At 44.8% G+C, this 57671-nt stretch carries 49 protein-coding genes, 1 tRNA gene, 2 riboswitches and 3 other annotated features (2 of these 55 only partly in view); of the genes, 8 read left to right on the top strand and 42 right to left on the bottom strand.

The features are described 5' to 3' along the window. From BUA78_RS02305 to gcvH, 7 genes are all read right to left on the bottom strand, one after another. Positions 1 to 1087, bottom strand: the 5' portion of a protein-coding gene (locus tag BUA78_RS02305) for a DUF4367 domain-containing protein (RefSeq protein WP_072910670.1). Its footprint begins 35 nt before the window's first position; 1087 of the gene's 1122 nt are visible here — the first part of the coding sequence; the start codon lies at positions 1085 to 1087; its stop codon lies off the left edge, out of view. Between the two features lie 19 nt (positions 1088 to 1106). Beyond that, positions 1107 to 1673 carry a sigma-70 family RNA polymerase sigma factor gene (locus BUA78_RS02300; RefSeq protein WP_238456683.1) on the bottom strand — a complete coding sequence of 189 codons (567 nt, stop codon included), beginning with the start codon at positions 1671 to 1673 and terminating at the stop codon, positions 1107 to 1109. 383 nt (positions 1674 to 2056) lie between these two features. Further along, positions 2057 to 3448, bottom strand: coding sequence for a dihydrolipoyl dehydrogenase (gene lpdA / locus BUA78_RS02295; RefSeq protein ID WP_072910669.1), 1392 nt, complete (start codon positions 3446 to 3448; stop codon positions 2057 to 2059). A 26-nt stretch (positions 3449 to 3474) separates the two neighbouring features. Beyond that, entirely contained in the window at positions 3475 to 3927 is a 453-nt protein-coding gene (locus BUA78_RS02290; RefSeq protein ID WP_072910668.1) for an OsmC family protein, read from the bottom strand. Positions 3928 to 3976: 49 nt separating this feature from the next. Beyond that, entirely contained in the window at positions 3977 to 5590 is a 1614-nt protein-coding gene (locus BUA78_RS02285; RefSeq protein ID WP_072910667.1) for a sodium:solute symporter family protein, read from the bottom strand. Positions 5591 to 5993: 403 nt separating this feature from the next. Then, complete coding sequence (locus tag BUA78_RS02280; RefSeq protein WP_072910666.1) at positions 5994 to 7742, bottom strand: sigma 54-interacting transcriptional regulator; 1749 nt, start codon at positions 7740 to 7742, stop codon at positions 5994 to 5996. A gap of 134 nt (positions 7743 to 7876) precedes the next feature. Beyond that, a complete protein-coding gene (gcvH, locus tag BUA78_RS02275) occupies positions 7877 to 8248 on the bottom strand; it encodes a glycine cleavage system protein GcvH (RefSeq protein WP_072910665.1) in 372 nt (123 codons plus the stop codon). Between the two features lie 179 nt (positions 8249 to 8427). Here gcvH and BUA78_RS02270 point away from each other — a divergent pair, with 179 nt between their 5' ends. After that, positions 8428 to 8910: a superoxide dismutase family protein gene (locus BUA78_RS02270; RefSeq protein ID WP_084082271.1), complete on the top strand. Its 483-nt coding sequence runs from the start codon at positions 8428 to 8430 to the stop codon at positions 8908 to 8910. A 104-nt stretch (positions 8911 to 9014) separates the two neighbouring features. Here the strand turns inward: BUA78_RS02270 and BUA78_RS02265 are convergent, their stop codons facing one another. The 5 genes from BUA78_RS02265 to BUA78_RS02245 all read right to left on the bottom strand — a co-directional run bounded on the left by BUA78_RS02265 (position 9015) and on the right by BUA78_RS02245 (position 15312). Continuing rightward, on the bottom strand, positions 9015 to 9779 hold the full coding sequence (locus BUA78_RS02265) for a glucose 1-dehydrogenase (RefSeq protein ID WP_072910663.1): 765 nt from the start codon (positions 9777 to 9779) through the stop codon (positions 9015 to 9017). 373 nt (positions 9780 to 10152) lie between these two features. Beyond that, positions 10153 to 11214 carry a copper amine oxidase N-terminal domain-containing protein gene (locus tag BUA78_RS02260; RefSeq protein ID WP_072910662.1) on the bottom strand — a complete coding sequence of 354 codons (1062 nt, stop codon included), beginning with the start codon at positions 11212 to 11214 and terminating at the stop codon, positions 10153 to 10155. A gap of 310 nt (positions 11215 to 11524) precedes the next feature. Continuing rightward, positions 11525 to 12388 carry a helix-turn-helix domain-containing protein gene (locus BUA78_RS02255; protein WP_072910661.1) on the bottom strand — a complete coding sequence of 288 codons (864 nt, stop codon included), beginning with the start codon at positions 12386 to 12388 and terminating at the stop codon, positions 11525 to 11527. 47 nt (positions 12389 to 12435) lie between these two features. After that, on the bottom strand, positions 12436 to 13806 hold the full coding sequence (locus BUA78_RS02250; RefSeq protein WP_072910660.1) for a stalk domain-containing protein: 1371 nt from the start codon (positions 13804 to 13806) through the stop codon (positions 12436 to 12438). Between the two features lie 105 nt (positions 13807 to 13911). Then, entirely contained in the window at positions 13912 to 15312 is a 1401-nt protein-coding gene (locus BUA78_RS02245; protein ID WP_072910659.1) for a carotenoid oxygenase family protein, read from the bottom strand. Between the two features lie 108 nt (positions 15313 to 15420). On the opposite strand from BUA78_RS02245, the gene BUA78_RS02240 reads away from it, so the two are divergent. From BUA78_RS02240 to BUA78_RS02230, 3 genes are all read left to right on the top strand, one after another. Continuing rightward, positions 15421 to 15831 carry an EVE domain-containing protein gene (locus BUA78_RS02240; protein ID WP_072910658.1) on the top strand — a complete coding sequence of 137 codons (411 nt, stop codon included), beginning with the start codon at positions 15421 to 15423 and terminating at the stop codon, positions 15829 to 15831. Positions 15832 to 16322: 491 nt separating this feature from the next. Next, positions 16323 to 16952: a TetR/AcrR family transcriptional regulator gene (locus tag BUA78_RS02235; RefSeq protein WP_072910657.1), complete on the top strand. Its 630-nt coding sequence runs from the start codon at positions 16323 to 16325 to the stop codon at positions 16950 to 16952. A 24-nt stretch (positions 16953 to 16976) separates the two neighbouring features. Continuing rightward, positions 16977 to 17744, top strand: a complete 768-nt coding sequence (locus BUA78_RS02230; RefSeq protein WP_072910656.1) for a class I SAM-dependent methyltransferase — start codon at positions 16977 to 16979, stop codon at positions 17742 to 17744. Between the two features lie 505 nt (positions 17745 to 18249). Here the strand turns inward: BUA78_RS02230 and BUA78_RS02225 are convergent. The 11 genes from BUA78_RS02225 to zapA all read right to left on the bottom strand — a co-directional run bounded on the left by BUA78_RS02225 (position 18250) and on the right by zapA (position 33881). Further along, positions 18250 to 18744, bottom strand: coding sequence for an HD domain-containing protein (locus BUA78_RS02225; protein WP_072910655.1), 495 nt, complete (start codon positions 18742 to 18744; stop codon positions 18250 to 18252). A 63-nt stretch (positions 18745 to 18807) separates the two neighbouring features. Continuing rightward, a complete protein-coding gene (gene cydC, locus BUA78_RS02220; protein WP_072910654.1) occupies positions 18808 to 20538 on the bottom strand; it encodes a thiol reductant ABC exporter subunit CydC in 1731 nt (576 codons plus the stop codon). Continuing rightward, a complete protein-coding gene (gene cydD, locus BUA78_RS02215) occupies positions 20535 to 22268 on the bottom strand; it encodes a thiol reductant ABC exporter subunit CydD (RefSeq protein WP_072910653.1) in 1734 nt (577 codons plus the stop codon). The genes cydC and cydD overlap by 4 nt, the downstream gene beginning before the upstream one ends. A 137-nt stretch (positions 22269 to 22405) precedes the next feature. Beyond that, complete coding sequence (gene cydB / locus BUA78_RS02210; protein WP_072910652.1) at positions 22406 to 23410, bottom strand: cytochrome d ubiquinol oxidase subunit II; 1005 nt, start codon at positions 23408 to 23410, stop codon at positions 22406 to 22408. After that, positions 23401 to 24789 carry a cytochrome ubiquinol oxidase subunit I gene (locus BUA78_RS02205; protein ID WP_072910651.1) on the bottom strand — a complete coding sequence of 463 codons (1389 nt, stop codon included), beginning with the start codon at positions 24787 to 24789 and terminating at the stop codon, positions 23401 to 23403. The genes cydB and BUA78_RS02205 overlap by 10 nt, the downstream gene beginning before the upstream one ends. Before the next feature lie 462 nt (positions 24790 to 25251). After that, positions 25252 to 27600 carry an endonuclease MutS2 gene (locus tag BUA78_RS02200; protein WP_072910650.1) on the bottom strand — a complete coding sequence of 783 codons (2349 nt, stop codon included), beginning with the start codon at positions 27598 to 27600 and terminating at the stop codon, positions 25252 to 25254. An 11-nt stretch (positions 27601 to 27611) separates the two neighbouring features. Further along, positions 27612 to 30158, bottom strand: a complete 2547-nt coding sequence (locus BUA78_RS02195; RefSeq protein ID WP_072910649.1) for a U32 family peptidase — start codon at positions 30156 to 30158, stop codon at positions 27612 to 27614. Between the two features lie 33 nt (positions 30159 to 30191). Next, a complete protein-coding gene (locus BUA78_RS02190; protein WP_072910648.1) occupies positions 30192 to 31142 on the bottom strand; it encodes a Nif3-like dinuclear metal center hexameric protein in 951 nt (316 codons plus the stop codon). 98 nt (positions 31143 to 31240) lie between these two features. Continuing rightward, positions 31241 to 31816 (bottom strand): DNA-3-methyladenine glycosylase, encoded by a 576-nt coding sequence (locus tag BUA78_RS02185; protein WP_072910647.1) that lies wholly within the window; start codon positions 31814 to 31816, stop codon positions 31241 to 31243. Continuing rightward, a complete protein-coding gene (gene polX, locus BUA78_RS02180) occupies positions 31816 to 33525 on the bottom strand; it encodes a DNA polymerase/3'-5' exonuclease PolX (protein ID WP_072910646.1) in 1710 nt (569 codons plus the stop codon). Before polX ends, BUA78_RS02185 begins: the two co-directional genes overlap by 1 nt. Positions 33526 to 33608: 83 nt before the next feature. Continuing rightward, positions 33609 to 33881: a cell division protein ZapA gene (gene zapA, locus BUA78_RS02175; RefSeq protein WP_072910645.1), complete on the bottom strand. Its 273-nt coding sequence runs from the start codon at positions 33879 to 33881 to the stop codon at positions 33609 to 33611. Positions 33882 to 34053: 172 nt separating this feature from the next. Between zapA and BUA78_RS02170 the strand changes: the two genes are divergently transcribed. Then, complete coding sequence (locus BUA78_RS02170) at positions 34054 to 34947, top strand: RluA family pseudouridine synthase (RefSeq protein ID WP_238456682.1); 894 nt, start codon at positions 34054 to 34056, stop codon at positions 34945 to 34947. Positions 34948 to 34957: 10 nt separating this feature from the next. Here BUA78_RS02170 and BUA78_RS02165 read toward each other — a convergent pair whose 3' ends face one another. The 13 genes from BUA78_RS02165 to BUA78_RS02105 form a co-directional block, all read right to left on the bottom strand. Then, complete coding sequence (locus BUA78_RS02165; protein ID WP_072910643.1) at positions 34958 to 35860, bottom strand: radical SAM protein; 903 nt, start codon at positions 35858 to 35860, stop codon at positions 34958 to 34960. A 251-nt stretch (positions 35861 to 36111) separates the two neighbouring features. Further along, positions 36112 to 38532 carry a phenylalanine--tRNA ligase subunit beta gene (gene pheT / locus BUA78_RS02160; protein WP_072910642.1) on the bottom strand — a complete coding sequence of 807 codons (2421 nt, stop codon included), beginning with the start codon at positions 38530 to 38532 and terminating at the stop codon, positions 36112 to 36114. A 25-nt stretch (positions 38533 to 38557) separates the two neighbouring features. Beyond that, positions 38558 to 39580, bottom strand: a complete 1023-nt coding sequence (gene pheS, locus BUA78_RS02155) for a phenylalanine--tRNA ligase subunit alpha (RefSeq protein WP_072910641.1) — start codon at positions 39578 to 39580, stop codon at positions 38558 to 38560. A 48-nt stretch (positions 39581 to 39628) separates the two neighbouring features. Beyond that, positions 39629 to 39880: a binding site (T-box leader), on the bottom strand. A gap of 176 nt (positions 39881 to 40056) precedes the next feature. Continuing rightward, a complete protein-coding gene (locus BUA78_RS02150) occupies positions 40057 to 40860 on the bottom strand; it encodes a TrmH family RNA methyltransferase (RefSeq protein WP_072910640.1) in 804 nt (267 codons plus the stop codon). Then, on the bottom strand, positions 40857 to 41513 hold the full coding sequence (locus BUA78_RS02145) for a potassium channel family protein (RefSeq protein ID WP_072910639.1): 657 nt from the start codon (positions 41511 to 41513) through the stop codon (positions 40857 to 40859). Before BUA78_RS02145 ends, BUA78_RS02150 begins: the two co-directional genes overlap by 4 nt. A 13-nt stretch (positions 41514 to 41526) precedes the next feature. Beyond that, entirely contained in the window at positions 41527 to 42861 is a 1335-nt protein-coding gene (locus BUA78_RS02140; RefSeq protein ID WP_072910638.1) for a TrkH family potassium uptake protein, read from the bottom strand. 137 nt (positions 42862 to 42998) lie between these two features. Further along, entirely contained in the window at positions 42999 to 43355 is a 357-nt protein-coding gene (rplT, locus tag BUA78_RS02135; protein WP_072910637.1) for a 50S ribosomal protein L20, read from the bottom strand. A 38-nt stretch (positions 43356 to 43393) separates the two neighbouring features. Then, complete coding sequence (gene rpmI, locus BUA78_RS02130) at positions 43394 to 43588, bottom strand: 50S ribosomal protein L35 (RefSeq protein ID WP_072910636.1); 195 nt, start codon at positions 43586 to 43588, stop codon at positions 43394 to 43396. Positions 43589 to 43604: 16 nt separating this feature from the next. Then, the gene (infC, locus tag BUA78_RS02125) at positions 43605 to 44126 is read right to left on the bottom strand and encodes a translation initiation factor IF-3 (protein ID WP_072910635.1); all 522 of its coding nucleotides are present in this window, start codon (positions 44124 to 44126) and stop codon (positions 43605 to 43607) included. Positions 44127 to 44152: 26 nt separating this feature from the next. Continuing rightward, positions 44153 to 44280: a sequence feature (ribosomal protein L20 leader region), on the bottom strand. A 73-nt stretch (positions 44281 to 44353) separates the two neighbouring features. Continuing rightward, complete coding sequence (gene thrS / locus BUA78_RS02120) at positions 44354 to 46264, bottom strand: threonine--tRNA ligase (RefSeq protein ID WP_072910634.1); 1911 nt, start codon at positions 46262 to 46264, stop codon at positions 44354 to 44356. Positions 46265 to 46316: 52 nt separating this feature from the next. Continuing rightward, positions 46317 to 46531: a binding site (T-box leader), on the bottom strand. A gap of 40 nt (positions 46532 to 46571) precedes the next feature. After that, entirely contained in the window at positions 46572 to 47177 is a 606-nt protein-coding gene (locus BUA78_RS02115; RefSeq protein WP_072910633.1) for a DUF445 domain-containing protein, read from the bottom strand. A 103-nt stretch (positions 47178 to 47280) separates the two neighbouring features. Next, entirely contained in the window at positions 47281 to 48174 is an 894-nt protein-coding gene (ytxC, locus tag BUA78_RS02110; RefSeq protein WP_072910632.1) for a putative sporulation protein YtxC, read from the bottom strand. A 174-nt stretch (positions 48175 to 48348) separates the two neighbouring features. Beyond that, positions 48349 to 49320 carry a hypothetical protein gene (locus tag BUA78_RS02105; RefSeq protein WP_072910631.1) on the bottom strand — a complete coding sequence of 324 codons (972 nt, stop codon included), beginning with the start codon at positions 49318 to 49320 and terminating at the stop codon, positions 48349 to 48351. A 138-nt stretch (positions 49321 to 49458) separates the two neighbouring features. On the opposite strand from BUA78_RS02105, the gene BUA78_RS20065 reads away from it, so the two are divergent. Both BUA78_RS20065 and BUA78_RS02100 read left to right on the top strand, forming a co-directional pair. Continuing rightward, positions 49459 to 49596 (top strand): hypothetical protein, encoded by a 138-nt coding sequence (locus BUA78_RS20065; RefSeq protein ID WP_175548952.1) that lies wholly within the window; start codon positions 49459 to 49461, stop codon positions 49594 to 49596. Further along, a complete protein-coding gene (locus BUA78_RS02100) occupies positions 49589 to 49852 on the top strand; it encodes a hypothetical protein (protein WP_072910630.1) in 264 nt (87 codons plus the stop codon). The genes BUA78_RS20065 and BUA78_RS02100 overlap by 8 nt, the downstream gene beginning before the upstream one ends. Positions 49853 to 50425: 573 nt before the next feature. Here the strand turns inward: BUA78_RS02100 and BUA78_RS02095 are convergent. From BUA78_RS02095 to BUA78_RS02080, 4 genes are all read right to left on the bottom strand, one after another. Then, positions 50426 to 51799: an alanine/glycine:cation symporter family protein gene (locus BUA78_RS02095; protein WP_072910629.1), complete on the bottom strand. Its 1374-nt coding sequence runs from the start codon at positions 51797 to 51799 to the stop codon at positions 50426 to 50428. A gap of 129 nt (positions 51800 to 51928) precedes the next feature. Continuing rightward, positions 51929 to 52021: riboswitch (glycine riboswitch) on the bottom strand. A gap of 39 nt (positions 52022 to 52060) precedes the next feature. Beyond that, positions 52061 to 52136, bottom strand: a riboswitch (glycine riboswitch). 258 nt (positions 52137 to 52394) lie between these two features. Then, positions 52395 to 53774: a D-serine ammonia-lyase gene (locus BUA78_RS02090; protein ID WP_072910628.1), complete on the bottom strand. Its 1380-nt coding sequence runs from the start codon at positions 53772 to 53774 to the stop codon at positions 52395 to 52397. A 641-nt stretch (positions 53775 to 54415) separates the two neighbouring features. Continuing rightward, positions 54416 to 54492: transfer RNA gene (locus tag BUA78_RS02085), tRNA-Val, on the bottom strand. A gap of 203 nt (positions 54493 to 54695) precedes the next feature. After that, positions 54696 to 55865, bottom strand: a complete 1170-nt coding sequence (locus tag BUA78_RS02080; protein ID WP_072910627.1) for a D-alanyl-D-alanine carboxypeptidase family protein — start codon at positions 55863 to 55865, stop codon at positions 54696 to 54698. 171 nt (positions 55866 to 56036) lie between these two features. On the opposite strand from BUA78_RS02080, the gene pdaB reads away from it, so the two are divergent. Beyond that, positions 56037 to 56783, top strand: coding sequence for a polysaccharide deacetylase family sporulation protein PdaB (pdaB, locus tag BUA78_RS02075; RefSeq protein ID WP_072910626.1), 747 nt, complete (start codon positions 56037 to 56039; stop codon positions 56781 to 56783). Positions 56784 to 56832: 49 nt separating this feature from the next. Here the strand turns inward: pdaB and ccsB are convergent, their stop codons facing one another. Both ccsB and BUA78_RS02065 read right to left on the bottom strand, forming a co-directional pair. Beyond that, positions 56833 to 57636 carry a c-type cytochrome biogenesis protein CcsB gene (gene ccsB, locus BUA78_RS02070; RefSeq protein ID WP_072910625.1) on the bottom strand — a complete coding sequence of 268 codons (804 nt, stop codon included), beginning with the start codon at positions 57634 to 57636 and terminating at the stop codon, positions 56833 to 56835. Next, positions 57637 to 57671: the final stretch of a cytochrome c biogenesis ResB family protein gene (locus BUA78_RS02065; RefSeq protein WP_072910624.1), read on the bottom strand. It continues 1009 nt past the right edge of the window; the window shows 35 of its 1044 coding nt (coding positions 1010–1044); its start codon lies beyond the right edge, outside the window; it ends in the stop codon at positions 57637 to 57639. It abuts the gene before it with no gap.

Here is a 57671-nt window from a genome sequence, read left to right as displayed (position 1 = left end):
CACGCTGTAAATGACCATTTAATTGATATATTACACCCTGATCAATCCACATGAGATTGCTCCTGCCATTCTTATTCTCCCCAAAGATAACTTCTTTGCTATCAATTGTAATTTTTTCAATAGTACCTTCACCGGTATCAGGAATAATCATGGTATTCTGCCAATCTTCAATGCTGGCTAATTGACGTCTGAAATCCGAGGGTAAAATGGGTAGATCCAACAAAGCTGATCTTAAATCCCGGGGGTCTACACCATCTGGGACAGTCAATTCCGGAGAACTGAACTGGCTTAAAGTGAAGGAATATCCCTCTCCATTCACGTAATCCAGTCGGACACCAGCTGGTACACGAACACTAAAGTCTTTACCTTCTAAAGATTCTGGGAGAAAGGTCTGTGCACCTAATCCCTTCAGTAATGAATTGGCTTCCTTCACATTTAGTTGGAACTCTGCCTGCCCCTCAGTGTGTACGGACACCTGGTCTGCCAACGAGAGTCCTGTAGGTAAGTAAGAGGGTTGTTTTAACTGAAAGGGCAATTGGCTTTGTACCTTAGACAAAGGTAACTTCATATGTTCTTGTTTTTTGCTTACTTCCATTTTACCAAATTGTTGTAAATCCACTTCCCCAACCTTTGTTTCGATGGCTCTGGCCATTTGCTCCAGATCGCTAGAATTTATTTGAACCATTTGGAACTTCTGTACCCGGAAGATGGATAGAAAATCCGCCACAGCTTGCTGTACCGGAGAAAAAGTCAGCAATCCTGTTAATACCGTTACAGATGCGGCAACGGCAACCCATTTTTTAATTCTATTACTCATCCAAATATCTCTCCTAACCACTGGTTTTTGTTGCTTCATCTTCAAATTTGTTATTTCATGCTCCTGTATATTTACGGCAACTCGCTCTCTGATGTCTTGTTGAAAAGGAATTAAACGCTGGGTAGTCCATTGGTCTAACTCCTGCAGCTCCTCAATGATTTTCTGACATTGGCTGCAACCGGCTGCATGATTTTTTAGACCTTCTCTTTCGTTTTCATTAACTTCGTAATCTAAGTAGGCCTGCCAAGTTCCTTTGTTTGGACAATTCATGATGTCACCTCCTGGGTTTTCATACCAACCCTTCATACTCGCGTTTAAAACGTTCCCGAGCCCGAGCTAAAACGGTACCTACTGAACTCTTGTTAAGTTCAACAGTGGCTGCGATCTCATCATAACTGTAACCCGAAAACTTCATTACTAGAACCATCCGGTCCCGCGGCTGAAGTTTCCCCAGAGCTTTTTGCACCAAGCGTACTTCCTCTTTACCCATGACTTCATTTTCTGTGGAAGAAATGGCTAAGTTAGGAGAAAGATCTGCCGGTTGAGCATATTTTTCCTCTCTCCGACGGCGGCTTCCCTCACTTCGCAGGAAGTCAAAACAGAGGTTGTTGGTCACTTTAGTCAGCCAGCCCGCCGGATTATCTATCTGAGACAGACCTGTACGATATAACCGGACAAAGGCTTCCTGAGCCACATCCTCTGCAGCCATTGGGTCTCCCAAGACAAAGGCCGCCTGACGTGTAAGTTTTCCATAAAGTTCTTTATATAGTTGTTGAAGATCTCTTTCCATATTCTTACTACAGGTAGTAACGGCACCTGTGAACACCGCCGGCGTATTGATACTGATTGGTGCCACCCCCCTTTCCCGTTGCGCAACAGTTCAAGTTTATGGATTCATCTTATTGACAGAGCAGGGGTAAAAAAGATGACACCCTAGGTAATTTTTTTTTAATAAAAAGATTACTCATCTAAACTTGTAGAAATAGTTTTTAGTTATTAGCTGTTATCCCTTGACAACTTACATATTGTTTTCGTATTACTATCGTATTTTTCCTCCCCCAGTGAACATGGAGTTTTTACCAAATAGCATATTAGAAAAATTTGGCTTGCGCCAAGTCTTTAGACGCCGGCGAAAGCTTAGTTTGCCTTTATGCATATCGGAAAGTTTTATACTTTCCGATATGCATAAAAGGAAACTGCCGAAAATCAGCAGTTTCCTTTTATTAAACATTTTTTCTATTATACTGTTTTTAACAGCCCCACTACCTGCTCGGCTGCTTCCCACACCGTTTCAGGCAGAGAGGGGTGAGCGTGGATGGTTTCAGCCAGATCCTCCGCTGTGACTCCTAGCTTTATGGCCAAAGCTAGCTCTGAAATAAGACTGGTTGCCTGTGGGCCTAGGATATGAGCTCCCAGAATTTTGCCATTTTCTGCATCGGCAATGATTTTAACCAATCCTTTGTTCTCGCCCATGGCCAGTGCTTTCCCACTACCGGTAAACTGGGACTTGCCCACAACTACCTGAATACCTTGGCTTTTGGCCTGGGCTTCAGTGATCCCCACCGAGGCCAACTCCGGTGAAGTGTAAATGCAACTGGGCACAACAGTGTAATCCATCTTTTTATGACCGCCCATAGCGTTTACTGCAGCCACAACTCCTTCTGTAGAAGCCACATGGGCCAATAAAATACCACCTGTGGCATCCCCAACAGCATAAATATTTGGCACAGTGGTTTCCATACAGGAATTAACGACAATTCTCGCCTTTTCGATTTGAACGCCAATTTCTTCTAGACCGAGATTTTCCACATTGGGCCTGCGTCCCACAGCTACCAGAACTTTATCAACATTGCACTCTTGGAGTCCCTTTGGTGTCTCAACAGTAACCACCAGTTCCTCCTCTAAACGGGTAATTCCCGCTACTTTAGCACTGGTGAGAATCGAAATTTTTTCCCGTGTCATCAATTGCTTTAATCCATTACTTACTTCTTCATCAGCAAAGGGTAAGATTCGGTCCATTGCCTCCACAAGGGTAACCTTTGCCCCCAGCTTGTGATAAATGCTGGCAAATTCTACTCCGATGGCGCCTCCGCCAATGATTAACAGACTGCCGGGAAGATCACTCAACTGCAAAGCATGGTTGCTATTAATAATTCTTTCCTCATCTGGTTCCATACTCGGGATAACAGCCGGACGGGACCCAGTCGCAATGATAATTTTTTCAGTTTTAAGAATTGTCTGCTCCGCAGGATTAGAAACCGTTACTTCATTGGTAGCAGTTATTTTGCCTTCACCTTGGAAAACAGATACCTTATGGCTTTTCATGAGAAACTCAACGCCTGTATTAAGACGCTTAATAACCGCCTGCTGCCGATGCAGAAGTTTCTCTAAAGATATTTCCGGGCTGCCTGCTTCTACACCAAAATCCTTTGCTTTTTTAACTGTTTCCAATACTTCCGTGGACTTTAGTAACGTCTTGGTGGGAATACAGCCCTGATTAAGGCAGGTACCTCCCAAGGCTCCCCTTTCAACCAAAGCTACCCTCCCTCCCAGGGCAGCTGCTCTGGCAGCGGCGGTATATCCACCGGGGCCGCCGCCAATGACAACCAGATCAAAATTTTCGTTAGTCATTTAACCACTAATCCCCCTTAGATTTGTTAGTTGGCGGCCGGTTTGGGTTGATATTCATACATCGTGCCATTGATCTCAAAGGAATAGGTGATTTTTGCTACTTTATTCATCATGTTCGCTGCGGAACAATAAACCTGTTCAGCCAGTTGTAGGGCCTTGTTTACCTTCTCGGCCGGAACGTTTTCCCCTGTAAAACGATAAATTAGCTGAATATCCCCAAACACCTTGGGGTGATCTTCCACTCTGTTGCCAGTAACTTCTATTTTTAAATCGTCAAAGGTTACTCGCATTTTGTTGAGAATATGGGTAACTTCAATCCCTGTGCAACCACCCAGAGACATTAACATTAACTCCATCGGTCTTACCCCTTGACCCTGACCACCATATATTTCTGAGGCATCCATGGGAATGGCAATACCGCTATCATCAGCACCTACAAATTTCATATTTCCTTCCCAGTTGATATGGACTTTCGACATATGTGTTCTCTCCTTTTAGGCTAAATTGTTATGATTTGATAAAATGGGTCTATAGAGATTTTACTAAGCTTTTTTCTGTTGGCGATGTTACGGATATGGTTATGATAAAGATCCCTGCAACAACCAAGAAGCAAGCCAGCCCCAGCAAACCTTTGGTATATAACCAGTTGAAGGCAGTTGCAATGGAAACCAGTGACAGACCACCAAGGGTAACGGCTGTCATCGCTACATTTTTACGAGCAGCCGTCATTTCCCCGCCCACTCTATATTTGCCAGACTGTTCCATAAGGGTAACTACCAGCATGGTAAGCATATTCAAGGACATGCCAAAGAATACAGGGTGAACATTCATATAGAATTTAACAGGATCCCAATGGCCCAGAGCATACCAGGCCAGACCTGAAACAAAGCCCATGGCCAGGGAAGCGGTAGCAGCGCGTTTGGTAGCCAATGGCCAGAAGAGTGCTGCCACCACTGGAGCAAAAGTAGCGCCGTTGCGCAGGGTCCAGGCAAATACATTCCACCAGGCGGCTTGTTCGCTGCGTAGGAAGCCAAGAATAATCATGAGCGCTGTAAGAATAACCAGAGACCACTTTGTATAGGTTACTTTTTGGTTGTCGGTGAGGGCCGGGTTAATGGCTCCGCTTACATCACGACCTAAACTTGTGGAACCAGAAAACTGACAGGAAGCTCCCCACCCCAAAGCACAGGCCCAAATACCTAGAAAAAACAAACCAACAAAGGGTGCAGGTAGAACCGTAGCCATATATTGGGGAACTGCTACCATGCCGCGGGTACCATCCGGTACTACGGCCGCCGCTGCCAACCCGAACAGAACACCAAAGAATACGAAGAAAATATTGGCACCAAAGGCCATCAACATACCCTTACGACCTTCCTCGGGGGTCCGGCAGGAGAGGGCCATTTGGAAAGCTGCCTGAGCCAGCAAAACGTTAATCAAGAACGTTGCAAACCAAGAAATAATCATTTGCAGTCCCACACCTGTGGGATCATACATGGCCGGCTTAACCTCAGCTAGGTGCTTTAGACCTTCAACACCAGGATTAATAAAAAAGGCTATGGTGCCAACAATAAACATTACAAAGAACATCACGGTGTTGGCAGTTTGTGTCATAACCACCGACCACATACCGCCAGCCTGCAGGTAAATCAAAAGCAAGATTGCCACAAAAGCAACCGATGTGGTAATGGGAATATTGGTGAAAGCACTCACTGCCGAAGCGAAGGATAACGCGGTGGCTACAGACCACATGGGGAAGGTAAAGGCAGTAATCGTGCCAGCTACTCCCATTGCCATACGACCAAAGGAATCCCCAATTAAACCGCTTACAGTAACCATCATGCGCTTCCGGAAGGTGCCAATTAACAGCACTGCAATAATAAGAACATGCAGCATCTCAGCTATACCGTACCAACCGGCAGAAACACCTTTAAGATAAGATAATTCTAAAATTGAGATAAAGGATGAGCCCGAAAATAAACCCGTTATGCAAACAAACACCATCCAAGGTTTAAAGTTACGACCACCAACCCAATAGCTCTCACCACTGGTGGCTTTTTTCCTTACAATGTTCCCCAGAATAATTAGAATAGCTGTATAGGCAACTGCTAAGCCAATTATCCAGGCACCATAAGCACCCATGAATATTCCTCCTTCAAGATTTTATAATTTCAAAAGTTATTAACTCGTATCCCTTTACTTCTCATCACCGCCCCATTGAGTAGGTTCAAGCGCTTGTTCTTGTTATTACTTTTGCAAAGCCTGTGCCAAGTTGTAAGTCTTATCAATCCATACTCAATTTAGAAAACTTGGCTTGCCTTCCGTGGCTTAAAAGACACCGGTAAGTAGGCGGAAACTTAGGTTTTCTTCTTACATTTTCATCAACATAATTCCTTATGAGTGCAGGAAGTAAAAAAAGCATGGTGTTGTAATGCACCATGCTCTTTTCATGTCACGCTAGCGACACTCGCAAATCTCTATTTATTCTATTTGTCACAAGGCTGGTGCGTTTTTCGACCACCTTGTTTACTTTTTGCACCGCTGGTTACTCCTCATAGGATATACCCAAGGCCCTTGCTTTACGTAGCAAGGTAGAATGAGCTACACCCAGTGCATCTCCCGTACGTCGTAAGCTTCTATATTTTTTGAAGGCTTTTATAATTAGCTCACTTTCAACCTGTTCTCTGGCTTCCTTTAAGGGAATGATTTCATCAATAGATATTTGTAGAGGGCTGGCGACCGATTTGCTAAAAAAGGTTGGTGGTAATTGATCAGAGTGGATCGTATCCTGTTCTGACATAATTACCAGCCGTTCTACTAAATTGGCTAATTCCCTGATATTTCCGGGCCAAGGGTATTTTTCAAAAAGTTTAAAAACCTCGGAGGAAAAAAGCCTGTGATAGTTATATTTGGTATTAAATCTTTCTAAAAAATGCATGGCTAGAGGGAAAATATCACCTTTTCGTTCCCGCAGTGGTGGAATGTGGATCGGCACAACATTCAGGCGGTAAAACAAATCTTCTCTAAATTTCTTTTCCGCAATCATTTGTTCTAAATTTTTATTAGTGGCAGCAAGAATTCGTACATCTAATTTAACAGGCGCCCGTCCGCCAATACGGTAAATTTCCTGCTCCTGCAAAGCACGCAATAACTTAACCTGCAGATTTAAAGGTAAATCCCCTACCTCGTCCAGTAGCAGAGTCCCTCCATTGGCCAACTCCATCATACCAGGTTTTCCTTCTTTATTGGCTCCGGTAAAGGCTCCCTTCTCATAACCAAATAATTCCGATTCCAAAAGATGTTCTGGAATAGCTCCACAGTTTATTTCAATGAAAGGCCCCTCTGCCCTGGGATTGTTGCGATGAATGGTTCTGGCAATCACTTCTTTTCCCACGCCAGACTCTCCTGTAATGAGCACAGTTGAATCAACCTCGGCTACCCGTAAGGCTTTTTGAACAACTCGTTCCATAGCAATATCCTGAAAAATTAATTCTTTTTGATCCTTGAATCGCAAAGATTTTAACTCCTCTGAATACCGGGCTGATTGTAATTTTAACTGATTTAACTCTGTAAAATCACGAAGACCAATCACCACACGAACCGGATGATTTTGCTCGTCTAGAATCGGTGAACCAGTAATGGTCAGTTCAATGAGATTCTTTCCTTGAAACCGGGCAAAGACTACTTTTCCTTTCTGCATAACCTCTTGGTAAACCGCAAGCACCTGTTGGCAACACTCCAGAGGAATCTCCTGTAGGAAACGACCGGATGGATCATGGGAAGAATCCTGCAGTCTAAAATAACTGCTGTTGACCATTTGAACAACCCCTTGATGATCCACCACAATGATCCCATCGTAGGTAGCCTCAATAATACTTCCTAGTTTTCTATTGGTTTCAAAGGCTTCGGCTAATTTATCTTCGGTATTTTCCAGGGCCCGGTGTACTTTATTGATTAAATCAATTCTTGTAAGAACACCTGTTAATTTGCGTTTTTGATTAAAGATTACCAGTCGATCTATGGGCTTATGACAGATTTCACTAAAGCAGGTATCTTCATCAATAATTTGCAAGTTACAATCCATGACTTCATCCACACGGGTTTCAAAGGTTTCCCCAGCCTCCAGAGCCTCCAGCAGTCGGAAGACGGTTAAGATCCCTACTACATTGTTTTCATCATCAACAATAGGAGCACAGTTCACTTTGGTTTGTTTATAGAGCTCACTGGCATCCCGTAGTGTTTTACTACGATGCAATGTCCGGGGATTCTCTAACATGACCTGCTTGACTTTCATAAAATTTTCCTCCAAAAAGCAAAAGACATTGTTAGCATTCCTAATTAATATCCTCAGTTTACCATAAGGTAAAACAAAAAGGTATTAAAGGAAAGATAACCATGTCTTTTGTGGTCACCCAAGCGGTCGGAGAATTAGTTCCCTTCCTTGATAAAGGTGAGATATTCTTCTTCTGTCATTAAATCTGCCAATTCCTCTGGATTATCCAGTTTTAGTTCAGCAATCCAGTCCTCTCCTTCGGGGTCTGCATTTAAACGTTCCGGCGCATCCCCTAATGCTTCATTTATAGATGATACCTCCCCACTTACCGGAGCATAGATATCCGAAGTAGATTTTACAGATTCCACAACTGTCATGGGTTCCCCAGCGACAGTTTGATCCCCCACCGCAGGAAGCTCCAGATAGACAATGTCGCCTAATTGCTCTGCAGCGAATTTGGTAATCCCCATCCGACCCTTATCATCCACTACCTCTATCCATTGATGTTCTTTACTAAATTTTTTCATTTTATGAACCCTCCATGTTGATGTTTTTTACAAAATTCTATTGCAATTGTCATGCCAGCAATACTTTTCCTAATCTTTTTTGAAGTATTTACCAGATTTTTACTTCTATGGATAACAATAAGAAAAGCTTTTACATACAATAAAATACGTTAACCAAGATGGTGTTGGGAGATGATGATATGAATACAACGTATTGTAACACCGCTGTTGCGGAGATTCGGGGTGGCCCACTGGCACCACAGATCACGGGAATGGTATATTTTCAGGATGTGCCTGGGGGTACCTGGGTTTCCGCCGAGATTTGCGGGTTGCCGCCTTACCAACCAGCCCAAAACGGCCAAAGCCCGGTGGGACCCCACGGTTTTCACCTCCATGAAAAATGTAGCTGTGAAGTAGGCGATCCCAGCAACCCCTTCCAGGCCGCGGGAGAACACTGGAACCCTTATAACCAACCTCATGGCAACCATGCCGGTGATTTTCCAGTGTTATTTTCTAACAACGGCTATGCCAGGATGTCCTTCTTTACCAATAAATTTTGCGCGGCCCAGGCCATTGGTCATACCGTAATCATCCATCAAAACCCAGATGATTACCGTACTCAGCCAGCAGGAAACTCCGGCAAACGACTGGCCTGCGGAATTGTTCGATGCTGCACATCATAAAACTCCATTCGTCATGGGCAGACAAAAAAAGAGCACTCCTGCATGGGTGCTCTTTTTATCGTTTACCAATGTAAAATTTGCGTCTCAATGAAAGTTGAAGGCTATTAAATGGTGGTCCAGCCGCCGTCGATGGTTAGAAGCTGGCCCGTGGTGTAGCTGGATGCATCCGAGGCAAAGTAGACCAGTGCACCGTCCAGCTCGCCCGGGCGACCGGCCCGTTTCATAGGGCAGTAAGTAGCCAGAATCTGTTTGAAGCCGGGATCATCCACAAAGGCATCGGTCATCTCAGAGGGGAAGTAAGCCGGGCCGATGGCATTGACCGTGATGTTATGCTTCGCCCATTCATTGGCCAGTTCCTTGGTCAACATGACCACGCCGCCCTTTGACGCGCAATAGCCGCTGAGGCTGAAGCCGGTCATTCCTACGGTGCTATGGATGGAGCCAATATTAATGATTTTTCCGTATTTGCGGGCAATCATGCCCTTGCCAAATTCTCTACTGACATAATAAACGCTGTTGAGATTCAGGTCGATAATGCGCTTCCACTCATCATCGCTCTGGTCCTCGGCTGGGGTACTCCCGGCGGTTCCGGCATTGTTCACCAGAATGTCCACCTTGCCAAAAGCCCCTTCAATCTGCTGGACGGCCTTTTTAAGCTCATCGGTCTTTGTCACATCGCAAGGGACCGCAATGCACCTCACGCCAAGTGCTTCAACTTCTTTTTTGACGGACTCCAGCTTGTCCACTCTTCTAGCCATCAAGGCAACATCGGCACCCTGCCTTGCCAGAGCCAGTGCAAACTGCACACCAAGCCCGGAGGATGCGCCGGTAACCACTGCAGATTTTCCTGTCAAATCAAATAAACTCATTCGATTCCCCACCTATCATTTATATCTAATATATCCAATTATATGTTTTTTACTATTGTATTATTCTGAATATGTATCATTGCGAATATAACATATTTGCTGGAATTTTTCTAGGGTGAGGTAGTGGGGCACGATAAACACATGAACATACAAAATAAATACATAAATTTTATAGGAGCCGAGCCACATCGGCCCCTACATTCGAAAAAACTTCCATAACAGCGGGGTGATGTGAGTCTCGTCCCTTACTTCGCAATTGATTAAGTCTGCCTATGCCGGGCGTACATCATTTAGGACTTTCACCTACTAGGCGAAAGTCCTTAACTTCCTATATTCTTGTATCCTTTAATCCCCGGTATCTTTAGGGAATCTTCTATTGCTTATTAAGTTTTACCGTTGAAGTTGCTGGATCCCAACCAACATCGGCGCCCATGGCCTCACTAACAGCCCGTAGTGGCAGTACCGTCCGCCCATCTTTAGAAGCTGCAGCAGTATCCATCGGAACAGGCACTCCGTCAACCAGGATATTATTTTGGCCGAGGGTAACCTTAACCACTTTGGCACCTAAGGTGAGTGTAGCAGTTTGGGTAGCCTCATCCCATTTGACATCCGCACCCAATGCTTCGGCAATGGCTCTAATGGGCAACATGGTGCGACCATCAGCGTTAACAAAGGGCTTCACGTCCGACTGGAGGGGCTGGCCGTTTACCTGAACACTTACATACTGGCTTACCTTAATGGAATTATCATTGGTGGTGGTTTGGTTGGTCTGATTGTTGCTTGCAATATTGCTGTTGGCGATGGTGCTCCCAGAAATATTGGTGTTTGTATTGGCATTGTTCATTGTGGTATTGGTGTTCTGATTGATGGTGGTATTGTTGTTGATGATGGTAACCGGCGTATTGGTAGTACCGGGAGTTGTGTTCTGTCCAGTACTAGGCGTGGTTGTACCCGGAGTCGTTGTGCCCGGTGTACCCGTACCAGGAGTAACTGTTCCGGGGGCAGTTGTATCAGGAGTTGTTGTTGTTGGAGCCGACATTCCAACAGATAAGGGAGTGGAGGCCAATTCTATTCCATCATTGTCGGGGCTATCTGTATTATACATACGGATATCGTAATTCCCAGCAGTAGCAGGAACTTCCAGTTCTACGTACTTTTTGCTACTACTATCGTATTGTGCATCTTCAATATACGCATAAGTAATATTCTGAGCATCGCCTTCTTTTTCTGAACCATGGGGAACTCCCGGAGGAATGATGCCAATCCAAGCATCATCAAAGAGCGGATAATCAGTTGTATAATAAACCTTCACTTTTTGGTCGGGTCCTGGCAAAAAGGATGCCTTATCCAGGGTTAAGGTGGTATCGGCATTGGCAAGGGAAGCAAAACTGAAAACAATTAACAACACAATACTCAAAAGTATAGATTTTTTCATAAAAATCCTCCTATCTCAAATTTTTTGAAACAATTTGCCTAGTAGTCCAACAACGCTAAGCAATTTATCTTTTCCCTATAAAATTCCCCCCTGTTGTGAGTAAATTTGTAAGCCTAGCCTAAAACGGATTTGCTCTATAATTCGGAAACAAGACTATTCCTGATCCTTTCTTGATACTACCATGTGGGGCAAGCATTTTATTTTTCAAAAATATCATGTGTTTTTCTAAAAGTGCTCTTTTAGGATTTTGACAAAAAAAATACTGTTCACAAAACATGTGAACAGTGCAACTAAAAAATATCCTTACTATTTATTCATGCATTTTTCTGTATTCCGATGGTGACATTTTTGCGCTGCGCTTAAAAACCACAGCAAAATGTCCTGGATTTACAAAACCACACCGTCTTGCTGTATCCTCAATAGAACTCTTTTTTTCTCTTAGTAATTCTTTTGCTTTCTCCAAACGTATCCCCATTAAATACTGATAAGGCGTCTGCCCTGTATACTCTTTAAATACTCGCTTAAAATGACAAGGGCTTAGATAAATCAGATTACAAATATCACTGATGCTGATACTGGTATTATAGTATTCTTGCATAAATAGTATAGCCTTACTTATATATTGATTTTCCTTAGCTACCTTTTTCTTATTCTTTGCGTTATCAGCATTCAAGTCGCGGATTAATTGAAATACAATCTGTGTGGCGATGCTATGAATCATCTGAGGGTATGACTCCCCATAATTCATCAATTCACGTTGAAAATTACCAATTAAATCCAGCAACTGCCTACTGTAACAATTCTGAATACGGTTAAATTGAAAGGGTTCTTCACCTGTTATTTCGGCGGCTATCTTTTGGAAAAAATCTTTTTTTACAGCGATGTTCAGATATTTACCGTGCTTCCGGCTATCACCGGGTACACCATAAACCTCCTCCCACGGCTGAATAACCAACATATCACCTTTTTTCAAATGATATTCAATATTATTGATTCTCGTTATAGGTGCGTTAGCCAAAATTAGAACAAAATGATAATCATCAACACACAGTACCTCTCCAACAACATATTCTTCAGGCTCAAAAATAGCTATGTGCTGGCAAATATTCGCCTTCGTTCTTGAATACATCTCTGGCGGTATCGTTTTAACAAAGTAGCTGAAGTCTGACTTCATAATTTCTCCTCTTTAACCTACACATGGGCCTAATACTCGGAGCTTTGCTACTTCTGTAAAGCTGGGAGCCAATAATCATAAATAATACTTTGGCCATAGGTGGTGCCCGGAACCGCCCAGCGAGCGTTTAGTTTTAACCAGGTCGGGGACACTCCCCCCGAGACCAAACTATAGCGTGGATCAACTAACACCTTTCCTTGAGGCAATGGTTTTTTCGTGGCATAGGCATACAAATGTTGAATATGAGCCTCTACACCTGCCTCTGGTGTGGCAAAAATCGCCCCATGCACCCCTGCCTCAAAACAAACAAATGAAGGATCTGCCCCATTAAAGGATTCTTGGCCGGTCAAGGCAGCGCCGGTAGCCCACAAGCCACAGTAATTATTCTGCCAGGGCTGAACATCTCCGGTAAATTGCCAGTAACGGGTTTCTTTAGCTGCCTGAGCAAAGGCAAGGTCCCCCCGAATACCGTATTCAGCTCCGATTTTTAAGTAGAGCTCGGCTACATCCGGCACTGGAATTACCTGTCGCCCTAACCGTTCCTCATTTCTAACTTTTTCATCCAACCAGGCTTTAAGTTGTTCGGCAGTGGCCACAGATTCACCAAAAATAGACCATTCTGCCAGAGTTACAACCGTACCATTTGGTAATGTAATTCTATCCGGGTATTTACTCAATTGATCTCGATAGGTTTTCAGCAAATTCATTTGCTCCGGGGTAAAAATGGCCGCATTCATCGTGAGCAAATCCTGAGAATTGATGATGGATTTATCCAAAAGACGCAGGTTTGTTTTATGCTCTGCCAGTTCCTGCAATAAAGCCATGTCTATCGGCGCGGGTTCAGGTGCAGGAGTTTCTGGAATTTGTGGCTGTTCCGGATTCTCTGGTGTGGTTGGTACTGTCGGTATTTCAGGTTCAGGCTCTGGTTGTTCTGGTTGACTGGTAATGTTTACTGTGCGACCGGTCTGCTGCCATTCTACATAACAGCCCAGAGCCTCTCCCACCAGGCGTAAGGGTACCATTGTGCGTCCAGCAGAAATAAAGGGTAACCCATCTTGGGAAACCGGGATGATCTGCCCATCCACCACAATTTGTACATCAGTAGCTTTATCCCGTTGGGGTATGGTCGTTGCTTTCCCACGTGGGGTCGTTATAATCACTTGTTTGGTTTGGTTCAGCCAATCCACCTGGGCGCCTAAATTTTCACTGATAATCCGCAGCGGCACAAAGGTTCTGTTATTCTTAATAACAGCAGGCTGATCCCCGGCAGGGATAACAACCGGCGTATTATCAATAACAATGTTTGCCTGATAGTTTGTCGCCGCCAGCGACGGTAAGGGGCCAACACATAACAAACTACTACAAAGCAATAAAGCAAGAGATTTTTTTATTTTACTGAGATACCTTATTTCTATCATCCTTTCTATAGTAAATAAAGAATGTTCGATTGTTACTTAATTGAACAACTAATTAAAGTATTAGCTAAACAAGTCCAAGAAACCTTCTTCTTTTGACATAAAAAATCACGCAAAATATTGCCCATGGGAGTTAAAAGGAATAGCAAGGGGAATTTGTGCCCTGGCTATTTCATTAAAATCCTGAGCATTCAGTATTAATAAAAATGATTTTTCTAACTGCGTGTCTAAAATCAAAGAGAGAATCACCCCATCATCTTCCTCTGTAGCATCTGGAGAAGGTACAAAAATTGGCTCATTGGGATACTGGTGGTCTTTATACCAACTAAGACTCTTGTTTTTTTGAACATCAAATTTTATAAGCTTATTGTTAAAGCCATTCGAATGATGATCACATAGGCCATAAACAAAACGGTACTCTTTGGTATTGTAATGCCTATAATTTATGCGGGGAAACTCCGTATATTCGTGGGACAGCAGTCGATAATCCGCATATTTACTGGTAAACTGGATGGTATAGCGCCTGATTTCTGCAGTTGGCAGTGTACCCTTTTTTTCCTTTAGCTTTTTTAAATAAAGCCCTTCCATAATAGAGGCATCACGATAGGCTACCAAGTCCACCACCAATCCCCCTTCTATTTCAAAGGCATTGATATGGTGAAAGGCAAAAAATGCCTCGGCCTGGTATCGCCCTTGGATTTGTCCATTTTTTTTGTTCACCACCAGGAAAACTGTTCCTTGTTCTGGCTGCCATTGTAAGTTTTGGACAAGGGGAGTGCCCGTTGCTAAGAGTTTAAAATGATTGATTTTCAAGGGAAATTGCGACAAAATTATATAGTTTTCCGTTATGGCAAAACTGTGCATATAAGAAGCAAACATAACTGGCACTGACGCTACCAGTTGCCTTGTGATACTGCCATGTTTAATGCGGTAAATATTGTAGGAACTGCGTAAGGAAAAACGGGTAATATAGTTAATTTCCTCTTGGTTGGTATAATCATAATGGGGATGGACAGTGGTTAGCTGACCGTTAAGATTGTCGTCATAGTTAAAACGACCGATGGTTCTAAGCGTTCCGGGATCAAACTCCACCCTGGGTGGCGTTTCGGTCAGAGCAAGAAAACGACCCGCGGTTCTGGTGACATTGACACTGGCATTGTCGGTAAACTGTTGACTGGCATTCAAATAAATTTTTCCCAGGCGGGAACGACGGGGCATGGTGGCAAATTCCGGGTAAACAATCCTGCCCGCAGCCATTGCTTTAGTGAAGGTCCTTCCCCTCAGGAATTTATTGGTATAGGAAATTTTCCCTTGCTGAAAGGAAAATTTATGCAGCATAGCTAGGCCATCGAACCAATGCTGGTATTTTTCCTTTTCCACTTCGAATTTGGCAGCTCCGTTACGAATTAAGGTTCCGGTGAGCCAATGGGGAATTTGCCCAGTTACTGGTAGTATTTGATCTTCAAGTTCGTCTTCCAACGTGCTAAAACCCAAAGCTATATCTAACATCCCTTTAGCCTCCACTAACGTAGTCCTTATTTAGTTTACCCAGGCATAGGGGAAGTGTATAAATGTTTATCAAGTCTGTAAAAAATATTGAAAAGAGGAAGTGATAATATGGCCTATTGGTTGGCCAAAACCGAACCAGAAAGCTATAGTTACGCTGATTTGGTGAGGCTGGGACGGGATCGTTGGAATGGTGTGAGAAACTTTAAAGCACTCAAATATATGCGTACCATGCAGTTAGGTGATTTGGTGTTTATTTACCACACTGGTAAGGAAAAGGCCATCGTGGGTGTGGCGGAAGTAGTGGCCACGGCTTACCCAGATCCAGAGGAGCAGGATCCCCGTTACATTGTGGTGGATGTGGCACCTCGTTATCCTTTAGACAGACCTGTGACACTCAAGGAAGTTAAACAAAACTCAGTCTTTGGGGAGTGGGAATTGGTACATCAGCCACGGCTTTCGGTAATGCCAGTGACTGAAGAACATTGGAGTTTAGTACATCAAATAGCTAAATTACCATAAAGAATAAAAAACTCTGAGCTAATGAGCAGTGTCCATAAGGAAGCAAGTACCGAAGATAAAAATAACGTATAGTCAGCCGACAGACGAATATATAACCTCATAAAAAAAAGGAAAATCAAACAACGGATTTATAAATTTTTAAGGTCTAATATTTTACTTAAACTCTATCATGAATGTTTAATAAGACAAGAAGATTTTGATAGGACTTCGGGCCAAGTTTGCCCGAAATTAAATAAGGAATGAGCGACAGCGAATGACGCAACATTAGCTGGGTTTGGGGTGGCTACCCCAACAAGCAATTTTTGAGTTTTCCCGTAAGGAAATCTCGAAAATGTGCAAGTGTCTATACACTTGCCCTGCTTGCCGGTTAGCGGAATACCAAAACTTTCGCTTAATTTGTAATGTTGTTCTTGTAAAATTCATTGACAAGTAAACCACCGTTCACTACAATGATAGTGAACGGTGGTTTACTATATAGGGAGGATTTTTAGATGGTCGACACAAAAGAAAACATTTTGCAGACTGCACTTCGATTGTTTGCGAGGGATGGATATGAGGCTGCTTCAGTCAGCGATATTGCGGGGGAGCTTGGCATGACAAAAGGGGCTTTATACAAGCACTATAAGAATAAGCGGGATATATTCGACAGTATTGTGGAACGTATCTATCAGATAGATGTTGAAAGAGCAAAAAAGTATGAAGTTCCAGAGGAAACATTTGTTAAATCACCATCGGCCTACCGCAATACTGCTGTAAATAAAATTAAGGTATTTATCGAAGCGCAGTTTCATTTTTGGACGGAAGACGAATTTGCCAGTAATTTTAGAAAAATGTTGACTTTGGAGCAATACAGAAACCCAGAAATAATGGAACTGTATCAAAGATGTCTTGTAAGCGGGCCTGTCAGCTATATGGAAGATTTGTTCCGTGAAATGATAGAACAAGGCATTTGGAACAAAAGCAACCCAAAACAGCTTGCACTTGAGTTTTACGCACCGTTTTATTTGTTGCTAAGCATTTCAGATACAACGTCTGACAAAAAAGAGGCCGCTAAACTATTATCGGCGCACATTGAGTGGTTTATAGAAAAGAACGCCGCCCCACAGAAGCCAAAGGTATAATTCAGAAGATAAGGAGTATGAGCAATGGAAGAAATAAAAATCCACGAATTTGAGTTTGCTCTCATCAATGAATTTTTCACAGAGCTTGAACGCCAGGGACCCGGCAGTCCCGAAGAAACTATCAGGGCATTAAATTTTATTGGCAATTTGTCGAACAAATCAAAAATTGCCGATTTAGGCTGCGGCACAGGCTCTCAAACAATGGCTCTGGCACAAAATACAGAAGCAACCATTACCGCCCTCGACCTTTACGCCGGTTCGATTGACAAACTCAACGTAACAGCTAAAAAACTTGGTTTACAGAACAGGGTAAAAGGTATAGTCGGCTCAATGGATAATTTACCGTTTCAGAATGAAGAATTTGACCTTATATGGTCTGAGGGGGCTATTGCCAATATTGGCTTTGAAAAAGGCTTGAATCACTGGAAAGGGTTCCTCAAAAAAGATGGTTATGTTGCCGTAACCTATGAGTCATGGTTTACCGATGAACGCCCTGCTGAAATTGAGAAGTGGTGGATGAACGCAGTTCCTGAAATTTCCACAATAGGGCATAATATTTCCCTCATGCAAAAAACAGGTTATATTCCTGTTGCCGCATTTACGCTGCCTGAAAGTTGTTGGATAGACAATTATTTTATTCCGCAAAAAACAAGGCAAGAGGAATTTTTGAAAAAATATGTGGGCAATAAAACTGTTGAGAATATGATTTCATTTATGAGGCGTGAGGCAGACCTATATTCAAGATACAAACAGTATTATGGATATGTATTTTATATTGGCAAAAAGATATAAAATAATAATGGTTTACTCCGCTTTCCACTATTCGCGACACAACTTCGGGTCAACTTGACCTGAAGTCAGCCAAATAAAATAAAAAATACCCACCGCGCAAGCGGAAAAGAAAAAACCGTTGCTCGGTGGGTGGATAGCCTATGCCATAAAAGTTGTATTGTCAATGAACAGCGGTTTTGAGAAAATCAAAGCCGCTGTTCTCTATTTATAGAGGGCTTGGTAGTGTGTGCCCTTTTCCAGATAGAGCGGCTTTGGAAATGGAGGTTTTCCATGTATACAAAGCCGTTTTTCTCTATTTGGGAGGGGCTGTTGCTTTCTTGTAACGGCCAAGTCTTGCTCTTAAAGGATTAAGCTGATAAAAAAACTGAATACCGGGCATTGTGCCGTTACTGATAACCCCGCCAGCCATAAGTTTATGCTTCCTTTAGGACACACCGTCCTAAAAGCCCAGAGTTTTCTTCACACACAGGGGTCGCTGGATACATCTAAGCAGATTATTGACGACCTACTGGCCATACATACTTGTTAAATAACTGAGACCGGTTCCAGTTTTAAAATATTTTTGTTTTATTGAGTTTACTTGCTCTTTTACCAGTTCATCTTCAAAAATGTTGACCAGAAAATCAGCTTCTACCAGAATCTGAAAATCTATATCATCTATTTTGGTATAGGTATGATGGTTTCCAATCAAATAACAAACCCGATCGATAAATTCTTGACTTAAAGGAAACTCCTGTAAAAGATCCCGTGCTACAGGAGGACCCTCGATTTGCTGGTACTTTCCAGCAGATGATGAGTATTTCATTTCACTCTCTTTGATTCCTATATCATGTAAAATAGAGGCTAAGACAAGGATTTGTAGTTTTTCCCCGGAAACTCCCTCCAACTCCCCTATGCTTTTGGCAAACGCATATACTTTAAGAGCATGATTAATACGCTTTAGATCACCATCAAAATAAAGGATCATTTTCTTTATCACATTACTTGCTATAGTTGCCACCGGCATCACCTCTACCAATCTTTTCTAGCCTATTAGATTAAAATACTAATATGTTAGTTCCTCTTACTGTTCAATTTGCCGGGATAACTCCCACATCCTGTAATATAGTCCCTTCCGCTGCAACAACTCCCGGTGAGTACCCTGTTCTGCCAGCTTACCCTCATCCAGCACCAGGATCTGATCCATCCTTTCGAGACCTGTCAAACGGTGGGTAAGCATTAGGCAGGTACGCCCCTGCATCAATTCATCAATGGCAGACATTACTTCCCGCTCGGTTACCGCATCTAGCCCGGCAGTGGCTTCATCAAGAATTAAAATAGGAGCGTCCTTTAATAGCGCTCGGGCAATGGCTATGCGCTGCCGCTGGCCACCGGAAAGTTTAAAGCCACCTTCACCAATATAGGTTTGATCGCCATTCGGAAGTTCTTGGATAAAATCGTCAAGCCTGGCCCGGTGGACGACGTCTGCCAGTTCTTCTGCGGTAGCTGTGGGCTTAGCCAAGAGAAGGTTTTCCCGAATGGTGGTATTAAAGAGATGGGTGCGCTGGGCCACCACAGCAATAAGTTGCCGTAACTCCTCGGGCTGAAGTTCTTTGATGTTGCGCCCGCCAAGGTAAATGGACCCCTGCTGATAGTCCCAAAATCGCAGCAACAGGTTGACCAGCGTACTCTTTCCCGCACCGCTGGGTCCCACCACCGCCACCCGCCCTCCCTGAGGGATGGCTAGGTTGATATTTTGCAGGGCATAGGTTTTATCCCGATCATAACTAAAGCTTAGCCCCTTCGTATGGAGATCAAAGCTATCTGGTACTGACGTCGGTAGCATTGGATTACTAACTGTTGGTTTGGTGGCGGTAATGCTAAACAATCGCTTGGCTGCTGCTAGACTTTCCTCCAAATAGTGAAAGGTCAGCGGTAAATTGCCCACAGCTTCAAAACTGCTAAGTACCCCCAAGGCCAGTACCGCCAAGTAGACCTCTTTGATTTCACCAGTTGTCACCAGGGGTATCGAAAGAACCAGTATTGACCACAAGGCCAAGTGCATAGTTAAACCATTCAATGAATTGGCCAAGCCGGACAAAACCGCTGTTTTTCCCTGTAGTGAAATCAATTTACCACTTATTTGGCTCACATTCTCTTGTATTGCTTGTCTTTGCCCATAAGCGATAATTTCTGTCATGCCCTGGATACTATCCACCAACCTAGCGTTCATTTGTGCTCTCACCGCTACCATCTGTCTACCTAGGCCACGTCCCCGTAGTCTTACTCCTAAAGGTAGGATCAGCCCGGCAACCACAAAGAAAAACAAGTACAGATAAGTAAGTTTAACCGCAAATTGGCTGTAAAAGGTAATCATCAGTACCAGTATGAGCACCGCTACCAGTGGTGGTGCTAACACCCGCAGGTAGAAATTTTTTAGTACTTCCACATCAGAGACAATACGACTTAACAGGTCGCCACTATGCTGAATTTGCAAACGAGCTGGCGCCAGTGGCTCCATAGCTTGGTAAAACCACACCCGCAGTTGGCTTAGCAAACGAAAGGTTACGTCATGGGAGAAATAGCGCTCTAGATAACGAAATACTGCCCGAGCAATGCCAAAGAACCTCACTCCGACAATGGCCACCATGAGTTCTGCCACGGAGGGGTGCAGGGCTGCTTTTGAGATTAGATACGCTGAGGTTGTAAGTAGACCTATATTGCTGCCCACCGTGAGAAAGCCCAACAGCACAGCCCACAGCATTCGCTGCCAATAAGGGCTAACTAATTTGACTAGGCGTAAAAAATCACTCATGCCGATTCACCTCGGTAGGCTGTCACCAGTCGGTGATATAGCCCTTGTCTTGCCAGCAACTGTTCATGCCGCCCCTGTTCAACCACCCGTCCCTGATCCAGTACCAGGATGTGGTCGGCCTGATAGATGGTGGACAGACGGTGGGCAATGAGCAAAACTGTACGTCCCCGCATTAAACGACTCAGTGCCTCCTGAACCAGTTCTTCAGTGGCAGGATCCAAACCCGTGGTAGCTTCATCAAGAATTACCAGTGGGGCATCCTTTAAAAAAGCCCGGGCAATGGCTACGCGTTGAGCCTGCCCGCCGCTTAGACGGGTCCCTCCTTCTCCCACCGGCGTTTGGTAACCCTGGGGTAATTCATTGATAAACCGGTCGGCACCGGCTAACTTGGCTGCTGCTTCTATTTCTGCCAGCGTAGCCTCCGGCCGACCCAGCCCAATATTTGCCGCCACTGTACCGTAAAAAAGATAAGGGTGCTGGGGTAGAAAGGCCACTTGGCGGCGCCAGTCTGCAGCGCCTAGTTGCTGTAAGGAGATACCATTCACGGCCATGGTTCCCCCGCTGGGTTCAATAAAACGTAATAATAACTGGGCAATGGTGGTTTTGCCAGCACCACTGGGACCCACCAGTGCCACCACCTGTCCGGGCAGCAGTTCAAAGGAGCATTCCTGTAAGGCTGGTTGGTCTGTACCACTATAAGTAAAACTAACATTTTGCCAGGAAATATGAAGCTGTCCGTTACTGGGGCAAGCTTGCTGCCCTAGCCCTTCAGTCACCGGCAGGGGCAGATCTAACACTTCAAAAATGCGATTAGCTGCATTCACCCCGGCCATAGCTGCATGAAACTGGCTGCCTAAATTTCTCAGGGGTAAATAAAACTCTGGTGCCAACAGCAAGAGAAAAAAGGCCTCTTGAAAGGGAATTCGGTCGTATACCAAACGTAACCCCAGGGCCACTGCCACCAGAGCGGTACTGATAGTGGCAAGCAGTTCCAGCACCAAGGCCGATAAAAAAGCGACTCGCAGTACCCCTAGGGTCGTTTTGCGAAAATCATCACTGATCCTGGCAATTACGCGAACTTGGTCTTTGCTGCGTCCAAAGATTTTTAGGGTAGTTAGGCCCTGTAGCACATCTAAAAAATGAGCACTCATCCGGCTCATGATATCCCACTGTTTTTTCGTCAGGTGGTCCGCCCATTTACCAATGAGAATCATAAAGAAGGGTATTAAGGGAGCGGTAAAAAGAAGGATGATGCCGGAGGTTAGATCAATTGGCAACACAAAGAACAGGATGAGCAACGGAATAAGAGCAGCTAAAGCCACTTGAGGCAAATAACGGGCAAAATAATCCTCCAGGGCTTCCACACCCTCGGTCATCAGATTTACCAGCTCACCAGTACGTTCCCCCCGGGCATGTACTGGACCCAGTGACAATACGTGCTGGAGAAGCTGCATCCGTAAGGCACTCTTAATTTGAGCAGCGGCCCGCTGGGCTATTACCTCGGTAAGCCAGCTTACTAGTGCCCTGAGAAGGATCACACCTAATAAAAGCAACAACCCGTTCCAGACCTGAGAAAGTGTCTGGTGGTTTAAAAAAACCTCGCTGATAACTTTGGCCAGGGTTGCCGCCTGCAAAATAACTAGTAGCCCAGTACAGAGTCCCAAACTAATTGTCAGTGCCAAATACAGGCGAACCTTTTTGGCTTCTCCCATGAGTCGCTTATCAATCATTGAAGTTTCCCCCGTAGTACATAACAAACGGGGCAAAGTTAATACTTGCCCCGCTTAGCTTAGCTCTTTCCCTATTATACCTAGTTTTCTAGTTGTTGATAAGTCTGCGCAGGCAAACTGAGTATAGATTGTGCTTTCTAATAATGGAGATGTTTATCTGTTACCCGGTGGCGGAACACCCAGTAGGTCCAGGCTTGGTATAGCAGGACAATGGGAACCATGGTGAGAGCTACCACGGTCATGACCTTTAAGGTGTAGGGACTGGAAGAAGCATTATAAATGGTTAGACTCCAGTCGGGGTTTAGATTGGAAACCATTACCCGGGGGAATAACCCCCAGAACATGGCCGCAGTAAAGCATACAATGGTTAATCCGTTGGCAATGAAAGCCCAACCATTGCGACCGCTCTTAAGCAGCAGCCAAGCTAAAACCAGAAAGACAGCGGAACCCACAAAGACTACCGCAGCACCAGCTTTGGTAAACAAATCGGTATTGACGTAGGTTAAAAGTGCCAACACCAGCACCACTGGAATGGTCACAAGACCAACTCTGGTTGCAACTCGACGGGCACGCTCTACCATATCACCTTCGATCTTCAGGGTGAGGAACAAGGCCCCGTGCAGAGTAAAGACCAGCAAGGTGGTCAAGCCGCCCACCAAGGTATAGGGACTCAGCAAATTCCAGAAGCCGCCTACATATTGCATGTTGGCATCAATGGGTACTCCCTGCAGCAGATTGGTGACCGCCACACCCCAGAGCAAGGCAGAGAGAAAACTTCCGACAAAGATCATCCAATCCCAAAGATTACGCCAGGCGGGATTGCGGTCGCTGCTACGAAACTCAAAGGCTACGCCACGAACGATCAAACCAACCAAGATAACGAACAATGCCAGGTAAAAACCACTGAACAGTGTAGCGTACCAGTTGGGAAAGGCGGCAAACAAAGCACCGCCGGCTGTTATCAGCCAAACCTCATTACCATCCCACACCGGACCAATACTATTGATAATGACCCGTCGTTCGTTATCGTTTTTACCGAGGAAGGGCAACAACATACCCACGCCAAAATCGAACCCTTCGAGAAAGAAAAAGCCAATGAACAGGACTGCCACGAGAATAAACCAGAGGATGTTTAAGTCCATAAAGACACCTCCTTCGGGGAAGGTTTCTGAGCACCCACAGTTACCGGTTCATCCGGTCCTTGTTTGATAAATTTTACCAGCAGGTAGAAATCAGCTACAGCCAGCAATCCATAAATCACGGTAAAACCAATCAGGGTGGTCAGAATTTCTCCCGCAGATACGGCAGGGGATACAGCATTCTCCACCTTTTGTAGTCCATAGACCATCCAAGGCTGGCGACCCACTTCGGCCATATACCAACCTGTGAAATTAGCCAGATAGGGAACTGGAATGCTCCAAAGCAGTGCCTTGAGTACCAGAGGTGTACCTTCCAGCTTACCGGTTTTCCACAGATATAAGGTTAGCATGGTTATCAGTACCATCCAGCCACCGGCTGCCACCATAATGCGGAAGCTCCAGAAAATCGAAGTTACCGGAGGAATATAGTTCCCTGGGCCATACTGAGCCTCGGCTTCAATCTGTAGATCCCGTAAACCTTTTACCTCACCACTAAAGCTATTATAGGACATGAAGCTCAGTACTCCGGGAACGGAGATTTCAAAGGAGTTCTTCTGGTTTGCCTCATCCACCACTGCCAGCACGTTAAAGGGTGCGGGATCGGCGGTTTCCCAATGAGCCTCTGCCGCAGCCATTTTCATAGGCTGCGTTTTTACCAGGTACTGCCCCTGGGTGTGACCGACGGTGGTCACCAACAGAACGCTGATAAAACCGAATACCAATGCGATGTTAAAGGAGCGTCGGAATAAGTCTACCTGGTTTTTGCGTAATAAATGATAAGCACTGATACCCAGGACAAAAAAAGCACCGGTACAAAAACCACCTAATACAGTGTGTGGAAATTGATAAAATACATGAGGATTGGTAATCAGAGCAAAGAAATCGGTCATTTCCGCACGGCCGTTGCGCAGGACATAACCCACCGGTTCCTGCATAAAAGAGTTAGCAATTAGAATCCACAGGGCAGATAAATTGCTGCCAATGGCTACCATCCAAATACTCAAGGCGTGCACTTTCTTCGGCAATTTATCCCAGCCAAAGACCCAAATCCCCAGAAAGGTAGACTCCAGGAAGAAAGCCAACAGCGCTTCAATGGCCAAAGGAGCACCGAAAATATCGCCCACAAAACGAGAATACTCCGACCAGTTCATCCCAAAGTGAAATTCTTGGACAATACCGGTGACCACACCCATGGCAAAGTTAATGAGAAACAGTTTGCCAAAGAATTGGGTCATCTTTTTATAGGTTTCGTTCCCTGTCCGCACATACATGGTTTCCATGATGGCCACCAAAACGGATAACCCTAAGGTAAGTGGAACAAAGATAAAGTGATAGAGCGAAGTAACACCAAACTGCCATCTGGCCAGTAATAGTTCACTCATGGGTTTCCCCCCTAATGGTTAATCAGTTATTAAAATAAGTTCTCAAGCTCCGCTGCCTTTTACACTTTCAGAAAGTATAAAATTTCCATTGACGAAAGTATAAGAAAAACTAAGTCTTCCGCCTACGTCTAAAGACTCTCGTGCCCTTTAGGGTATGGCGTAAGCCGAGTTTTTCTAAAAGTAACAATTCGCAACTTGCCTCCTTTCAGCTTGTCCTTTAGTCTCTAAAGTATCACGTTCATTTCCAGAATAAAAGTAAGTTTATGGTTTAGTACCCTTTTTGTAAGATATATTTAATCTATACCTTTTTAGTATACATTAAATATACTCCCCCTAATACCATCTGTCAATTACCATCAGCCATGGGAAACCTTACATTTTTATTACATCACAAATACATAAAATTAAAACAAGCAGGGTGCTGTCGATTTGTCTGACAACACCCTGCCTTTGATATCGGCTTTATTTCAAGTCAACCACCGTAGCTCCGGTACCGCCTTCCCCAGTCTCTCCCAGTCGGAAGGATTTTACCCGGGGATGATTTTTTAAGTCCCGCTGCACTGCCGCCCTAAGTGCCCCGGTACCTTTACCATGGATTAGAATGACGCGGCTGAGGCCTGCCAAAAAAGCATCGTCCAAATATTTTTCAATCTCCAGCAGTGCTTCATCACCAGTCATTCCCCTAAGGTCTAAACTGGTACCGATGCTCTGGGCTTTATCCATAAGAACCTTGCCCACTTTACTCTCCCCGGTGGTAACTCGGGCTTCTTTTACGATGCGAAGTTCCTTCAAGGGCACCGTCATCTTCATAATGCCCACCTGCACCTGCACATTGCTACCGGAGACACTAACCACATAAGCTTTCTGGTTGTATTTCGGCAGGAACACCTCTTCTCCGGATTTTACCTGCCGAGGTATATCGCCAGTACCTGTCCGTTCCGGGACTTTGGCCGCAACCTTTGAAGTAACCTGTTGCAGTTTGTTGCGTGCCTGATGAATGGCTTCCTCCCGGCTCTTGCCGCTTTCCTCGGCCAGCTTGGTTCGTAACTCCTTTACAGCCTCCTCGGCATCCAAGCGGGATTGTCGTACCAACTTACTGGCCTGTTCCTGGGCCTTGGCCAAAATGCTCTCTCGCTTGACCCTCAGTTCTTCTTCCAGTTTACGGTATCTTTCCTGCAGCTTCTCACTGTCTCGGCGCAAAGCTGCCGCTTCTTCTCGATCTTTATCCGCTGCCTGCTGGGTTTGTTCCAGCTTGTTGATTAAATCCGCTACCTGTACCTGCTCGGTGGTCAGGAAGTTTCGGGCTTGGTCGATGATATCCGGGGTTAAACCAAGTCGTAAGGATATTTCAAAGGCATTACTACGACCGGGCCGCCCAATAAGCAAGCGGTAGGTTGGGCGCAGCGTTTCCACATCGAACTCCACACTGGCATTCTCCACACCGGGTGTGGTATAAGCATAGTTCTTTAATTCACTGTAGTGGGTGGTGGCGATGGTGCAGGCTCCCCGGCTATACAGTTTCTCCAAAATAGCCCGGGCCAGGGCAGCCCCTTCGGTAGGGTCGGTGCCCGCGCCTAACTCGTCCATCAGCACCAAAGATCCTTCACCAACTTGATCGAGAATCCTCACAATATTGGTCATATGGGAGGAAAAGGTACTGAGGGATTGTTCAATGCTTTGTTCATCGCCAATGTCGGCAAAAACTTGCCGAAAAACACCCATTTCCGTACCTGCCTCGGCCGGAAGATGCAGACCAGCTTGGGTCATCAGCGCAAAAAGCCCCACGGTTTTCAATGTTACGGTTTTCCCCCCGGTATTGGGTCCGGTTATTACCAGGGTTTTGAAATTCTTACCCAGGGAAATGGTGGCAGGCACTGCGTCACCAGGAAGTAGTGGGTGACGGCCCTTTTTGATATCTATTTTAGCCCCTTCGATAATTCTGGGACTCCAGGCATTTATCTTTAGACTATAGCGGGCTCGGGCCATAATAAAATCCAGTTCGCCCAGCGCCTCCAGGGCGGTAGCAATTTCTTCGGCCACCGCGCTGACACCACTGGATAGTTCCGCCAGAATCCGTAGAATCTCCTGTTTTTCCCTGGCCATCAACTGCCGTACTTCGTTGTTGGCTTCCACCACCGGCATGGGCTCAATAAACAGAGTGGCACCACTGGCCGATTGGTCGTGGACAATGCCGGAAATTTGGTTGCGGTGCTCCTGTTTTACCGGTACTACATAACGGTCATTACGAATGGTGATAATGGGTTCCTGTAAATATTTTTGGTTATCGCTGGAGCGGATAATACTTTCCATGCGTTCCCGGATGCGGTTTTGGGAGCGACTGATCCCCCGACGAATCTGCTGCAATTCCGGGGAGGCATCATCAGCAATTTCACCGCCGGGCAAAATGGCCTGAAGAATGTTTTTTTCCAACTGCGCTTGATTAATTAAAGCCTCGGCAATCTCGGCCATTAACGGGTAACGATCACTCTTTTCACTAAAAAACTTCTTTACCTGGCGGGAAGCTGCTAGGGTTTCTCCTACAGCAAACAGTTCCTCCGCTGAGAGCACAGCAAAGCGGGCAGCCCTCTTGAGGGCTCCCTTGATATCATGCCAGCCGCTTAGTTCCGCCAGTGGTTCTAAGCGCAGCAAGTCTCTTCCTTCGGTGGTTTCAGCCTGCCAGCGTTTAATTTGCAGCGGGTCGGTGCTGGGCACCAGTTCCAAAACCCTTTGCTGTCCTAATTCGGACTGGGCCAAGGCTGCCACCCGTTCTAATACTTTATCAAATTCCAAACGTTTTAAGGTACGTTCCATATACTAGCTCCTTATAGGACTCCCCGGTAATAATGTCCTTTGGTGATGCCGGCGGTGCTAATTCCGGCCAAATCTTCTTTGGCCTCTTTATCTTTCCGTTCGTCCCGGATACCGTGTTGGTAGCGGTTGATGGCTTTATGGTAATAATTCACGGTTTTGGCTACGTAACCATGATCGTTATTTTTGGCCTCGACGCGCAGCACCGAGATGCCTGCTTCCAGCAGGGTCGGCACATCTTCAATGACGCAAAGTTCCTTGGCATTAAACAAGTGCATCCGGCAATACTGATCCACCTCAAGGGGGAATACCAAACCCATCCGGTCCTTTAGACCACAGGTTTTGCTATGACAAGGCCCGGAACATCTTTTCCCGGTGCTTAATCCCCCTAGGATACTGCCCACCGGACAATATTTGGTGTTCATAAGTGGTAGTGCCCCCTGCACAATAGCTTCTAAAGGCATCGGTGTGGTGCCCGCTAGCTCCTGAATTTGTCGCATTGTTAATTCCGGGGATAAAACCGCCCGCTCCACTCCCTGCTCTTTTAAATAATGCAGGGTGGCGGAATTAAAAACATTGAGAGTAAAATCGCCAATCACCGGTTTATCGCTGTAATCTTTAAGCAGCTTAAGCAGCCCCAGATTTCCCACCAAAATTCCGTCCAAGGGTAGTTCTTTGACTCCCTCCAATAGGGAGGTAAAGGCCTTTAGTTCCTGATCATGGAGGATTCTCGGAGAGTTCAGCACCAAAGCTACACCGTTTTTCTGGCAAAACTCCAGCCCTGCTTCCAGTTCCTTTTGTTTTAAAATTCCTTTGGAACGGTAACTTTCTCCGCCAAAATAAACGATATTAGCACCGTAGCTAACCGCAGCCTCCAGGGAAGTAAAATCGGTTACATTGACAGCCAACTTAGGCTGAGTTTGTTTCGGTTCTGCCATAGTGGCAAGCTCCCCTAAGGAGTACTGCAGGCGCTCCCGAAAAATATGTTCTGCCACACCAGAACGCCGCTGGTGTCTTGCTCTCTTTTGTTCTAAATCGGCTAACACGCTGCGGCGCAGTTCGTTAATTTCCCGCATCGGCAGGATTACATTACCCTGTAAATCAACTTGCAGTTCTCCTAGGGCAAAGGGCGTGTTCCCCAACCGATCCAATTGTTCCTGCAAGAAATCCCTGGTTAAGGGTCGTTTCACTGCTTCCTGCCCTACCTCATCGCTGTGACCTTCAGCGGTTAAGCCAGTATCATCGGTAACTCTCATATACATGGGTTCGTCGATTTTAGCCCTGACGAAAAATTCCAGGGGAATTTTTTTGGTTTCCCGGCTGGAAGTAAAGGTTTCTCTGGCCCGTTCCATTAACGCAGCATCGTGGGTTTTAAAAACTCGGTCACCGGGTCGGATTTTACCAGGGATGGCTAAGCCAACCAGTGTACCGGCTTCGGCATATTCAGCGGGTTTGCCGTATACCAGCATACTGCTAACTTCAATGCCTGTACGACCACCTTCGCTAACCCATACTTCGATACCATCTCCCAGCCGCAGGGGTTCCTCCAGCAGGATTTCCAAGGTTTTATGCTTGGCGTTAAAGCCTTTGACGCGCCCTAGTCGCACGCCACGGTTATTGGGCCGTTTATAACTCATCAAATCTTTACCGGGGTTACCAAGGAAATAGCCGGGGCTAAAATCTCTGTTAAAGATTTGGGCTAGTTCTCTGGATTCATTCTCCTGCACAAAGAAACCTTCATTGTCTGCCAAAGCTCGGTCAATTAAATTCCGATACGTGCGGATTACCGTAGCCACATACTCCGGTCTCTTCATACGCCCCTCAATTTTGAAGGAGTTAATCCCCGCTGCCATCAGCCGGGGAATCTGAGCACTGGTGTTAATATCCCGGGGACTTAATAAATACTCGCCTACCTGGGCGGGGTCTGCCAGGTTACGCCCCCGCTCGTCCACCAACTGGTACTGCAGCCGACAGGGCTGGGCACACTTCCCCCGATTACCACTGCGGCCGCCGATCATACTGGACATCAGGCACTGACCGGAGTAGCAGACACAAAGAGCCCCATGAATAAAGGCTTCTAAATCTGCTCCGGTCTCCCTTTTAATAGCGGCAATTTCTTCTAGCTCCATCTCTCTGGCTAAGACGATACGGTCGAAGCCAGATTGCTGCATTAATTGCACACCGGCGGTATTGTGGACTGTCATTTGGGTGCTGGCATGGATGGTCAATTCAGGAATCGTCTCCTTGGCCAGCTTGGCCAAACCCAAGTCTTGGAGGATGGCAGCATCCACTCCGATATTATGCAGGAAGTGGAGGAAGCCCAGGGCTTCCTCCAGCTCATGATTCGCTATTAAAATATTGACGGTGACATAGATTTTGACCCCGCGGATATGGGCGTATTCCACTGCCCTTGCTAGCTGTTGATTATCAAAGTTGCTGGCTGAATGCCTGGCATTGAACAGCTTACCACCCAGGTAAACAGCATCAGCGCCATTTTGCACCGCTGCCACCAGGGCTTCCCAGCTACCTGCCGGCGCCAACAACTCGGGTCGTTGGGTCATGGGGGTACCTCCAATCAATTGTAACAATCGTAGTTATCTTTGGATTCTGGTTAGGCCGGAGCAGGTGAGGATTTCTACACCTTGCTTGGCAATTTCGTCTAATAGTAAGTTCATGCCCAGGGAATCACTGGCCATATGGCCGGCTATAATCACATTCACATGATGTTTCTCCGCTTCTTTGCGATGGTTTTCGCCGATATGCATAACCACCAGGGTACCGACTCCGGCTGCAGCTAGCTTAGCATAGGCGTCTTGGGAACCGCTGGTACCACCGGTCATATCGACAAATACTTTACCTGCCCGGCGATCCTTGGAACCTACCACAATGGTAGGACCTGCCCCGGTTTTGACAGCCTCGGCATATTCGGGAATTTCTTTTAGTACCTTGACGATATCACCCAGGGTATCGGCGTTACTTTCATCTATTTTCTTTTGCACATATTCGGTTACCATATTATCCGCTGGCGTATGGCAGCACATAAAGGAAATATCCAGCAGTTTGGCAGCATCCACCGCCCGATTATGGTTTAACGGCATCAGTCCCCGACGCACTTCTCCAATGCGGGAAGCCATAATTCCCTCGGCCACGTTAATGGGTACACCCAGTTGGTACAGTAAATCCTCCTGCAGGTGCATAACATCATAGAGTCCGGCGGTGGCTTTACCTTCGGGGTGGTGAGCCATAATTAAATCGATTGGCCGCCCCTTCTCGCCCAGTCGATCCGCCAGCACGACTTCCCCAATTTCCATATCTATCCCTACGAGAATTCTCTTAACCTCACGGTCTAAGTCACCGTAAAGCACTCTGGTATCAGAGTAGGGGTTAAAGTGGCGGTCGGGATCCACTTCTTTCTTTTCATCTTCCTTTAAATCTTCAATCTTCTTTTTCTCTTTAGCCAACTGTTTTTGAACCGCTTCCTGGCCTCTGGGATCATGTTCAATACCCATTTTTACAATAAGATCATATATTTGCTCTAGCTTCATCATAGTAATCCCCTTTCTGTTTCCTTCTTTAATTACTTGTGGTTAAGGATATCTGTCATTGGCCTTTAGCTTTTTGATTTTTATTTTTAGGCCAATGGCTATTTTTTAGAGATAAATTTATTTCCCTGAATATAAAACCGCAGCGGCAGTTCTGCACCTTCTTTAACACCAATCCTGGTGGTAATAAAGATTTCCGGTGGCGGCTCCTGAGCGGCTGCAATAAACAGCGGCCCATTGGTGAGGTCGGCTTTGTTGTGCTCTTTGGTAATGCCAAAGGCTTGCACCAACCGGGCCGGGCCCGCACATAATTCATGAAGCCGCTCTCTGCCCCGGCGCTGGCGCATTAGCTCCAGTCCCTCGAGGGGTTCCACGGCTCGAATCAGCACCGCTTCTCCTACTCCTGCGGGAGCGGTGACAACATTAAAACAATAATGCATGCCATAGATAAAATACACATAAACCCGACCCGGTGGCCCGAACATCACACTGTTGCGTGGTGTCATTCCCCTGGCAGCATGACAGGCGGGATCTCCCTGCAGGTAAGCCTCAGTTTCCACAATTTTGCCAAAGGCCAGGCCCTCCGGGGTATTATGCACCAGCAGGGTACCGAGCAGGTCTTTCGCCACCTGGGTGGTGTCTCTGGCATAAAACTCTACAGGCAACGGCTTTAACATTAACGCAGCACCTCGCGCAGTTCATCAAGTTCAAGGGTATTTACCACATCCTGGGGTTCCAGCCAGGCTCGCCGAGCCACCGCCACCCCGTAGGCCATTTCATCCAAACGTCTGATATCATGGGCATCGGTATTAATGCTAATTTTAACCCCGGTATCTCTAGCCAAGCGGGTATAGACTTCGTTAATATCCAGTCGATCCGGGGAAGAGTTGATTTCCAAAATGGTACCTGTTTTAGCAGCGGTTTCAATTAAAGCTTCCACATCTACGGCATAGGACTCTCTACGTCCCAGGATACGGCCGGTCAGGTGGGCAATGATATCCACATGCTCATTTTCCATGGCCTTGGTAATACGATGGGTTATCTCCTTTTTACTCTGCTTAAAGGCAGTATGGACCGAACCAATGACCACATCCATTTGCTCCAGTATTTCATCGGGGTAGTCTAAATCCCCGTTGGGTAGAATATCCATTTCCACGCCGGTGAGCAGGGTAAAATCCTTGAACTCTTTGTTCATTTCCCGAATGATTTGGTGCTGTTCTTGTAGGCGGTTCAGTTCTAGGCCATTAGCGATCTTTAAGGAACGAGAGTGATCTGTGATGGCAGCATAGGTGTAACCCTTTTGCCGGCAGTGTTTGACCACGTCTGTCAATTCCATAGCAGAATCGCTCCAAGTAGTATGTATATGCAAATCTCCCTTAATATCTGACACTTCAATTAGATTCGGCAGTCTATCGGCTAGGGCAGCTTCCACCTCGCCCCTGTTTTCTCTCAATTCTGGAGGAATGTAGGACATCCCTAGGGCATCGTAGAGATTTGCCTCTTCTTTGATAGGTATTATTTCACCAACCGCATTTCTAATGCCGTGATGATTAAGGTTTAGTCCTTTCGCTTGGGCAACTTCCTGTAATCGAGCATAATGCTCCTTGCAGCCAGTGTTGCGGTGCAAGGTAGAGATATATTCCTCGGGTGGCACCACCTGTAAGTCCACTGCCAAACCCCACCAGGTATATACTCGGATACGATTACTTTGCCTTTCGATTACGTCCTTTACCCTGGGGTGAGTCGCCAAAGCGTCCAAAATCAATGCCGGCTCCTCAGCAGCTGCTACCAAATCTAAATCTTCTACAGTTTCTCTCCAGCGCCGAGTACTGCCAGCCACTTCCACTTGCCGCACCCCTGGCAACAACTGGAATATAGCCAACAGTTCTGCTGCTAATTCCCGCGCCACGGAAAGTCGGGTTCTTCCTTGGCGGTTACGCACCATCTCAATGCCGTTTAGAATATCCCACTCCAGTTTAGCACTAAAGCCCTTCAAACTGCGTACCCTGCGTTCCTTTGCCGCTTGTTCCAATTCATCCAAGCTCGTTATACCCAGTTCTTGAAACAACACCCTGGCACGGTTTGCTCCAATGCCGGGTAATTGCTTAATGGTTAGTACTCCTGGCGGAATTTCCTTCAGCAGTTCTTGGTGTTTTGACAATTGACCGGTATCTACAAGTTCTTTAATCTTTGCCTCGATGGCTTTACCCACTCCGGGGACTTTAGACAAAATACGCCGTCGACAAAGCTCTGCGACCGGAACTTCAAGGTTAGCTAATACTTGGGCCGCTCGACGGTAAGCCCGTATTTTAAAGAAATCTTCTCCTTTAATCTCCAGCAGATCGGACAGTTCGGTGAAAATCCAGGCCATTTCTATATTCTGCATTGACAACGCTCCATTTCTTTATTCACCCTTATTGTGACCCAATCATTGGGAGATTAGCCCAAAAATAAAACTCATGATTTTGCTCATGAGTTACTGGAATCTACATTGTCCGGATCCATCATTTGCAACAGGTTATCATACTGCTCCTTCAGTTTTAGGAGCTCATCCACCAGATTCACCGCTGTTAAAACAGCCACATTGTTGATGGATAGTTTTGGATTTCTCTGCGTTATTTCCTGCATCTTCTTGCTAACCATTTGTGCTACCATGCGCATATATTCTGGGGATTCGTGGCCCCTTAAGGTGAAGTATTCACCAAAAATCTCGACCTCCACCCTATTTGGCTGCTCGGACATTGTCGCCCCCCCTAAAACCCTTTGCAGTTTGCTATTCGCTATAATTTGGCAAAATCCTTCATGTTGGTGCGATTTACCTGTGGATTAGAGAAAAATCTATGAAAAATGGGCGATATGGGTTTATAATAAAAACCTACAAAGCCTAATGCCAGTCCGTAGGAGGTTCTTCTCTTTGACTATAAATAATAACAATCGAGTCGTTTTCCAGGTAACAACCTCCGAAACAGGTATCTTCATTAAAGACTTTCTTAGATCGAAAGATATTTCAGAAAGAGCCCTCAAAAAACTACGCAACAACGGCAAAATTCTCTGCAACGGCCAAACAGTTACTTGGCGTAAGGTAGTGTCTACGGGTGATGAAATTGTCTTGGTTTACCCTACTCCGGTGAAAAACCGATACCTGCAACCAGAATCAATACCCTTAAAAATCATCTATGAAGATGCGGATATCGTTATTGTCAACAAACAACCGGGTATTTGTGTTCATCCCACCAAGGCCCACCCCACAGCTACCCTGGCTAACGGTCTGATGGATCATTGGTTAAAGAATAACCCGCAGGCCAGTTTTCATGCTGTTAACCGAATCGATCGCAATACCTCCGGTCTGGTGCTGATAGCCAAGAATAGCTTTAGTGCGCAAAAACTATTTTTACAAAAACAACAGCAGATGTTGTCTCGCTCCTATCTGGCCTTGGTACAGGGGAAAGTAGTCTCTAGAACAGCTCGTGTGGATCTGCCTATTGTTAAATGTGACGGGCAAACCACCAAACGTCAGGTGGCTGCCAATGGACAGCGGGCCGTGACCTGTTTTGAAGTTTTAGATTACTTCAGGGACTGTACTTTGCTCCGACTAAACCCCGAAACAGGTAGAACTCACCAAATTAGGGTTCACTTGTCCCACGTAGGTCATCCCTTAGTGGGAGATGAGCTTTACGGTGGTTCAACAAAGAAAATAGGTCGGCACTGTTTACATGCCAACCAATTAAGTTTCTTTCACCCCCGAACAGGTCAAGCCATGATTTTTGAATTACCCTTACCAGCGGATATGGCTCGGGCTAGTGGATAATTATCGGGTCTTATCGAAGTATTGAAATAATATTCCCTTCAGAGCCTTTTTTTAGATGAGCATCTAGGTATTCAGCCTTAACCGAGCTTAAACCATTTTTTAAAGTAGTAAGCATTTCCTCTTTCTTTTCTGGTAACATCCCGTAAACCGGAATTATATTCGATACATGACGGCCATAGAAATAGCTACCATTTAAATCAAGTCCACTTAGCATTAGAATTTCTTCTTCGACATTTTGACGCAAGGTATTTTCTTTAAAAGTACCCTTTTTTAATTCTTCTTCAAGGGGACTGCCTTCATCTATGTGTAAAGTGGCGATAAATATAAGATACGGCTTAATTTCATTGAGAAATTTGCTATTTGCTATGGCATTGTCATAACTTTTTTCGCTTCCGGCTGCTCCGATTATAATATTAAGACTAAAGTCTATGCCCGCATTGGTTAAGCGATTTAATTGTACCTTTGCTTCCTCAATGGTAAAACCCTTATTGAAATGCTCAACGACTTCTGGCATAGCCGACTCTACACCGATATTAAGCTCATTAATCTTTAAAGCTCTTAATTCCTTTAGTTCTTCATCGGTTTTATTGATTATGTTTTTTATGGAAGCATACATAGCTATCGTTTTGACTTCAGGTAAGATTTCATTAATTTTAGTTGCTATTAATTTTAATTTATTTGCACTCAGGACGAAGGGATCTGCATTCACTAAAAATATCCGGTTTACTTTAGGATACGTTTTTCTTGCTTCTACCAGATCTTTCTCGATTTGTTCCATTGATTCGGTCTGAAAAGGAACATCCTGATACATTGTACAAAAGCTACATTGATTATGGCTACATCCCACTGTAACTTGTAATAATAATGAATCGGCTTCAAATGGGGGACGATAAACAGGATTCGTATATTTCATTTTCATTCTCCTTTCCAGAAATAAATTGATAATAAATGCTATAAAGTACTAAAAACCCAAACCTTCGTAAAGGAAATTCAATTGCCTTAATGGAACCTTACAGCCACTAATTAATTTGTTATCTACTATATCTTAAAGCTTACACCTAACTGAAAGTCAATAGTAATTTTTGCAGTTGCCACTTATGCATATCGAACAGATATGCCATGCTAAAAGACCCTAAGCCTCCTGGCCTAGGGTCTTCATTATAGCTATTTTCTTAACTCTGCTCCTGTCTGGGCGGTAAGAGACTTGATGATGCGTTGCATTTTGTCGTTTATTTCTTCATCCGTAAGGGTTCTGTCCGGCGCCTGGAATTTCATGGAGAAGGCTACGCTTTTAAAGCCTTCGGGCACCTGGGTACCCTGATACACGTCAAAAATATCCGTGATTTTTAACAAATTACCTCCGGCCTTGGCAATGATAGCCAGCATTTCAGAAGCTGCTACTTCCTGCTTTACCAGTACGGCTAAGTCTCGTTCTACGACAGGAAATTTGGTCAATCCCTGGTATTGTTTAACCGGACGATGGGTGGCTTGCAATACTTTCAAATCCAGTTTCATCGCCACGGCACGACCTGGCAGATCGTAGTTCTCATTAACGTTGGGATGCAGTTCTCCCACTACACCCAAGAGTTCCCCATTTACTTCAATTTTAGCACAGCGTCCGGGGTGGAAGCTGGGATCTTGATGCCTACTAAAGGTTGCATTGATCACACCCAGTGATTCCAATAGTTGCTCTGTTACTCCCTTGATATAGAAGAAATCCATCGGGCGAGCAGGCTGGTTCCAGGTCTTTGGGGTGCTGCCAATGGCCACTGCGGCCAAGACAGGTACTTCCTCCGGCAGCGGTTGACCCTCTACGGGGTAGAATACCCGAGCAATCTCAAAAATAGCTCCATTCTGTACCCGGCGATTCAAGTTACGCTGTAAGATTTCCAGCAAGCTGGGAACCAGCACAGTACGCATGACAGATTGTTCTTCGCTAAGGGGATTCTGCAGCCTGACAACATTACGGAACTTACTATCCGCCGGCAGATTCATTAAATCAAAGACTCGGGGATGTACAAAGCTATAGGTAACTACTTCGTAGAAGCCACAGCCGGTCATCACTTCCCGCATGTGCCAATTTAATTGTTGCTCTGCAGTGCGGGCACCCTGGGTAGAATTACCCGTCGGTAAGGTCTCAGGAATCCGGTTAATGCCATAGAGCCTCGCCACTTCTTCCACTAAATCCCACTCCCCAGTAATATCCGGTCGGAAGGTGGGAACCGTGACCAACAGATCTTCGCCCTGTTCCTGTACCCGAAACTGTAGACGCTGCATAATTTCCAGCATATCTTGCCGGGAGATCTCTACCCCCAGCACCCAATTAACGCGAGCGGGACGCAACTGAATAGTTTTTTCGGTAATAGGGCCAGGGAAATTATCGATAACCCCGGCAACCACAGTACCACCAGCCAATTGCTGCATTAACTGAGCTGCCCGGTTCGCTGCCCTCAGGCAACCATTAATATCGATGCCCTTCTCAAAGCGCATAGAGGATTCAGAACGTAAGCCTAAGGCTTTTGAGGTACGACGAACATTAATGGGATGGAAGTAAGCCGCTTCTATGAGTACATTCACCGTGTTATCGGTTACTTCACTATCCAAGCCCCCCATGACACCGGCCACAGCCACCGGGCCTGCTGCATCGGTAATGGCCAGCATATCGGGACTTAGGGTACGCTCCACGCCATCCAAGGAAACAAGCTTCTCATCCTCCTTGGCTCGACGAACAATAATATGATGATCGGCCAGCTTATCGTAATCAAAGGCATGAAGGGGTTGACCCAATTCCAGCATCACATAGTTGGTAACATCCACAATGTTGCTGATGGGGCGAACACCCGCTGCTCGCAGACGGTTTTGCAGCCAGATAGGAGAGGGCCCTATTTTAATCCCTTTAACCAGCCGAGCCACATAACGACGACAAAGTTCTGGGTCCAAAATGTCCACCTTGGCCAGCTCTTCTACCTTTTCCTCTCCTTCGGTAAGCTCAGGTACAGGAATTTTTAATTCTTTCTTGAGGATCGCTGCCACATCCCGAGCCACACCAATCATATTCAGGGCATCACCTCGGTTGGGGGTAAGATCCAATTCTAGCACCGAGTCGTTTAAACCCAGTACCTCTTTGGCATCCAGGCCAATGGCCACAGTCTCGGGCAGGATCAAAATACCATGCGCCATATCCGCTGACATCAGTTTGCTCTCCATGCCTAATTCCTGGCCGGAGCACAGCATACCCCGGGATTCCACACCCCGTAATTTGGAGCGCTTAATTTGCAGACCTCCTGCCAATTTAGCCCCTTCCAGTGCCACTGGCACCACATGACCCTCTTTTACGTTGGTAGCTCCGGTAACGATTTGCAGGGTTTCCTCCTGCCCCACGTCCACCGTGCATACCACTAATTTGTCGGCATTAGGGTGTCTTTCTATTTTGAGAATACGTCCCGTGACGACTTTCTCAATTTCTGCCCCCAAGTCCTCCACCACATCCACGGCCAAGCCAGCCAGAGTTAATCTGTGGGCTAACTCTTGGGGATCTATGTCAATCTCTACATAATCTTTAAGCCATTGATAGGAAACGTGCATGGTTCTATAAACCTCCTGAAATGGACTAAAATTGAGCTAGGAATCGTAAATCGTTATCAAACAACAGGCGAAGGTCATCTATACCATATTTCAGCATAGCAATCCGCTCAATCCCCATGCCAAAGGCAAAGCCCGTTACTTCCTCTGGGTTGTAACCGGACATTTCCAGCACCCGGGGGTGTACCATACCGGAACCCAAAATCTCCAGCCAGCCACTGCCTTTGCATACCCGACAACCGCTGCCCTTACACATCACGCAGGAAATATCCACTTCGGCACTGGGCTCCGTAAAGGGAAAATAACTGGGGCGCAGACGAGTACGGGTATCCGGGCCAAACATCTGCCGGGCAAAGGTAGCCAATACGCCTTTTAAGTCGGCAAAGGTAATATGTTTATCCACCACCAAACCCTCCACCTGATGAAACATGGGGGAGTGGGTGGCATCGTCGTCCCGGCGGTAAACCCGGCCGGGGCAGATGATTTTCACCGGCACCTGTGGAACGGTTTTTTCCATGGTTCTTACCTGTACCGGTGAGGTGTGGGTACGTAACAACACCTCAGGATTGATAAAGAAAGTATCCTGCATATCCCTGGCGGGGTGATCCTTGGGCAGGTTAAGTGCCTCAAAGTTGTAATAATCCAGCTCAATCTCCGGCCCTTCGGCAATGGAGAAACCCAGACCCAGGAAAATACTTTCTATCTCTTGCTGTACCTGGGTCAGCGGGTGAAGTTTACCAAGGTTAAATGGTACCCCCGGCAGCGTCACATCCAATGTCTCTGCTGCCAGCTTGCGGGCTTTTTCCGCTTCCTTGGCCTGTTGGTTTCTATTTTCTAAGGCCGCTTCAATTTGTTCTCTAACTTCATTGGCCATCTGGCCTACACGGGGACGCTCCTCAGCAGAAAGCGCACCCATACCTCTTAAAACCTGAGTCAGCTCTCCCTTTTTACCCAGGTATTTTACACGAACTTCATTAATCTCTTCCGGGGAGTTGGCACCCTCGAGAGCTCCCAGGGCTTCCTGGGCCAGTTGTCTTAACCTTTGCTCCATAACAATCCTCCTGTGTCAGCATGAACAAAATAAAAACCGCCCCCTAAAAAAAGGGACGGAAATATCCGTGGTACCACCCAAATTGTTCTCTTAGACCGCAAGAACCACTTACAGGGCAAGCTCACTTACCCACTTCTGATAACGGTAGAAGAACCGGCGCACCTACTGGTATGTTATCATACGTTCAGATCGCAGCTCGGGGGTGAATTTCCGCAGCTCTTCTTTAAGAGGGTTTCCAGTCACGACCCTCTTTCCCTGGAAAGAAACCTACTACGTACTGCTCCCCTTCATCGCTTACAATATATTAGTGTAAAACCAGCCTTCTATACGTCATATAAGCATTGACAGACCCAGTAGCCTCGAACAGCCTCCAAAAAAATTCAGCGGTTAACAACAACTAACCACAACCTTTCATTCTTTTTTGGGGACCTTTCGACACTGATTATACCACATGGCACTGTTCAAAACAAGAAAGTTTACTGAATTTTATGCCGTTGACGTACCACCTCATATAGCAGGATGGCGGAAGCCATGGCTACATTAAAGGATTCCGCCCGTCCTGGCATGGGTATCGTAACCTTGCTGTGACGGTACTGAAAAATCTCCGGCCGGGGACCGGCACCTTCATTGCCTACCACCAGCCCCACAGGAATTTTGAGATTTGCAGCAAAAACCGGCACTCCACCAACAGGTTCTCCCACCACCAGGGTAATTCCCACAGAGGTGAGGTATTTCAGTGTTTCCTCAACATCCTCTACGGTCACAATGGGTAGGTGAAATAAAGAACCCATAGTTGAACGAAGGGTCTTGGGATTATATAAATCCACCGTACCCTTTAGCAACACCACACCTCCGGCCCCGGCGGCATCTGCAGACCGGATAATGGTACCTAAATTTCCTGGATCTTGCACCCCATCCACCACCACCACCAACGGTTGCCGGCCCGGCGGCAACACATCAGCCAGAGCCATATCCGGCTGCCACAGGACCGCCAGTACCCCCTGGGGAGTTTCAGTATCGGACAGTTCCTTCATAAGGCCGGGAGATACTAGGTAAACTTCAACCCCTTTTTGTACAGCCAGTTCCAGAAGCCTCGCTCCTCGTTCTCCCAATACCCCTTCTTCTGTATAGATAAAGGTTTCCGTTCTCCAATGACTGGCCAGAGCCTCTTCCACTAGACGGATACCTTCCACGATCAGTTTCCTTTCTTTCTGGCGGAAACTTCTCTGGGCTAATTTCCGTATGTATTTTATTTTTGGATTTTGCGACGATGTGATCATCCTATCTCAACCGTTTCAAATTTTTGTAGTCGGTCGTTCTTACCAATAACCACCAGTATATCATCTTCGACCATTCTTTCCTCTGCCCTTGGTGAAATAATCACTTCGCCTCCCCTACGGATGGCCAGAATACTGACGCCATATTTATTTCTGGCCTGAGATTCCACCAGAGTCTTATTAACAAACTGCGGCGGCACCACCATCTCCACCAAACTGAATTCTGGTGAGAGGGAGATTTGCTCCATGATGTTCTTGGATACCAGAGCATGGGCCACTCTCTCTCCCATATCCCTTTCTGGGAACACCACTTTATCTGCCCCAACTCGTTCTAGCACCTTACCATGTAAAGCATTCTGAGCTTTGGCCACAACATATTTGACACCCATTTCCTTCAGCATTACTGTAGCTAAAATATTAGACTGAATATCTTGCCCTATGGCCACTACCACCACATCAAAATTACGAATACCCACCGCCTTTAGGGCGTGTTCATCAAGGGCGTCTACCTGTACTGCGTGGGTGACATATTCCACGATCCCATTTACCCGTTCCTCGCTTATATCCAGGCCAAGTATTTCATAACCCATTTTAGAAAGTGTAATGGCCACACTGCTGCCAAATCGCCCCAACCCAATGATGGCAAATTGTTTCATAACAGGGTGCCTCCTAACCAATAATGATTCTCTCTTCGGCATAACGGAACTGTTGTTTTCTTCTTTGTCTGGTCGACAGAGCATAGGCCACTGTTAGTGGGCCCACACGCCCTAGGAACATGGTTATGATAATAACGATGCGTCCGGTATCTGAAAGAGTCGGTGTTAAACCAGCTGTTGAACCCACGGTGGCTAGGGCAGAAACCACCTCAAATAATATTCTAAGAAAATCTGCCTTTTCTACAACATCTAAAATTAGAGTAGCCAAAACAACCCAGCTTACAGCAAGAAGTATAATTGCTAAACCCTTATATACCTGTTCCTTAGGGATTCTACGGCCAAAGAGTTCCGCATCCTCTTTGCCCCGGGCTAAGGAAAACACCGCTAGTCCAGGTAAAGCGAAAGTGGTGGTTTTAATCCCGCCCCCGGTGGAACCGGGAGATGCTCCGATAAACATTAAAATTACCATAAAGAAAAGTGTTGCCGGGCGCAAAGCTGTCAGATCGAGGCTATTGAACCCCGCCGTACGGGGAACCACTGACTGAAACCAACTGGCCCAAAGCTTGCCACTCCAACTTAAAGGTTGCAAAGTATTATGAAACTCCAACAGGAAAATGACAAGTGTCCCCACCAGCAGTAATGCAGCTGTTACCAATAGGGCTAACTTGGTATGTAAACTTAACCTTTGTCTCTTTCGATACTGGAGTAGATCTGCCATCACTGTAAAGCCAATACCACCTAGGATAATATCAATACTAATAGCAAAGTTAATGATCGGATCTTCCACATATCCTGTTAGGCTACGAAACCCACCCATTAGGTCAAAGCCTGCGTTATTAAAACCGGAAATAGCATGAAACAAGCTATACCATATCCCTGTAGGGTAGCCAAAATCAGGGATAAACCGTAATGTGAGCAGCAGGGCAACCACTAATTCAATGATCAATGTTAGTAGAAGTACCTTTTTAGCTAAGCGAATCAAACCACTAAGATCAATTACATTAAGGGATTCCTGAATCAAAAGTCGTTCCCGCAAAGTAACCCGACGTCCCATGAGCAGCCAAAACAAAACCGCCATGGTCATAAAACCCAAACCACCCACTTGAATTAAACTAATGATAACAACATGTCCAAAAGTGCTCCAATAGGTTCCCGTGTCCACTACCACCAGCCCTGTTACACAGGTCGCTGAGGTGGCTGTAAAAAGAGCGGTAAGAAAACCCGTAGGCTGGCCGCTTGCTGAGGAGATAGGCAACATTAACAAAAAAACTCCTAAGAGAATTACAGCGGCAAAACCCGTCACTAACACACGGGACGGGTGACTCAAAAAACCTGCATGGGTTTGCAAAAAAGACACCTTCTTGCCCTAGGATACAAGCTATATTATAGTAAATCAACCTAATAAATACCACAAAAATATAGTAAAGGCATGGTACTGTAACCATGCCTTTAGTTTAAATGCAGCTTTATAAATTTATACAAAAATTAAGCTAGGTTGGACTTTGCTACCTCTACCAGCTGATTAAATGCTTTCGCATCATTTACAGCCAGATCGGCCAGCATTTTACGGTTAACCTCTACACCAGCTTTTTTCAAACCATTGATAAAACGGCTGTAGGATAAACCGTTGATACGGGTAGCGGCATTAATACGTGCAATCCAAAGCTTGCGGAAATCACGTTTTTTCTGACGACGGTCTCTGTAAGCATAAAACAGAGCCTTCATAACGGCCTGATTAGCTACCCTAAACAGCTTGCTGCGGGAAGCTCTATACCCCTTAGCTAGCTTTAAAACTTTTCTGTGTCTATTGCGTGAAACCACACTGCTTTTAGCCCGTGGCATGATGATTACCTCCTTCTACGAGTACAAAAATTCTTAGTTTAGTAAGGCAGCAGCCTTCTCAGTTGAACGGCATTTGCCTCACTGACGATAAGAGACTTGCGCAGATTACGTTTACGTTTAGCGGTTTTCTTACCGAGAATGTGGCTATGGAAGGCATGCCAACCACGGATTTTGCCAGTACCAGTCTTTTTAAATCTTTTAGCGGCCCCACGGTGGGTTTTAATTTTGGGCATCTAGGGCAACTCCTTTCTAGTCTTGTCTTTCATTTTTTGGAGCTAAGATCATAATCATATTTTTACCTTCGAGTTTAGCGTGTCTTTCAACAGAGCAAATGTCTTTCATATCGTTAGCCAGGCGTTCCAGTAACTTCCTACCCAATTCGGTATGAACAATTTCGCGGCCTCGAAACATAATGGTAACCTTTACCTTATCGCCGTCTTTCAAGAAACGTTCGGCATTCTTGGCCTTAACTTCATAGTCATGATCCTCAATACGGGGACGCAGCTTAACTTCTTTCACCTGGATAATGCGCTGTCTCTTTTTAGCTTCTTTATCCCGTTTGCTTTGCTCATACTTGAACTTACCAAAATCCATAATACGGCAAACCGGAGGCTTGGCCTGGGGAGCTACCTCAACCAAATCCAGTTGTTTTTCTTCTGCAATGCGGAGAGCATCTTTCACAGACATAATACCCAACTGGTTGTTTTCAGCATCGACAACCCGTACCTCCCGGGCTCGAATCTCTTCATTAATGCGTTGCTCCTTGGAAATGTATACTCACCTCCTTAAAAATATTGATAAAATAATAAAAGCGGGTGTACAGACACCCGCTAATAAACGCAAGACAATAAGAAATATTGTTTACATTGGTAACCTTACGAACTGTGGTTGTAAGGTGAGAAGCGGGAGGCTTCTACTTGACTGTAAAAGTATTTTGTTTTTAACACCTTTGCTATATTACCACAGTCTGGCTGCGGAGTCAAGGTTTTGCTACTTCCCTAAAAGATAGTCTTATTTTTAATATCAGCCTGCACAGTGTTAATAAACTCCTCCACCTGAATAGCACCGATATCGCCCTTACCGCGCTGGCGGACGGCTACGGCACCTTGTTCCATCTCCCGGTCACCGATGACCAGCATATAAGGAATCTTTTGAGTTTGTGCTTCTCTGATCTTGTAGTTGATCTTTTCATTGCGGGCATCCAATTCAACCCGGATATCCAGTTCCTGCATCTTTTTCACCACAGTGTTAGCATATTCATGATGCTTGTCGGTAATGGGCATCACCCGTACCTGAATCGGCGCCAGCCAAACCGGGAAAGCACCGGCAAAGTGTTCCGTGAGAATGCCAATAAAACGCTCAATGCTGCCGAAAACCACCCGATGAATCATGACCGGACGATGTTTCTGACCATCTTCACCCACATAAGTTAGCTCAAATTTCTCCGGCATCTGGAAATCCAATTGAATAGTACCGCACTGCCAGGTACGGCCTAGACTGTCGGTTAAGTGAAAGTCAATTTTGGGTCCGTAGAAGGCACCGTCACCCTCGTTGATTTTAAACTTCACCTGCTTAGCTTCCAAAGCGTCCCTTAAAGAATTGGTGGCCATTTCCCAGATCTCATCGGAACCCATGGATTTTTCCGGGCGGGTGGAAAGTTCTACATGGTATTGTAAGCCAAAGGTATTATAGAAGTAGTCGAACAGATCAATAACCCCAATGATTTCTTCCTTGATTTGACTGGGCAGCAAAAAGATGTGGGCATCATCCTGGGTAAAGCAGCGTACCCGCATTAGACCATGCAAAGCACCGGATAATTCATGCCGGTGCACCAGTCCCAGTTCACCCCACCTTAGGGGCAAATCCCGGTAGCTATGCATTTTGGCTCTATACACCAAAATACTACCAGGGCAGTTCATGGGCTTAACAGCATAATCTCCCTCGTCAATTTTGGTAAAGTACATATTCTCTTTATAATGGTCCCAATGACCGGACTGCTCCCAAAGCCCTCTGTTTAAGATAACGGGTGTACGAATTTCTTGGTAGCCCCGTCTTTTGTGCTCTAAACGCCAAAAGTTCTCCAATTCGTTGCGCAAGATCATCCCTTTGGGATGGAAAAAGGGAAAGCCAGGGCCTTCTTCTTGGATACTGTAAAGATCTAATTCCGCTCCCAGTTTGCGGTGATCCCGACGCTTAGCTTCCTCAATGCGGAATAGGTGCTCATCCAGCAGTGCCTTCTTAGGAAAGGAGGTGCCATAAATGCGCTGGAGCATTTTATTTTTCTCGTTCCCCCGCCAGTAGGCACCGGCAATACTCATTAGCTTGATGCTCTTTAAGCGACCTGTGGAAGGGACATGGGGCCCAGCGCAAAGATCCTCAAAATCCCCTTGCTGGTAGCAGGAGATAACAGCATCTTCCGGTAGATCATTAATTAATTCTACTTTATACAGTTCCTCTTGGTTCTGGAAACGGCCCAAAGCCTCTGGCCGGGAGATTTCCAGCCGCTTAAAGGGAATATCCTCTTTAATAATCTTGTTCATTTCCTCTTCAATTTGCTCCAATTGAACTGGAGTAAAGGGCTGCGGTACATCAAAATCGTAATAATAACCGTCCTGAATAGCAGGTCCAATGGCCAGCTTAGCTTCCGGGAAAAGTCTTTTCACAGCCTGCGCCAACACGTGAGCCGAACTGTGGCGGTAAACCGCACATCCCTCTTCGTCATTAAAAGTCAGTAATTCCAGTGCCGCATCTTCCTGCAATGGGTAGTTCAAATCGACAACTTTTCCGTTTACTTTGCCGGCCAACGCCTCCCTGGCCAATCCCTGACTGATGCTCTTAGCCACTTCAAGCACAGTGCTACCCGCAGGGTACTCCCGGACCGAGCCGTCCTTAAGTCTTACCTGTACCATAATCAAATCTCCTTTCGATTGTTAGACAAAAATAAAAAACCGTCCCTGAAAAATCAGGGACGGGATGTTTCCGCGGTTCCACCCTGGTTGGAGTTTACACTCCCACCTCTAACGACAGTAACGGTGTCTCTCCGGCTTGCATACTTCATTTCAACAAGCTGCTCCAAGGTGGTTTTTCATTCAGCCACATCGGGAAATGCTTACAGCCTACGGCATTTCCTCTCTGGACGAGTATACTGAAGTACTTTTCCTTTTCATAGCAAAATATTTAATTACGAAATCATTATAGAAAAACTTATAGGTAATGTCAAGTTGAGAGATACACAATAGTCACTTGTACCAGACCGATCAGAAATCCCAATATCCCACCGATAATTTCGATGTGTTTCAATTCACGGGCAGCCACTGTCACGATAATTTTTTCCAAATGCCTAATATCATAAGCATTCATACGCTCTTCCACTAGTTGGGAAAGTTTAACCTTTTCAACGATGCTGCCTCCGGCCTGATCTATAATTTGATTAATCACCTGGGGCATTTGCTTCTGCAGCATGTCCCCCATCATTTCCAGGATTACCGTGCGAATGGTAGTGGGCACCCACATGGGAATCCGCTCAACTACCATGCCGCGAATGGATTCGCTGGCAGATGAAGCAATCTTATCTAATACTTCCGGAGACTTCATTTGATGGATTATATCCTCCATCTTAAGCAACTCATTTTCTACCACTTCACCGATACTTCTGGCCAACTCCGCCCTTCTCTTAGGCACCACACCTTGAATTGCCCAGGGTAAACCAAACAAGCGCACCGGTTCATAGGGTTTAAAAATGGCTTTTACCGCAATCAAGTTAGTTATCCAGCCAATAAAGGCACCAATGATTGGGATCGATAATACTGTCCACCATTGCACCGAGCATAACCTCCGTTTGTCGATTAACGACATTAACTATACCAAATTGGCGAAGGAGGTGCAATGATAAAAAACCGCCTGGTAGGCGGTTAGTGTTGATTCTCTATTGCTGATGCTTTTGACATAATTTGCAACCACTACATTCACTTACCTTATCTTCAAAAACATTCTTGATGGTATCCAGGGTTGAATCTGTTCCAGGCTGCACACCATAATGAAAAACAATCTTATTAGGTGCAATGGTAATTAAGGCGCTAATTAATAAATCTTCGTAATTAATTTCATTGTCCATTACATCTAGGATGAAGCCTTCTAAAAACTCACTGTCGATGGGATGATGATTTTCATCATAGAGCTTATAAGTTCCCCTTTCACTGACCAAAACATTAACTAGGGGTACTTTGGAGTCCTGAATTTCCACAAAATATTTTAGCAGTTGGATAAATTCCCGGTATTCCCGTTCCATAAGAAATTCGTCTACAGCCTGGTCCACTGCTTCTTTAATTTCATTAACATATTCTTTTAACCGAAAACGAACAAAGCCGTCAATAACAATACTATTGTTTTGCTCTAAAAATTCTACCAGCCTCTTAATAATGAAATGCTTGCGATCCCGGCGGTCCATTTTTCCCGGATACATTTTAACACCATTAGTATAATCCAAGGTATATTGCAGAATGGTTTTCTTTTCTTCCTCATTGAAATAATAATAAGTCTCACGAATGATATCCTTTAGCAGAGCCCTTTCCCATTGATTCATGATGATATCGGATAAAATATCTGCTACAAAATGCTTAAATAAGATTTCTTCATCCTGATGTCTCCCACTGCATAAAATTCCGTTGAAATCACAGGATAAAAATGTGATGTTACCGGCAGGATTTTCAGTCATTTTGATTCTAATTCTTTCACCCTCATCGACTCTCAATTCTCTGCCAAGCCGGTCCTTCAACAAATCTATATGCTGGGTGGCACCAATAGAGAGACATTGATTCATCTCCTCTATCACCCCTTCCTTCTACTATTAGTATATGAGAGGCAATTCTTTGTATACTGGTGCAAAATTGGCGAAAATTTTAAGATACCTTCTTCTACATGCATTATAAGCAGAAATCAAGGGTGCTATCCCATGTAAAAATTATGGATCAATCCTGTGGTTGGAGTAAGTAGATTATTTTTGCAATAGATAGACAACCACCACCATGATAAGAGCTAGGAATGCCAGAATAGACAGCCAATTGCCGGAAGACTTTTTTTCCACGGTCGACTGCGATTTCGCCCTGGCCAAAGTGTCTGTTCGTTGCAAAAATGGTGGTGATTCCAACATCTGTTTTGTAGACTCCACAATACAGCTTTTAGGAACAAAGGAAACTCCTTGGTTCTTTTTTCTTTTATTACTTTTTAGCGTAGGACCCAGGATATCCGGGGTGTTGGGACGCTCTACATAAGTGTATTTTATAATTGGCTTTTGATTTGGTTTTGAAAATGGTTGAGAAACTGTCCGGGTGATGCAGGAAGCAGGAATAAAATCATTTGAACTTTTTTGCTTAGTACAACCTCGTTTACGCTCACTGATAATATCTGGTGACAAGCTAAGGGGATTCGGGTACGGATTGGTAAAGACCAAAGGCTTTACTCCCAGACTAAAATGGTAAACCGGCGTTGGACACTCTATAATACAGCTCGGGGGAACAAATACCGAAGAGTTTTTTCTCCTTTTCCGTGGCTTGCTATGCTCTAAAAGGATTTGATAGCAAGGTTCCTCTGGTTGAGGCAAGCTTTGTTTTACCGATTTATTTATTTGCTCTTCTGCATAAGGTAATGAAACTACCTGCGTAACACAACTGTTTGGTACAAACGCTCCTTGAAATTTCAAATTTTTCTTCTTATGATACTTTCCAGCTACTGGTAACGTAGTTTTGCTACAGGTATCGCCACAAGCTAATGGCAAAGAAATCTCCGTTTGAACACTACTACTGTCCACAAATAAATCTCTCATTCCCGGAGACTGCTTCTTTCCACGATATACAATATCCGGTACTCGAACCGGTTCACTGGCTGACGTAAACAAAATGATGTCTCTTTTTTTCTCCACTTGAACAAGTTTGCTGGTTTTTATATTTTTCTTCTTCTTTCTAGCCAAAAAACCCACCCCTTTTCTTTGGCCTTAACAATCTTTTAAAAAGTATATTAAGCTTCCTCCAGAAAGATATTAACTTTTTGAATTTTCTTAGAAAAACTAAGCCTCCGCCAAGTCTATAGACACCGGCGGAGGCTTAGTTTGCCCTTAGGCAAACCAGAAGCTTTTATACTTTCTGATTTGCCTAAAACAAGATTTTATCTTTTATACCTGGTAAAAGCACCATTTTTAGGATTGGCTAATAGTATGGAAAAAAAGGTAGGTGCTTCTGATGCTTAAAGAAATCGAAGAAATAAGGCTTGAATCGGAACGTGCGATTAAAGAGTTACGTCAGCATATTTACGGGCTTCAATCTAATTTTTTTATGCGCTGGGATGCCAAAGCCACCATTAAAAAGGCAGAAATGAAAATCGAAATGATTCAACAATTATTAGTAAAATTAGAAACTCTGTCCGAACAAATTACCCCGGTAGTTAACGATTTAAAATCTATTATTGGTTTCAGAATGGTTAATTCAAGAAAAAATAACATCTAAACAATGAAACCGCCTGGAATATCCGATTACCAGGCGGTTTTAATGATTTGATTATTTAATTAGAAATTCGTTTATAAATTTCGTTTATAAATTATGAGGCCATGGTTACTTTACGTAGGGTTATACGACCTTGGTAAAATAAATACAGGCTGCAATTAATAAAAATCCCATACCAATAATAAATTTAATATCAACTTTCAATTTTTTCACCTCTAGACATTGTGTTTTACTACTATTTTGCCAAATAGTGAACAAATAGAAAAGAGGTTTTTTTAGAAAGCATATCGAAACCTTGTGGTACGAAAGGAGGAGATCCTATGGACTTAACCAGTATTGGTTCTTTTTTAGCCCTAGGTATTATCGTTTTTATCGTATTTAGAATGCTTGGCAAAGGCGGCTGAGGCTGCAGATAATTTGTACCGTGTGTACATATTTAGGAAACTATTTGAACTTTTAGGTATCCCCCTAAAATTTATACTTTATTAATCCCTTAGTTTGCCCTTCTGTAAATTGAAAGTTTTGATACTTTCTGATTGATCCCCAAAAACACCCCACAGGGTGTTTTTGGGGATTTTATGCTACCTTTTTATTGTCAGGTGAATCTGCACCCTTAGCTATATGTTCCAGATATCGCTTGGTTTCCAACACCACCACACCGGAAAGTCCTAGCAACGCGATAAGGTTTGGTATCGCCATCAAGCCGTTGACGATGTCCGCCAGCAACCAGATGGCTTCCAGTTTCACAAAGGCACCGGCTGCTACTAAACCAATGAAGATGATGCGATAGGGCATAATACCTTTAACACCCAAAAGATACTCACAGCAACGCTCTCCGTAATAATTCCACCCCAAGATGGTGGTAAAGGCAAATAACACAATACCCACCGTTAAAATCAGCGGACCAATGCCTGGCAATGCTGCAGCAAATGCTTCCTGGGTCATGGCAGCCCCTTTGGCATCCCCTGCCCAGACCCCGGTAACCACCAGCGCTAACCCAGTCAGAGTACAGATAATAATGGTATCAATAAAGGTGCCCGTCATAGAAATAAGTCCTTGTTCTGCAGGCCATTTGGTTTTAGCTGCTGCAGCAGCAATGGGTGCACTGCCCAAACCAGATTCATTAGAAAATACCCCACGGGCCACCCCGTTCCGAATGGCCATCATGACAGTGGCACCTAAAAAACCACCCGCAGCAGCGGTGCCGGAAAAGGCGCTACTAATAACTAGCTCTATAGCCCCGGGTAGCTGATCAGCAAATTTAACTAAGACATAACCACAGGCTAGCAAATAGAAGAGGGCCATAAAGGGAACGATTTTGGAGGATACCCTGGCAATACTCTGCAACCCACCTAGGGTGACCAAAGCAACCAATACGGTAATTACAATGGCTGTGACATAAGCCGGGGTACCCAGGGTTAATTTACAAGAATCCACAATCGAATTAACCTGGGCGAAGGTCCCAATACCAAAGAAGGCAACCAGCACACCGCTGACAGCAAACATGATGGCCAGAGGGCGATATTTTTTCCCCAACCCCCGCTCAATATAGTACATGGGTCCCCCGGAAATCTGGCCATTGGCATCGACAGAGCGGTATTTAACGGCTAACAAACCTTCTGCATATTTAGTGGCCATGCCAAAGAAAGCGGCCACCCACATCCAAAAGATTGCCCCGGGTCCCCCAGCCTTCACCGCTGTAGCCACACCCACGATGTTACCAGTCCCTACTGTGGCCGCCAGAGCGGTACACAAAGCTCCAAAACTACTTACATCACCAGAGCCATTATTCTTGGCCGTAAATATTAACTTTAAAGCCATTGGCAGACGGATCACCTGCAGTAGTTTCAGCCGTAAAGTTAACAAAATCCCCGTTCCCACCAACAAAAATAATAATGGTGGTCCCCATATCAAACTGTCCAATTGATCCAAAAACGTAATGTAATCCATTCCATTCGCTTCCTCTCTGTACGTAAATAAAATAAAAAAGAGCCAAACCAAATGATTTGACTCTAATGACCATAAAAGAAGTATCGGAAAAATATAGCATCCGTGCAAGAAACACCTATATTAGACCCATAATCCTCCTCTGTCCTTTTGCCTGAGAGATTTAACAGCAATTTGTATTGCCCCTTCGGCGCCCTAAAAACGGGTCTCTCCAGAGTCCTGTCCGCTTGCGGTTCCACTTTATTCAGCAAAGACTTAGCGTAACTTCGTCTTTCTACAAAAGCACCTGAGAGTATTACTCCTTCGGTGGGCCGTGGGGCCACTCTCCCGCAAACATCATCCAATCCTTTATTAAATTGTGCAATTATCATTGTACATCTTTTTAGACATTGTGCAATATGTTAGTTTAAAGTTTATATATTCAAACATTTGTCCATTCCAGATGGATATTGTAATTAAAAAAATTTGCAAGGCTAAAAAAATGATATTTCACAACATGATCTTACAAAAACCAAGACCGTCTGAAGCCTTGAAAATAGGGGCTTAGATCAGAGTCTCTGGCCAATCCCTGTTTCAAGCTAGGATAGGCAAAATTTAGTTAAATTGCATTGAACGCCTTCATCAATTCAAGTCCTTTTTTGTAATAGGAATCCATTTCTTCCCTGCTGACCATGCTGCCCCCTGTAGCCCAGGCAATATGAGAAGCGTTATGCATCTTATCGGTCAAACGGTGCTGCTCGAGATACATTTTTCCTGCATCCTCACTTAAAAGCTTGACAACTCCGGGCAGTCCGGCCAAGGCGGAAGGCTCGAGGAAAATTTTTTCGCTGTCCGCCAATGTACAGAGAAGGATATATAATTGCTCATCCTGCACGGTGTAAACTCCGCTGATCAGGTTTTCCAATGTCCTGCCGACAAAGCCGGAAGGTCTTCCCACCGCCAGGCCATCGGCATCGGTAATATTGTCAATTCCCAGATCCTGGACGCATATTTCATTATGCATTCCTGTCATTAAGCCCAACAGCATGCCAGCGGAATGAGTTGGCTCGGCAAAGAAGCAATGCACATGGTCCTGAAACATTAGTTTTAATCCGAATGTGATGCCACCCGGCGCACCGCCTACTCCGCATGGAAGATAAACGAATAGCGGATGTTCCTCATCTACGGTGACACCCATTTCTACCAACTGCTTTTTCAGCCTGAAGGCGGCTACGGAATACCCTAAAAACAAGTCCCTGGAATTTTCATCGTCGATAAAGTAATTATTCGGGTCCGATTCGGATTGCTTTCGTCCCTGCTCCACCGCAATGCTGTAATCAGAAGCATATTCTACGACGACGACTCCGCGGCTTCTAAGAAGATCCTTCTTCCACTGCTTTGCATCGGCCGACATGTGAACGTAGACACAAAATCCGAGTTTTGCGCTGATGATCCCTATGCTGAGGCCAAGATTTCCGGTAGAGCCCACAGAGATAGAGTAGTTGGAGAAAAATGTTCTGAATGCATCGCTGTTAAGGATGGAATAATCATCGGTTTCCGCCAGCATATGATTTTTAATTGCCAGCTCCTCTGCGTGCTTGAGCACCTCGTATATTCCGCCCCTTGCTTTGATGGAACCTGAAACAGCCAGATGGCTGTCCGCCTTTAAATAGAATTCTCCTTTGATTTCCTGCGCAAATATGCTTTCCAGCCTGTATTTCATATTCTCAATGCAAAACAGGGGAGATTCGATGATTCCGTTGCTGGCCTGGGTTTCAGGAAAGGCTTTTGCCAGGAAAGGCGCAAACCGTCTCAACCTGTCTTCTGCATCTCTGGCATCTACTTCCGTCAAGGAAATCTTTTGCATCGCGTCCTCATATTTTTCGTACTTCGAATTTATCCATAAAATCTCTTCGGTTGCCATCAGTTTGCTCATTAATGGGAAATCCTGTTTTAATGCCGCTATCGTTTTTTCACTTAGTTTTCTATCGCTCACCAAATCGACCCCTTCTGCACAATTTTACTTATAACAATATATTGAATATTTCAAAATAAAGTTTACTGTCGGCAGGCCATTCTGTCAAAGGCTATAGCCCCTGGTAGCCGATTAGCCAAAAAAGCAAAAAATCTTGCAAAAAACAGATAAAAAGTTCATTTATATATTGACAAAATAAAAAAACAACGCCTTTGTTTGGCGTTGTTTTTTTATTTATCTTCTCTTTCAACATAGAGATAATGAAAGGCATAATCTGCATATTCAAGAAATTCTTGGAATAATTTGCGCATATATTACACTTCCTTTCCGAGGGGTATTTTTTATCTTGAATAAATCATACCTCTCTTTGGAAAAAAAGTAAAACCACATGTACCACTGAATAAGACCAAATTTAGACGAATAATCATTTTACAAGCAACTTCTCTGCTACGCTCTGAAATTTTCGATAATATTTTTAGCTTTATACTCTTGACTATATTTTAAAAAATTGATATAAAATAGTTTTACCTTGTGAAAAACATTTCTTTCTTAAGTAACCCCCCAGAGTTTTTGGCAAAGGCTACTAAGGGCAACTGTTATATAACAAAAGACCTGTTTTCCATAAAAAAAGACATATCTCCCCTCGGCGGAAGATATGTTTTTTCTGGTGGGACGTACTGGAATCGAACCAGTGACCTCTGCGATGTCAACGCAGCACTCTAACCATCTGAGCTAACGTCCCATTATTTACTTGCGGTGCATGTTATATTATGCTGGTTTTATTATAAAAAGTCAAGGAAAATTTAACTTACCCGCCAAAAATCCCCTTCCTAAGCTTTCCATGCTTGCGATAAAAAGGGCGAAGGTGGGGGTGAGTTCACTAAAAAATGACAAAAGCTTTACCCGCCTTTAGGTACTGCTTTTGTCATTGGAATCTATAGATTTTTAATTAAATAGCCTCTTAAACCACGAAATTCTTTTAATATCCTGATTTGCCACCAAATCTACCGTAGCAATTTCCTTTCCTTCCACTAAGTAGGTGACGGTTCCCAGTTTATGACCTTGTTTCACTGGTGCGTTGGGTGTTGGATATAAATTGATTTTACGCTGGATTTTTTCCACTTGAATCACGGGTAGATATATCTCTAGCTTTTTAGCTGCAACTAAGGTTACCTTTTGCTCTACACCTTCCGCCACCTTTAATTCTGCTATTACTTCATCCTTTTCCGCCAATACCACAGGTTTCACTTCATTAAATCCATATTCAAGCAAATTTGTGGCATCGCTCCAACGGTTATCACTGTTCAGGATGACTGCTACTAACTGCCTACTTCCCTGGGTTGCAGAAGCAATTAAGCAATTACCTGCCCGAGCAGTGGTTCCGGTCTTTACCCCATTAATACCTTCGAAATCCGAATCTAGAAGCCGGTTGGTATTTTGCAAGAGTCGTTGCTTAAGGGGTTCTTTCTGTGTATCCTGGGCGGTTTCGATTTTCGTCTGGACCCTAGGTTGCCAGGTTATGGTAGCCTCTTTGGTGGCTACAAATCGAGCAAAGGTCTTATTTTTTAAGGCATAAGACGTGAGAATAGCTAGATCATTGGCGGTAGTATAGTGATTAGGGTGATGAAAACCATTCGTATTGGCAAACTGGGTATTCTTCATACCCAATTCCCGAGCCTTATTATTCATCATTTTAACAAAGTCGTCGTGATTACCAGCAATATGTTCCCCAATGGCTACCGTGGAATCATTAGCAGAATACATAAGTGCCGCCTTTAATAAATCTTCCAAATATAAACGATCTCCGGTGTTAAGTCCAATGTCCTGGCCCATCGAAACAGCAGCAGCTCTTTTTTTCACAGTGACAATATCCTTTAAATTACCCTTTTCAATGGCTAAAATTCCTGTCATGATCTTTGTTAAACTAGCCGGTTCTCTTCTTTTATCTCCCTCTTTTTGATAGTAAATTTGTCCACTGGACACATCCATTAAACAAGCAGCCGAGGCTGTAACCTTCGGTGGCTTACCATCAGCTGCCGGAGCGGCTCTACCCTCTGTGGGTAGTAGAAGAATCAGGCTAAATAAAACAAAAACTATTCTTAAGGCCGATTTCATTATGTTGCCTCCTTCCGCAAGTATTTTTTCACTAAGTACCCTATTGAATAACAGGAAACAATTAGAATTTTTTAGGTCTTTGGAAAATATTTAATAAATTGGCTAATTGTTACCAAAAATTACTCATATATTTGAGCAACGCAAAATACTTATAAGACGGAGGTGTATAGATTGAAAGTTTATATTTTTGATTATCGAAAATTTAAAAAACAACTTATTTTGGTATCCACCATAGTGCTCTGTGCTTTAATCTTCTCTGCCCTTATTTATCAACAGCAGGCAGTAACCACAACGGCTAAAAAATACGCCATTTATAAAGTTAAGACGGATAAAAAAGTGGCAGCCTTAACCTTCGATATCAGTTGGGGTACCAAAGTCCCCGGTCCGGTGTTAGATACTCTAAAGGAGCATAACATTAAAAGTACCTTTTTCGTTTCCGGCCCCTGGGCTGTGAAACACCCGGAGTTTCCTAAACGAATCGTCGCCGAGGGCCATGAAATTGCCAGCCACGGTGAAGAGCACGTCAATCTTAGTGAATATCCAAAGGAAACAGTCAAGAAAAATATCCTGACAGCCCACGGAAAAATTAAAGAAGTTACCGGGGTGGAACCTCTTTTAATTCGTACCCCCAACGGTGATTGGAACGACATGGTACTAACCACGGCTGAGGAATTAAACTACAAGGTAATTCAATGGAGTACCGATTCCTTAGATTGGAAAAACCCCGGCGTGCAAACTATTATTGACCGCGTTTTAAAAAAGATCGAGCCCGGAGATATCATTCTGATGCATGCCAGCGACACCTGCCTGCAGACACCGGATGCCCTGCCAAAGGTGTTAGAGGGATTAAAACAGCAAGGCTACCAACTTGTTACCGTTTCAGAACTGTTAAAAATGGGTCCCGGAACGATAGACTAAAGAAAACAGCCGTTGACGTAATCTGTCAACGGCTGTTTTCTTTAGTCTACTAGACATAGCTATGAGCCCCAGGGAGCAACAAGGATACACCAAATAAGGTAAATAAAACAACAATGAAACCAACAATGGCCATAATGGCGGCCTTTCTGCCCTGCCAACCATAGGTCTTCCTGGAATGCAGGTAACCAGCATAAATGAGCCAGGTAATGAGAGCCCAGGTTTCTTTAGGATCCCAACTCCACCACCTACCCCAAACCTCCTCAGCCCAGACAGCGCCAGTTATGAGTACCAACGTCATAAAGGGAAAGCCGATGGCTACAGACCAGTGCATGACGCTATCCAGCTTTGTTACAGGAGGCAGGGATTGTCCCAATCCCTTGCTATCGGCTTTTTCCTTGATTAGGTACAGTATGCCTAAGCAACAGGATAAACCAAAGGCTCCATAGGCTATGATAGCTGTCACCACATGAAACTCAAGCCAGATGCTTTGTAATGCGGGCATTAAAGGCCGGATGTCCGAGGGCAGTGTGCTGCCATAGGATATGATGATAATAGCCATTAAGGCTCCAATGGCGGTTAATACCTCAGAAGAAAATTTTATCTTTAATAACAGGATGAAAAATAGTATCCCCCAGGCAAAAAGGAACGTGAATTCATACATGGTGGCAAAGGGTAGCCTACCACTGGCAATACTTCTCTGAATAAGAGCCAGGGTAAGGCTGACAAAGGCAAGAGCAGCAAACCAGAAGGAAAGCTTTTTGAGCAGTAGATTACTTTTCCATAAAAAAATCAAACTCGTAATTACCGTAAGATACAGTAAGGTATAAGCTGCCAGATTAAAGTGTGCTTCCAATTATTGCACCACCTCACTTACTTTTGTCCCCGGCG

The organism is Desulforamulus aeronauticus DSM 10349, assembly GCF_900142375.1.
Taxonomy (GTDB): Bacteria; Bacillota; Desulfotomaculia; order Desulfotomaculales; family Desulfotomaculaceae; genus Desulfotomaculum; species Desulfotomaculum aeronauticum.
Note: the sequence above shows the minus strand (reverse complement) of the source record. Positions and strands in the feature narration are given on the sequence as shown.

What these genes read in the sequence shown, in the direction of transcription:
- BUA78_RS02265 (WP_072910663.1), bottom strand. Translation starts at nt 9,779, where the DNA reads ATGAGTTTATTTGATTTGACAGGAAAATCTGCAGTGGTTACCGGCGCA.
- BUA78_RS02190 (WP_072910648.1), bottom strand. Translation starts at nt 31,142, where the DNA reads ATGAAGCTAGAGCAAATATATGATCTTATTGTAAAAATGGGTATTGAA.
- pheS (WP_072910641.1), bottom strand. Translation starts at nt 39,580, where the DNA reads ATGGAGCAAAGGTTAAGACAACTGGCCCAGGAAGCCCTGGGAGCTCTC.
- BUA78_RS02195 (WP_072910649.1), bottom strand. Translation starts at nt 30,158, where the DNA reads ATGACCCAACGACCCGAGTTGTTGGCGCCGGCAGGTAGCTGGGAAGCC.
- BUA78_RS02290 (WP_072910668.1), bottom strand. Translation starts at nt 3,927, where the DNA reads ATGTCGAAAGTCCATATCAACTGGGAAGGAAATATGAAATTTGTAGGT.
- ytxC (WP_072910632.1), bottom strand. Translation starts at nt 48,174, where the DNA reads ATGAATCAATGTCTCTCTATTGGTGCCACCCAGCATATAGATTTGTTG.
- BUA78_RS02205 (WP_072910651.1), bottom strand. Translation starts at nt 24,789, where the DNA reads ATGAGTGAACTATTACTGGCCAGATGGCAGTTTGGTGTTACTTCGCTC.
- BUA78_RS02165 (WP_072910643.1), bottom strand. Translation starts at nt 35,860, where the DNA reads ATGAAATATACGAATCCTGTTTATCGTCCCCCATTTGAAGCCGATTCA.
- pheT (WP_072910642.1), bottom strand. Translation starts at nt 38,532, where the DNA reads ATGCACGTTTCCTATCAATGGCTTAAAGATTATGTAGAGATTGACATA.
- gcvH (WP_072910665.1), bottom strand. Translation starts at nt 8,248, where the DNA reads ATGAAAAAATTTAGTAAAGAACATCAATGGATAGAGGTAGTGGATGAT.
- BUA78_RS02200 (WP_072910650.1), bottom strand. Translation starts at nt 27,600, where the DNA reads ATGGAACGTACCTTAAAACGTTTGGAATTTGATAAAGTATTAGAACGG.
- cydC (WP_072910654.1), bottom strand. Translation starts at nt 20,538, where the DNA reads ATGAGTGATTTTTTACGCCTAGTCAAATTAGTTAGCCCTTATTGGCAG.
- BUA78_RS02185 (WP_072910647.1), bottom strand. Translation starts at nt 31,816, where the DNA reads ATGTTAAAGCCGTTGCCTGTAGAGTTTTATGCCAGAGACACCACCCAG.
- BUA78_RS02260 (WP_072910662.1), bottom strand. Translation starts at nt 11,214, where the DNA reads ATGAAAAAATCTATACTTTTGAGTATTGTGTTGTTAATTGTTTTCAGT.
- BUA78_RS02095 (WP_072910629.1), bottom strand. Translation starts at nt 51,799, where the DNA reads ATGGATTACATTACGTTTTTGGATCAATTGGACAGTTTGATATGGGGA.
- BUA78_RS02255 (WP_072910661.1), bottom strand. Translation starts at nt 12,388, where the DNA reads ATGAAGTCAGACTTCAGCTACTTTGTTAAAACGATACCGCCAGAGATG.
- rpmI (WP_072910636.1), bottom strand. Translation starts at nt 43,588, where the DNA reads ATGCCCAAAATTAAAACCCACCGTGGGGCCGCTAAAAGATTTAAAAAG.
- rplT (WP_072910637.1), bottom strand. Translation starts at nt 43,355, where the DNA reads ATGCCACGGGCTAAAAGCAGTGTGGTTTCACGCAATAGACACAGAAAA.
- BUA78_RS02235 (WP_072910657.1), top strand. Translation starts at nt 16,323, where the DNA reads ATGGTCGACACAAAAGAAAACATTTTGCAGACTGCACTTCGATTGTTT.
- BUA78_RS02080 (WP_072910627.1), bottom strand. Translation starts at nt 55,865, where the DNA reads ATGAAATCGGCCTTAAGAATAGTTTTTGTTTTATTTAGCCTGATTCTT.
- cydB (WP_072910652.1), bottom strand. Translation starts at nt 23,410, where the DNA reads ATGGACTTAAACATCCTCTGGTTTATTCTCGTGGCAGTCCTGTTCATT.
- thrS (WP_072910634.1), bottom strand. Translation starts at nt 46,264, where the DNA reads ATGGTACAGGTAAGACTTAAGGACGGCTCGGTCCGGGAGTACCCTGCG.
- BUA78_RS02240 (WP_072910658.1), top strand. Translation starts at nt 15,421, where the DNA reads ATGGCCTATTGGTTGGCCAAAACCGAACCAGAAAGCTATAGTTACGCT.
- cydD (WP_072910653.1), bottom strand. Translation starts at nt 22,268, where the DNA reads ATGATTGATAAGCGACTCATGGGAGAAGCCAAAAAGGTTCGCCTGTAT.
- zapA (WP_072910645.1), bottom strand. Translation starts at nt 33,881, where the DNA reads ATGTCCGAGCAGCCAAATAGGGTGGAGGTCGAGATTTTTGGTGAATAC.
- BUA78_RS02285 (WP_072910667.1), bottom strand. Translation starts at nt 5,590, where the DNA reads ATGGGTGCTTATGGTGCCTGGATAATTGGCTTAGCAGTTGCCTATACA.
- BUA78_RS02250 (WP_072910660.1), bottom strand. Translation starts at nt 13,806, where the DNA reads ATGATAGAAATAAGGTATCTCAGTAAAATAAAAAAATCTCTTGCTTTA.
- BUA78_RS02100 (WP_072910630.1), top strand. Translation starts at nt 49,589, where the DNA reads ATGCTTAAAGAAATCGAAGAAATAAGGCTTGAATCGGAACGTGCGATT.
- polX (WP_072910646.1), bottom strand. Translation starts at nt 33,525, where the DNA reads ATGCAGAATATAGAAATGGCCTGGATTTTCACCGAACTGTCCGATCTG.
- BUA78_RS02230 (WP_072910656.1), top strand. Translation starts at nt 16,977, where the DNA reads ATGGAAGAAATAAAAATCCACGAATTTGAGTTTGCTCTCATCAATGAA.
- BUA78_RS02270 (WP_084082271.1), top strand. Translation starts at nt 8,428, where the DNA reads ATGAATACAACGTATTGTAACACCGCTGTTGCGGAGATTCGGGGTGGC.
- lpdA (WP_072910669.1), bottom strand. Translation starts at nt 3,448, where the DNA reads ATGACTAACGAAAATTTTGATCTGGTTGTCATTGGCGGCGGCCCCGGT.
- BUA78_RS02280 (WP_072910666.1), bottom strand. Translation starts at nt 7,742, where the DNA reads ATGAAAGTCAAGCAGGTCATGTTAGAGAATCCCCGGACATTGCATCGT.
- BUA78_RS02145 (WP_072910639.1), bottom strand. Translation starts at nt 41,513, where the DNA reads ATGAAACAATTTGCCATCATTGGGTTGGGGCGATTTGGCAGCAGTGTG.
- BUA78_RS02150 (WP_072910640.1), bottom strand. Translation starts at nt 40,860, where the DNA reads ATGATCACATCGTCGCAAAATCCAAAAATAAAATACATACGGAAATTA.
- BUA78_RS02245 (WP_072910659.1), bottom strand. Translation starts at nt 15,312, where the DNA reads ATGTTAGATATAGCTTTGGGTTTTAGCACGTTGGAAGACGAACTTGAA.